The organism is Streptomyces sp. NPDC031132 (genome assembly GCF_055570595.1).
The window spans coordinates 268867-309515 of the sequence record NZ_JBVIGX010000007.1 but is presented as its reverse complement, the minus strand read 5'-3'; the positions used below and the strand labels follow the sequence as shown (position 1 = coordinate 309515).

Below are 40649 nucleotides of genomic sequence, written 5' to 3'. Positions count from 1 at the left end.
TTTTTTTTTAGGGGGTCGGCTCCTCTCCTTTTCCCCTCCCCCCCCCCCCCCCCCCCCCCCCCCCCCCCCCCCCCGGGGTCCTCAGGGGCGGCGGGTCAGCAGAGCGGGCAGGCGTCGCGGATCACGCGCCAGGTGAACGTGGTGGAGCCCGTGGCGCCCTTCGCATCCTTGACGGTGACCGTCACGGTGCGGGTGCCGCTGGCGCGCGTCACGCCGGAGATCAGCCCGGTCGACGAGTTGATCGTCAGGCCGAGCGGCAGACCGGTTGCCGACCAGGCGTACGGGGTCGTGCCGCCTGAGGCGGTCATCTGCAGCCGGACGCTGTCGTACTGGTAGTTGACCTGGTTGCCGGGGTAGCGCACCACCGGTGCTGCGGCCACGGAGCTGACTGCAGGTGCGGCGGGCTGCGCTGCGGCAACCGCCACCGAGGAGCCGACGGGGGCGGCCAGGACGGCCGCCAAGCCGACGGCCAGGACCGCTAATCGACGCGGGACACGCTTGTTGGATCTCAACATGACCTCCGAACTCGCTTGTGTGGAAGCTGTGTTCAAAGTGCGATGGGACGTCGGAATCCTACGCACGGGTATGCGATTTCCTCTAGCACGCCGGGGAGGCCAGTTCCGGCCTACTGGCTCGGTTGCAGACGTTCAGGGCCGGTTCAGCGCCGCGTCCAGCGCAGTGAGCAGCAGGTCGATGTCGGCGCCTGTGGTGTGGAGGTGCGGGCTGATGCGGATCGCCGAGCCCCTGGCCCCGACGAACACGTTCGCCTCCTCCAGCGCGGCCACCACGCGCTGTTGGAGCCCCTCGGGGACCGTGATGCCGAGCATGTGCGGTCCCCGCGGCGCGGGGACGGGCAGGCCCCGCTCGCGGGCCGCCGAAGCGATACGGGCCGTGGTGGCCGCCAGGGTGACGGCGATGCGCGGGACGGTCCAGGCCGAGAGCTGTTCCAGGGCCGCGATGGCCATGGGGGTGAGCTCGAAGGCGGTGCGCGCGCCCACGTCGAAGCGGCGGGCGCCGGGCTGGTACTCGGTGCGGTAGTCGACGAGCCGCGCGAAGTCCTGGGAATCCTTGCGCAGGATCCAGTTCTCCTCCAGCGGCCTCCCCTCCTGGTGTTCCGGAGCCACGTACAGGTAGCCGAGCCCGAAAGGGCCGAGCAGCCACTTGTAGCCGACGCTGACGAGGTAGTCGGGCTGCAGCGTGCGCATGTCGATCGGGATCGCCCCGGCGGACTGGCTGGCGTCGACGACCAGGGCGGCGCCCGCGGACCGGGTGGGCTCGGCGATCCGGTCCAGGTCGAGCAGGGCGCCGTCGGTCCAGTGCACCCGGGGCACCGAGACCACCGCCACGCTGTCGTCGTGCGTGGCGAGTGCGTCGAGGACGGCCTCGGTCCAGGTCTGGCCGGGCTCCCGGCCGACCGTGAGCATCGAGGCCCCCGTACGCTCGGCGAACCGCCACCACGTGTAGATCCCGGACGGGTACTCGCCGGCGAGGACCAGGACCCGGCTGCCGGCCGGCGCCGTCAGATGGCCGGCGGCCACCGCGAACCCGTAGCTGGTCGCCGGCACGAGGGCGATGTCGTCCGCGGCCGCCCCGATGAGCTGCGCGAACAGCGCTCTGCGCTGCTCGGCCCCGCTGAACCAGTCGGCGCCCTGGATCCGCCACGGCTGCGCGCGCTTGAGGAGGGCGCCCTCGCCCGCGACGAGGCCGCTGCGCAGGGTCGGTGCCAGGCTCGCGGTGTTGAAGTAGGCGATGCCGTCGGGGATGTCGAACAGCTCACGGGCGTTGGGGAGCAGCTCGCTGCCGACAGGCGAGGTCATGGCATGCCTTCCGAGACGTGCAGCTCCGCAGAGCCGGGCCGGGGCCGGAGTCCACCACACTGCCCGGACTCCGCGGCCGGAAACATCAGCCGCCCCGCCGAGACGGCGCACTCGCCCCGCTTGGCCGACCCGTCGTACCCGGCGGGAGCGGAGGGGCCGACGGTTCCGCTCCCGCGGCCCTGAGCCTCGTACGGGACGGGCGCGCCGCTGCCGTCGCCCGGCCCGCCGGGCCGATAGTGGGGAGCTGTGAGCAACGGGTCAGAGGAACACATGCAAGAGGGCGGCGCCTGGTCCGGGCCTGCCGGGGCAGAGGCGTTCGCGGCGGTGGAGGCGGCCACGGACTGGCTGCTCGGCTACCCGTTCGTGTTCGAGGCCCTGTCCCGCCACGGGATCGGCGAGGACGGGGTCCTCGTGGACTACGGCTGCGGGCCGGGGCGGGTGGCCGACCGGGCGGCGCGCGTACTGGGCGCACGGGTGCTGGGGGTGGACACGTCCGCCGAGATGCTGGCGCTGGCCCGGAGCACGGCGACGGAGGTGGCGGAGTTCCACCTGGTCCGGGACGGCCGCGTGACCGGCCTGTCGGACGGGTGCGCGGACGCGGTGATGTGCAATCACGTCCTGGCCTCGCTGCCGACCGAAGAAGCCGTCCTCGCGGTGCTCGCCGAGATCCGCCGCCTGCTGCGGCCCGGGGCCCCGTTCGTACTGCTGACCACCGACCCCGCCTGTACGGGGCTGGAGTACGCCTCCCTGCGCGTGGGCACGGCGGGGGCCGCGTACGCGCCGGGCGAGGAGATGCCGCTACGGCTGCGGCGCACCGACGGTTCCTGGCAGGAGGTACGCAATCACGCCTGGCCCGTGGACCTGCTGCCGGCCCTGCTGGAACGCGGCCGCTTCCGCGACGTCACCCAGCGCCGGCCGACCGTGGGCGAGGCCCTGGCCGTCGCCGACCCGGTACTCGTCCAGCGGTACCCGTGGGCCGCGGAGCGGGCCGAACCACCGCTGGTGATCACCTCCGCCCTCGCCGCCTGAGCCTCCCGGAGACCACCGTGTTCCCCTCGCCCGTCCGTGTTGTACGAGTTCTTCGCGTTGCCCGGTGGGAAACCCGGGTCCTGGCCGTACTCGGCCTGTTGGGTGCGCTCGTCGCGGGTGCTCCGACCGCAGCTCCCTCCCCTCGGGCAGCGCACGTACGGGCGGTGACCGCCGTCCCCGCGGCGCCCGGAAGCGCCACCCCCTTGTCCGGGTACGCCATCCGGTCGACGGCCGAGGTCTCCGATGCGGCGGCCGTCGTCTCGGCCCCGGGCTACCCGACGACGGGCTGGTACCCGGCCGGGCCGCGTTCCACCGTGCTCGCGGCCCTGGTCGCGGACGGCAAGCACCCCGACCCTTTCTACTCCACCGACCAGCAGCGCATCCCGGCCGCCGAATTCACCGTGCCGTGGTGGTTCCGCGCCGAGTTCACCGTCGAGGACACCTCGTCGCGCACGTACCTGGACTTCAGCGGCGTGGTCTCCGCAGCGGACGTGTTCGTCAACGGCAAGCAGGTCGCCACCGCGTCCTCGGTCGCCGGCGCGTACACCCGTCACGAGCTCGACGTCACCGGCCTGGTACGGGCCGGCGCCAATGCGGTGGCCTTCCGGATCCAGCCCAACAACCCCCGCAAGAACCTGACCATGGGCTGGCTCGACTGGTTGCAGACGCCCCCGGACGAGAACATGGGCCTCGTCCGCGACGTGCTCGTACGGCGCGGCGGGAGCGTCGCCCTGCGCGATGCGCACGTGGTCACCAGCCTGGCACTGCCGTCCCCGGCCTCGGCGGACCTGACCGTCAAGGCGCAGGTACGCAACGACTCGGCCGAAGCCGTCACCGCCACCCTCTCCGGGACCATCGGCGCCCCTGACCCCGCTGGACCCACTGGCCCCACTGGACCCACTGACCCCACTGGCACCGGGATCGCCTTCCGCCGCGACGTCCCCCTGCGCGCCCACGAGACGAAGACGGTGGCCTTCTCCCCGGCCGACACGCCGCAGCTGCACCTCGACTCGCCGCGCGTGTGGTGGCCCGCCGGGATGGGCGCGCAAGAGCTGTACGCACTCGACCTGACGGTGACGGTGCCAGGCACCGGTGCCGGGGCCGGGGCCGTGTCCGACCGCTCCCGCCACGACTTCGGCATCCGCAGCGTGCAGGCCCCGCTCGACAAGGACGGCGCCCGCCAGTACTCCGTCAACGGCCGGCCGCTGCTGGTCCGGGGCGCCGGCTGGTCCCCCGACCAGCTGCTCCGCTGGGACCGGACCTACACCGAGGACCGGCTGGCGTACGCACGCGACCTCGGCCTCAACACCCTGCGCCTGGAAGGGCACCTCGAACCGGACGAGTTCTTCGACCTCGCCGACCGGTACGGGATCCTCACCCTGCCGGGCTGGCAGTGCTGTACCAAGTGGGAGGGCGAGGTCAACGGCACCGAGGCCGGAGAGAGCTGGTCCACGGCCGACTACCCGGTCGCCAAGGCGTCCATGGCGGCCGAGGCCGCGCGCCTGCGCGATCACCCCAGCGTGATCTCCTTCCTCATCGGCAGCGATTTCGCCCCGGACGAGGAGATCGAGAAGGGCTACCTCGACGCCCTGAAGGCCGCCGACTGGCCCACCCCGGTGATCCCCGCCGCCTCCGCCAAGTCGGCACCCCGCAGCGGAGCTTCGGGGATGCGCATGCCCGGCCCCTACGACTGGGTGCCGCCCGGCTACTGGTACGACAAACGCGAGGGCGGAGCCACCGGCTTCAACTCCGAGACCAGCGCCGGACCCGACGTCCCCACGCTCGACACCCTGCGCCGCATGATGTCCCCCGCCGAGCTCACCGCCCTCTGGAAGGACCCGGCCGCCCCGCAGTACCACCGCTCCCCCTCCCGCACCTACGCCACGCTCAAGCTGTACGACGACGCGCTGACCGCCCGGTACGGCGCCCCGCGCAGCCTCGAGGACTACGTCGCCAAGGCGCAGCTCGCCCAGTACGAGAACGTCCGCGCGCAGTTCGAGGCGTACGCGCGCAACGCCACCGACGCCTCGAAGCCGTCGACGGGGGTGATCTACTGGATGTTCAACAGCGGCTGGACCTCGCTGCACTGGCAGCTCGTGGACCGCTTCCTCGACCAGGGCGGCGCCTACTTCGGCGCGAAGAAGGCGAACGAGCCGCTGCACATCCAGTACTCCTACGACGACCGCACGGTGGCCGTCGTCAACCGCCGCGCGGAGGCGGTGTCGGGACTGACCGCGCGGGTCTCGCTCTTCAACACCGACGGGACGCAGAAGTACGACCGGACCGTGACCGGACTCGGCGTCGGCGGGGACGGCGCGAAGACCACCGCGCTGACCCTTCCGGCCTCGGTGGAGGGGCTGTCCACCACCCATCTCGCGCGGCTGGTCCTGACGGACGCCGCCGGCCGCGAGGTGAGCCGCAACGTGTACTGGCTCTCCACGCGCCGGGACGTCTCCGACTACGGCAAGAGCGACTGGTGGCACACCCCGACCACCGCGTACGCCGACCTCACCGGCCTGCGGTCCATGGCGCAGGCCTCCGTGTCCGCCACGGCGACGACGGCCGTGAGCGCCGATGCGCCGGCGACCTCCACGACCACGGTCACGGTACGCAACAACGGCACCGGGAACACCCCGGCGCTGCTCACCGACCTCCACCTGGTGGACGGCAAGGACGTCCCCGTCCTGCCCGTCCAGTGGTCCGACAATCAGATCAGCCTCTGGCCCGGTGAGTCGGCGAGCGTGACGGCGACGTACCGCACCGCCGATCTGCGCGGGTCCGCGCCCCGGATCAGGGTCTCGGGCTGGAACACGCCGACGGCCACGGTCCCGGCCTCGGCACGCCGGTAGGCCGCTCGCCCGGGCCGGGGGCGGCAGACACCGGCCCGCCTGCAGTGGTCCCCCGCCCCATGGGGCAGGATGGCAGCCCGTTCCGGAATGCGTACACGCGCCCGAACGAGGCTCCATGCACGACGAACTGACAGGTGACAAGGTGACGACACACCTCATACGACGACCCGCAGCGCCCGTCGCCGCTCCCCCGGTCCGGCGCGAAGCGGAGGGCGTCCGTTGAACCGGGAACTCGTCCTGCACGACTGGCTGGTGGCCGGGATCGCGATCGCCGCGGGCGCCCTGGCCGGACTGCTGCTGCGCGCCCTGATGCGCTGGCTGGGCCGGCACGCCGAGCGGACACGGTGGAGCGGGGACGACGTCATCGTCGACGCGCTGCGCACGCTCGCCCCCTGGGCGGCGGTCATCGCCGGCGTCGCGGTGGCCGCCTCCACCCTGCCGCTCCACACGCGGGTCCTGGGGTTCGTGAACCAGTCCCTGACCGCCCTGCTCATCCTCATCGCCACGCTCAGTGCCGCCCGGGTCGTCTCCGGGCTCGTCCAGTCGGTGGCGGGGGCGCGGACCGGAGTGGCCGGATCGGCGACCATCTTCGTGAACATCACGCGGATCGTGGTGCTGGTGATGGGTGTGCTCGTCGCACTCGAGACCATGGGCGTGTCCATCGCACCGCTGGTCACGGCCCTCGGCGTAGGCGGCCTGGCGGTGGCGCTGGCGTTGCAGGACACGCTCGCCAACCTCTTCGCGGGCGTCCACATCCTCGCCTCGAAGACCGTGCAGCCCGGTGACTACATCCGCCTCAGCGGGGGTGAGGAGGGGTACGTCGTCGACATCAACTGGCGCAACACCGTGGTCCGCAACCTGTCGAACAACCTGGTGATCATCCCCAACGGGCGTCTCGCGCGGACGAACATGACCAACTTCACCCAGCCCGAGCAGCAGTTGTCGATCTCGGTCCAGGTGGGTGTGGGCTACGAGAGCGATCTGGAGCAGGTCGAGCGGGTGACCCTCGAGGTGGTCGACGGCGTGATGGCCGACATCAACGGCGCCGTCCCCGACCACGAAGGGGCCGTCCGGTTCCACACGTTCGCGGACTCGAGGATCAACTTCACGGTGATCCTGGGCGTCGGCGAGTTCAGCGACCAGTACCGGATCAAGCACGAGTTCATCAAGCGCCTGCACCAGCGGTTCAGGGCGGAGGGCATCTCGATCCCCGCTCCCACCCGGACGGTCGCACTCCACCGGGACGAGCTCCAGGCGTCGACGCCTCCCCCGCTCCCGCACCAGCGCGAGGCCCCGACGCGTTCGCCCGCCACCACCGGCTGAGCAACGCCCTACGGGTGGTAGAGCTCCTCGGCGCGGGCCGGGTCGGCGGGAGCGTCCTGTGGCAGGTGGAGGAAGTGCTCCACCTGCCACGCCTGCGCCCGCCCGGCCTGGCGATTGGCGGTGGTGACCCACGGCGGGTAGACGCGGAAGCCGCGCTTGCCGCCGGAACCGTCCACCGATACGACGCCGTTCCGGCGCAGCACGTCCATCGGGAAGACGAACTGGCCGAAGCCGTCGTCGTCGTGACTGCCGATGACGACGAGGTCCACGGGATCCGCGACGTCGAACGGCTCGATGGGCCCGCGAGCGGACCTCTTCCACACGGTGACGAACTGGCCGACCTTGGTGGGCGTCGTCTTGGCTGCACGGAACCGGACGCGGCGGCCGTCGAGGGTGAACGCGTGCGCAGCGTATTCGGCACTCTCGGCCTCGGGCAGCGGCTGCGAGCAGATGAATCCGCAGGGGTCGTAGACGCGCGACTTCGCCGCGAGGAGATCGCCGGGGACCCCGATCGCATCCGACCACGGTTCGGGTCCGGTACGGGTGTGCTGAGGGGCAGAGCTCTCGCGGCGTTCCGTCATCCGTTCACCTTGTCACACACACCCAGAAATTCGAACATTTGGACGGATGACGGCCGGGCCCGGCTTCCTTCTTACGGATCCGTGACGTGCGGCCGGGTATTCGCCTCATCGGCCGCGGGGCCGCATAGCGTCGGATCATGCGCGTACTTGTGACTGGAGGAGCGGGCTTCATCGGCTCGCACATCGTCTCCGAACTGGCAGGCCGGGGGCACGACCCGGTGGTGTTCGACCTGGTGGCGGACGGGAGGGACGTACGGGATCCCGCTCAGGTGCGGGAGGCCCTGGCCGGCGTCGACGCGGTCTGCCACCAGGCGGCGAAGGTCGGCCTGGGCAAGGACTTCGGGGACGCGCCCGGCTACGTGTCGGCCAACGATCTCGGTACGGCGGTACTGCTCGCCCAGATGGCCGAGGCGGGGGTGGACAGGCTGCTGCTCGCCGGGTCGATGGTCGTCTACGGCGAGGGGCGGTACGAGTGCACCGTCCACGGCGTGGTCCGGCCCGGGCCGCGTGCCGAGGTCGATCTGGCGGCCGGCCGGTTCGAGCCGCGCTGCCCGGCCTGCGGCGCCGACCTGGCGCCCGGGCTGGTCGGAGAGGATGCGCCGATGGATCCGCGGAACGTCTACGCCACCACCAAGCTGGCCCAGGAGCACCTCGCGGCCTCCTGGGCGCGGGCCACCGGCGGCCGCGGGATCTCGCTGCGCTACCACAACGTCTACGGGCCGGGGATGCCCCGCGACACCCCGTACGCGGGGGTCGCCGCGCTGTTCCGTTCGGCGCTGGCCAGGGGTGAGGCACCCCGCGTCTTCGAGGACGGCGGCCAGCGGCGGGACTTCGTCCACGTGCGGGACGTGGCGGTGGCCAACGCGGTCGCCCTCGAGTCGCTGGAGTCGCCGGAGTCCCCGCGGGCTGCGGCGGGCGGCTTCGCCGCGTACAACGTCGGCAGCGGCGATCCGCGGACCGTGGGGGACATGGCCAAGGCCCTGGCCTCCGCCTGCGGGGGCCAGGACCCGGTCGTCACCGGCGAGTACCGGCTGGGCGACGTACGGCACATCACCGCCGACTCGGCGCGCCTGCGCCGGGAACTGGGCTGGCGGCCGGTGGTGCCGTTCGCCGCCGGGATGGCGGAGCTGGCGGCCGGGGCGGACACGCCCTGAGCCGCCGGCTCGGCGATCCCGCCGGGCCACCGGCCCTCCCGGCCCCTATGCGGGGGCCGGGAGGGTCAGTTCGAAGCGGCAGCCGCCCGAGACGTTGCGGACGTGTGCGTGCCCGTCGTGGGCCTCCACGATGCCCCGGACGATCGCCAGGCCCAGGCCCGCGCCTCCCGGAGGCGTGCGGGCCTGCGTACCGCGCCAGCCGGTGTCGAACACGCGCGTGAGGTCCTCCTCGGGAATGCCGCCGCAGGCGTCGGTGACCGACAGCACCACCGCTCCCTCGCGGGATTCGGCCGCGATCGCGACCGTGCCGTCGGCCGGGGTGTGGCGGATGGCGTTGACCAGCAGGTTCGACAGGACGCGGGTCATCTCCTTGCCGTCGACCTCCACCGGGAGCGGTGCGATGCCGTCGCCGACCAGCCGTACGCCGTGCTCGCGGGCGAGGGCGTCGGTTCCGGCCAGGGCGTCGCCCACCAGGTCGTAGAGGTTCAGCCGGGTGGGCATGAGGGTGAGGGCGCCCGCGTGGATGCGGGAGAGCTCGAAGAGGTCTCCGACCATCGAGTTGAGGCGGTCCACCTCGGTGCGCATCTGCCGGTGGTAGCGGGCGGGGTCGGCGGCCATGCCGTCCTCCAGCGCCTCCGACATGGCGCGCAGACCGGCCAGCGGGGTGCGCAGATCGTGCGAGATCCAGGCGACCAGTTCACGCCGTGAGGTCTCCAGGGCCCGCTCGCGCTCCCGGGACACTTCCAGGCGTTCGCTGGTCAGGGCCAGTTCGCGGCTGAGCGCGGTGAGTTCGGCGGGGGCGGGCACGGTGGGTGTGGTGAACGTGCCCTCCTCGCCGAAGACCCGTGCGGCAGCGGCGAGCTCGCGGCAGCGCAGTACGACCTGCCGGCCCAGCAGCAGGGCGGTGCCCAGGGAGACGGCGGCCGCCACCGCGACGACCGTGGTCACCACGGTCAGGTCATGGGCGGAGAGGAACATCGCCCAGGCCACCGTGAGCGTTCCGGCGAGCATCGCGAACACGGCGACGGCGGTCACGACGGCGAGCGAAACGGCGATGCTGCGCCGCCGCAGCATCCGCAGGGCGACGGCGCCCAGCGCTCCGGCGCCGCCCGCGCCGAGCAGCGCGTACAGGGCGATCAGCAGCAGGTCCTGGTCACGCATGTCCGATCTCCGTCCCGTGGTCCGTGGCGGGGGCTGCCGGGGCGGGGTGGGCGTCGAAGCGGTAGCCGGCCCCCCAGACGGTCTGGATCAGCCGGGGGCTCGCCGGGTCGTCCTCGATCTTTCCGCGGAGCCTGCGGACGTGGACGGTGACGGTGGACAGGTCGCCGAAGTCCCAGCCCCAGACCTCGCGCATGAGCCGCTCCCGGTCGCAGACCTGCCCGGGGTGGCGCAGGAAGTAGGCGAGGAGGTCGAACTCCCGCAGGGTGAGGGCGAGCTCTTGGCCGTCCTTGCTCACTCGGCGGGCCGCCGGGTCCAGGCTCAGGCCCGCCGCGGTGAGCCGGGGGCCGGCTGCCGGCGGGGCGGGGACGGCCCGGCGCAGCACCGACTGCACGCGCAGGACGAGTTCGCGCGGGCTGAACGGCTTGGTCACGTAGTCGTCCGCGCCGACTTCCAGGCCCAGGATCCGGTCGTCCTCGTCGCCGCGTGCGGTGAGCATGATGACCGGGACGGGCGGGAGGGGCGGGGTGCCGCCCTGGCCTCCGCCCGGGTCGGCGCCGCGCTCGCGCGCCCGCAGCCGCCGGCACACCTCCAGTCCGTCCATGCCCGGGAGCATGAGGTCGAGGACGACCAGGTCCGGGCGCTGCTCCTCGGCGGCGCGGAGGGCGGACGGTCCGTCGGCGGCCCGGCGCACGGCGAAGCCGGCCCGGTCGAGGTATCCGGCCACCACCTCCGAGACGGTCGGGTCGTCTTCCACGACCAGGACGCTGCCCCACCGCTCCGGGGTACCCGCCCCGCCGGGGCCGACGGCGTCTCGGCCCTCGTCCGTACTCTGCGTATTGCTCACTGCCATGGCCCCAGCCTGACATCCGCCCCGGGCCGCGTGGAATGCGCCATCCCCCGATCGGGCACGGCGTCCGCGTTTCGTAAGGACTTGGAGCCCCTTTCGTCCGCGTCCGCTTCCTACGGTGTGGACCGTGACTGATTCTGCTTGTGTGCCGCCCCGGGCGGACCTCGTACTGCCGTGCCTCGACGAGGCGGAGGCGCTCCCCTGGGTGCTGGCGCGGGTGCCGGCCGGCTGGCGGGCCATCGTCGTCGACAACGGCTCCACCGACGGCTCCGCCGACATCGCCCGCCGGCTGGGGGCGACCGTCGTGCGCGAACCCCGGCGCGGCTTCGGCGCCGCCTGCCATGCCGGGCTGCTCGCCGCGAGCGCCGACCTCGTCTGCTTCTGCGACTGCGACGCCTCGCTCGACCCCGCCCTGCTCGCTCCCATGGCGGCGCGGGTCGCGGCGGGCGAGGCCGACCTGCTGCTCGGCCGGCGCCGCCCGCAGGGCCGCGGTGCGTGGCCCGCGCACGCCCGCGCCGGGAACCTCGCGCTGGCGCGGATGCTGCGCCGCCGTACGGGGCTGCGGCTGCACGACCTCGGACCGATGCGGGTCGCGCGCCGCGAGGCACTGCTGGGCCTGGACCTGACCGACCGGCGCAGCGGCTACCCGCTGCAGATGGTCGTACGGGCTACCGATGCGGGCTGGCGGGTGGCCGAGACGGACGTCCCGTACCTGCCGCGCTCCGGGAAGTCGAAGGTCACCGGCACCTGGCGGGGCACCTGGCATGCGGTACGGGACATGCGGCGGGTGCTGGCCGAGGCGCCCGGCACCCGGTCCGTCCCGGCCGGCGGGGTCGGCGCATGAGTACGGTCGGGAGCAACTCCGGCACCGACGAGGGCACCCTGCTCGTCATCGCCAAGGCCCCGGTCGCAGGCCGGGTCAAGACGCGGCTGACCCCGCACTTCACCCCGCAGCAGGCCGCCGACCTGGCCCGCGCCGCGCTCCAGGACACTCTGGACGCCGTCCTCGCCACGCCGGCCCGGCGGCGCGTCCTCTACCTCGACGGGGCGCCGGGACACTGGCTGCCGGACGGGATCGAGGTGGTCCCGCAGTGCGCGGGCGGGCTCGACTCCCGGCTGGCCGCGGCCTTCGCCCTGTACGGGGGCCCCACGCTGCTGATCGGCATGGACACCCCGCAGGTCACCCCGGAACTCCTTGCCCGGGGCCTCGACTTCGGCCGTACGAAGGCCTGGTTCGGTCCGGCACTGGACGGCGGTTTCTGGGCCCTCGGGCTCGCCGAGCCCGACCCGGCGCTGCTGATCGGCGTGCCCATGTCCGAACCGTGGACCGGGGAGGTCCAGCGGCTGCGGCTGACCACCTCCGGGCGGACCGTACGGGACCTCCCGGCGCTGCGCGACGTCGACACCCCGGACGATGCGGCGCTGGTCGCGGCCGCAGCGCCGGGAACTCGCTTCGCCGCCCTGCACGCCGAGCTGTGCGCGGCCGTCCGATGACCGCGCAGCTGACGGAGCCCGCCGCCCAGGCCTGGCGGGCCGACCCGTACGCCGACGCCCTGCGCACCGGTCAGGGCCCCCTCTACCTGCGCCGCAGCGACGGCTGGCTGTTGCCGCTGGAGGTGGAGCGCTGGTGCGCAGAGCCCGACACCGCCGACACCACCGTCCTGTCCCGCTGCGACGGCCCGGTCCTGGACATAGGCTGCGGACCGGGTCGCCTGGTCGCCGCCCTCGCCCGCCGCGGGCACCCCGCGCTGGGCGTGGACGTGACCCCGGAGGCGGTGGCCCGTACGGTACGCACCGGCGGCAGCGCCCTGTGCCGGTCGGTGTTCGATCCGCTGCCCGGCGAGGGCCGGTGGGGCACGGTCCTGCTGATCGACGGCAACATCGGCATCGGCGGCGACCCCGGTGCGCTGCTGCGCCGCGCCGCCGGGCTCGCGGCCCCGGGCGGCTCGCTGCTGGTCGAGGTGGCCACCGTGGACGTCGACGAGCGCGTCGAGGTCCATGTCGACGACGGTCACGGCGGCCGCGGGGCGCCGTTCCCGTGGGCCCGGCTCGGTATCCGTGCGCTCGGCGTCGAGGCGGCTGACGCGGGCTGGAGCCGAGCGGTGACCTGGCATGCCGCGGGCCGCGCGTTCGTGCAGCTGCGCCGCTGACCGCACACCGCCGACCGGGGCGGGGGTGTGACCGAGATACGCGCCACAGGGGCAACGGGATGATCTTGAAGCCCCGAGCCCCCGTCGGCCGTCACCCATTCGGCTCAGTGTCGTTGGTGGGGATGTTGCAGGCCGGAGTGACGTACGACCAGGCCAAGGCCCGCGGGATCGTCGAGCAGTCGATCCGCAAGCGCTGCTCAGCGGGCGGGGCTCATGCGGCTGTTGGAGAACCGTGACAGTGACGGGACGACGCGTCGTCTCCGGCACCCCGCACATCCTGGACGCGCTGCTGAACCTGGACGGCGGGGTGAAACCGGAGAGGGTGGCCACGGACAACGCTTCATACTCCGACATGGTGTTACGCCTGTTCAAGATCCTCGGCTACAACTTCGGCCCGCGGTTCCGCGACTTGGACGACCAGCGGCTCTGGCGGGCCACGATGCCCGGCGTCGAGACCGGCAACCACGGTGCGGTGGAGGACCTGGCCCCCCCATCGCGTCAACCTGAGCAAGGTGATCACGTACTGGCCGGACATGCCGAAGGTCGCCGGTTCACTGGTCACCAACCAGGTCTGCGCCTACGACCTGCTGCGCATGTTCGGACGCGAAGGCCGCCCGACCCCGCTGGGCGCGGCGTTCGCCGAGTACGGGCGGATCGCCAAGACCGAACACCTGCTGCGCGTGGTCGACCCGGTCGACGACACCTACCGCCGGCAGATGAACCGGCAGCTCACCGTCCAGGAGCCCCGCCACAAGCTGGCCCGGGACGTGTGCCACGGCAAGCGCGGCACCCTCCACCAGGCGTACCGCGACGGGATGTTGGACCAGCTCTGCGCGCTCGGTCTGGTCCTCGACGCCATCGTGCTCTGGACCACGAAGTACATCGACGCCGCAGTCGCCCAACTACGTGCCGAGGGCCATGAGATCCGCGACGAGGATGTCGCCCGACTCTCCCCGCTCGAACACCGCGATCTGAACCTGCTCGGCCGCTACAGCTTCACCGCCGGCGTCCCGTCCACCGGCGCCCTGCCGCCGCTGCGGGTTCCGGATGGGCCGGAGCTGGACGACGACGAGGAACAAGGTTGCCGACGTCTACTCGCTGGTCATGCCGTCACTTCCGCGGCAACGCCCGGCTGCGGCCGGGTCCGTATGCCCCAGCGGGCAAGAGATGGGCCGACAGCGCCCAGCGCCGCGAAGAACACCGCCAGCAGCAGCCAGCCCGCCGTGCCGAGGCCGAGCACCACCGTGGTGAGGATCGCGGGGGCGAGAGCCTGGCCCGCGCTGAAGCCGAGACCGAAGACACCTTGGTACTGGCCCTGTGCGTGGTCGGGGGCAAGACCGAAGCCCAGGGCGAAGGCCGCCGATGACTCCCACACCTCTCCCAGGCTGTGGACGAAGATCGCGGCCAGGACCAGTCCCGCCGCCGCCCAGACAGGGGCGTACGCCGCCAGCGCCATCATCGGGCAGCTGACGAGGAAGAGCAGCCCCGCCGTGCGGAACGCCCGGCCACCGTCGTGCAAGGTCTCGATGCGCGAGCCGATCCTGGTCTGCATCAGCACACAGAAGAGGGAATTGACGGCGAACAGCGCAGCCACCGTCCACCGCGGCGTTTCGGTGTGCTCGGAGATCCAGATCGGCAGGAGCAGCGAGACCACCGGGTACTGCAGTCCCATGGCCCCGTAGAGGGCGGTGAACGCCAGGAACGGACGATCCGCAAAAGCGAGCCAGCGCCGCTGCTGCGGCGGCGCCGCCAGCGCCGGATAGCGGGGCAGCAGGAGCAGCAGCAGCGCGCACAGGGCGAAGCTCGCCGCGTTGCCGAGGATCAGCGTGACATAGGCGCCGCGGGTGTCCGCGGCCAGGGCCAGCCCCGCACCCACCGTTCCCAGGACGACGCCCAGGTTGACGAACGTGCGCAGCTTGGCACGGAACAGGGCCGGGCGCTCACCCCCGACCCGGACCACCAGAGCGCCCCAGGCCGCCCCGCCGGCCGCCGCGGCGATCTGGTCGACCGTCGCGATGACCGTGAGCGCGGCCCAGCTCTCGACGAGGACGAGGGCCGCCATCGACACCGCCTGGACCGCGAGGGCCAACATTATGATCGTGCGCGCCCCTCGCCGGTCGGCGAGATGCCCGCCTGGTATCCCCGCGCACAGGCCGATCACTCCGGCGATGGTGAGCGCGGCGCCGACCTGCACTGCGGGCAGGCCCACGACCAAGGTGAAATAGAGCGCCGACGCCGCGTTGAACAGACCATTGCCGACTCGGTTGACGAAACTGGCGGCGATCAGCACGCGCTCCGGCCTGCTGTCCCCCGCCACCCGGCCTATTCGACCCGCCAAGTCGCCCTTGATCATGGGCGGCACGCTAACAGAGGTCGCAGATCCGGCGGGAGTAGCGCCAAGGGCGCGTGCTCCGATTCCGACAGGGGCACGGACCAGGACCGCACCACCCCGAGGAATCTGTCGTCGAACGACCTCGTCCTTCACGAGGCCGGGATCGAGGACCCGGTCGTCTTCGAGGAGGACCCGGGCACGTCCAGCCGCCTCCACCCGCTCCAGCGCCCGAAGTTCCGCGAACTGCTCACCTACGCGCGGCCCGGGGACACCCTGCACATCTCCGAGACGTTCCGCCTCGTACGCGGCACCGGGCACGTCCTCGACGTGCTCGACGTCCTCCAGCGCGAGCTGGCCTACGACGGATTGCGCGCCGCCGAGGCCAAGGGCAACCAGGGCGGGCGCCGACCCGTGAAGATGCGGCTGGACCTCGGTCAGTCGATGCCTTCGACGATGCGGAAGTCTCGCTCGACGCCGTCGGAGAGGGCGACCAGCGCCTCCTGGTAGGCCGCACTCTCGCGCGCCGCGACGGCCTGCTCGAAGCTGTCGAACTCGATCAGGACGGTGCGCTCGGCGATTCCGGCGTCATGCGCCACGACCCGACTGCCACGGACGAGGACCCGACCGCCCCCGGCCTTGACGGCCGGAGCGGCCAACTCGTTGTAAGCAGCCAGCTTCTCAGGGTCTGAAATGGTGCGGTAGACGCTGACCCAGTAGCCCTTGGGCATGGAACCTCCAGTGTGGGGATGAGTGCATCTGACTTACGGGTGGGTCTCGGACGAGCATCGGCGGGCGAGAGCGAGGCTTGTCAGCGTCGTGATCGCCATGGCGCCGATGCCGACCAGCGCCGCGGTGGTGTAGGCGCTGTCGTCGGGGAAGAGGTGGCCGGGGCCGGTGCCCGCGGCGAGGATCAGGCCGCCGATGGCGCTGCCCAGGGAGTACCCGACGCTGCGGACGACGTAGTGGAAGCTCATGGCGCTCGACGTCTCGCTCTTGGGGGTGACGGCCAGGATGACGCCGGGCATCGCGGCCGAGAAGCCGCCGACGCCGAAGCCGAGCACGCCCATCGCCGCGAACAGTTCGGCCAGGTCGGACCGGGCCGCCGCGAACAGGGCGAACCCGCCGCCGACCACGACGGCGCTGCCGGCCAGGAGCAGGGGGTCGGTGATCCGCGTCCGGACCCGCGGCGTGAGCTTGCCGGCGACGAACCCCAGCACCGAGAACGGGATGAGGACCAGCCCGGCGACGAAGGTCGTCAGCCCGAAGCCGTAGCCGGCGTCGTGCGGCGTCTGCGCGTACCGGGTGATGAGCGTGAGCAGGAGGTACATGCCGATCCCGCCGACGAACATGGCGAGGTTCGCCCCGGCGACCGCCGGGTGCCGCACCGCCCGCACATCGACCAGGGGCGTCGTGCTGCGCAGCTCGATGACGGCCCAGACGCAGAGCAGCACCACCGCGACGACGGCGAGGCCCACCGCCACGGCGAGGTGCCGGCTCCACAGATTCCGTTCGCCGGCGAGGAACAGCACCAGGAGCAGCGCAGCGGCCAGGACGACCGCGCCTGCCACGTCCACGTGGGCGGAGCGGCCTTCGGGGGCTTCGGGCATGGAGCGCCACGCGGTCAGGAGGGCGGCGGCGGTGACGACCAGGCCGAGGCCGTAGGCGGCCCGTACCCCGCCGAGCTCGGCGAGCAGTGCGGCCAGCGGGTAGCCGACGCCGGCCCCGATGATCGAGACCACCGAGATCAGGGCGATCACGGCCGCGCTGCGCTCCTCGGGGAGGTGGTCCCGGGCCACGCCCATCATCAGCGCCGTCAGCCCGAGCCCGACGCCTTGGGCCGCCCTGCCGGCCAGCAGCCACGCGAACGGCAGCGGCAGCACGGTGAGCACGCTGCCGGCGACGACGACCGCCAGCGTGGCGAGGATCGTGGCCCGCCGGTGCCGGCCGGCTCCGAGCCGGCCCAGGAGCGGCGTGGCGACGGCGCCGCTGAGCAGCGCGACGGTCAGCGTCCACTGCGCGCTGCCGAGCGAGACGTGGAACGAGGTCGCCACGCTGGTGATGAGCGGCGTCCCGAGGCTGGCGACCGCCGCCACGACCAGAGCGATGAACATCAGGGCGGGGACCAGCAGCCGCGCCTCGGAACGCGCCACCGGGAACGCCTTCACCGCGACCCCGCCGACCGGCTGCCCGGTCACTGCTTCGGCCCTTCGCGGTCCTGGCTTTCGAGCTCCGTCAGATGCTTCAGCGCCGGAAGGGCCGCCACCAGCGCCTCGACCTCGTCGCCGGTGAGCTCGCCGATCAACCGCTCGAACGCGTGGACGCCCGCCTGGCGCCGCGTCCTGACATAGGAGGCGCCGGCCTCGGTCAGGCACACCAGCGTGACCCGCTTGTCGGACGCGTCGCCCCGCCGCTCGACCAGGCCGGACTCCTCCATCACCCGGACCAGGGCGGTCATCGCGGGCTGGGTGACGCCCTCGACCGCGGCCAGATCGGTGATGCGCCGCGGGCCGGTCCGGTCCAGGGTGGCCAGGGTGGCGGCGGACGTCAGGCTCATGTCCCGGGGCAGGCGTCTCGCGGCCCTGGTGGCCAGGCCGTAGAGGGCTGCCCCGATGGCGGCGGATGCGCCAGGAGCGGTGTCTTGACGACTCATGCCAGAAGTATAGCATTTTTATATTCACAGTTTATGTAAATGGTCGACTGGCGCGGGCGACACGCCCCTTGAGCAGGCCGGCCCGCCGGATCCGGGTCAGTGCCAGGCCCAGCAGCCGGGCGGTCGCCGTATGTCAGAGGGATGCCCGCGCTGTTCTGCCAGCGGCAGAACAGCGGCCGGACCGGGCTCGACGATCACTAAGGTCCCGTCTCATGACGACGATTACGACGCGTACGGTCGAGTATCCGGCCGACGGTTTGACGATGATCGGGCACCTCGCGCTCCCGGCCGGTGTCGACCGCCGGCCCGCGGTGCTGCTCGGACCGGAGGGCATGGGGCTCAGCGACGTCGAGCGCCGCCGGGCCGATGCTCTCGCCGAGCTGGGATATACAGCACTGGCCTTCGACCTTCATGGCGGGCGCTATTTGGGCGACCCCGAGGAGATGCTGGCCCGTTGCCTGCCGCTGCTCGCTGATCCCGAGCGGATGCGAGGCATCGGCCATGCGGCGCTCGATGTGTTGCTCACCGAACCGCGGACCGACCCCGACCGGATCGCCGTCGTCGGCTACGGCACGGGGGGTGCCGTCGGGCTGGAACTCGGGCGCGGCGGCGTCAGCCTGCGCGCGATCGGGACAGTCAACGCACTGACCACGGGCCGACCGGGCGAGGCGGCGCGCATTCGCTGCCCGGTGTGGGCCGGGGTCGGGTCGGAAGACCCGATCATGCCGCCCGCGCAACGGAACGCGTTCACCGCCGAGATGCAGGCCGCGGGCGTCGACTGGCGCCTCACGGTCTACGGCGGTGCCTTGCACGCCTTCCACCACCCGCCGGTCGACCACCCGGTGGTCCCCGGCGTCGGCTACCACCCACGGCACGCGCAGCGAGCCTGGCGCGACGTCGTCGACCTGCTCGCCGAATGCCTGCCCGTGACGGAGGATCTGGGGCATGCCCCAGGTAAGCGTGCCGACCCCGGGCACTGACAGTCCGCTCCCCTCGAGTCCGCACCGCAGAAACGTATTCGGGCGGTTGCTCGATCACCGAGACGTATTCACAACTACCGCAGTAAATACCGGATTTACCGCGGCAGTGCGGGAGGGCGGGACGGCGCGACGATCGAACCGGTGACCGTACTCTTCCCCGTCGCCGGGATCGAAGAACCGGTGCTGCCGGAGGTCTTGGCCGAGCTGGCGGCGGCGCGGGCGGGCGAGCTGGACGCCGACACCGTCAACCGGGAGCTGTCCATCGCGCGCAAGGCGATCGGCTGGTGGCAGCGCCAAGGCTGGATCGAGTGCGATCCGACGATCGGCATCGAGCGGCGGCCGGCGCCGCCGGACCGCACCGAGGCTCTCGCGGAGAACCAGGCCGGTCTCCGGGCACACGTCGAGCGTGGGTGTTCGGACGGGGCCTTGGCTGCCGGCAAACCCCCTCGCCTCACCCGACGACATCGAGGACCTGGACGGCTGGACGCTTCACCGGCTACGTCACAGTGCCCTGACGCACGACGCGGAGGACGGCACCTCCACCCCGATGCTGCCGGCCCGCTCCCGCCACGGCTCCGTCCGCTCCCTGGAGCGCTACGCCCGCCCCGGCGTCGACTCGGTCGCCCGGCACGTCGCCGAACGCGACCCCGCTGCACGTCGCCGCAGGTAGATCCGAGCGGATCAGTGCTTCGAGATCATCCCGTTCCCCCTTCGGCGCGTATCTCGGTCACACCCCGGACGGACGGGCGCGGCTGACGCGCAGTGGGTCCGCGTCAGCCGCTTTCGTACGTCCTGTCGCTCAGGGCTGTCGTCGCGCCCCGCGCAGCGCCGCGCGCGTCCCGACGTACAGGGCCGCGGCCACGGCGATGGCCGCCATCGTCAGCAGCCAGTTGCGCACGTAGTCCAGCGGCACGACCGTCGGGTTGGCCGCTCCGCCCGGCCGCAGGAGCGGCGGGAGGGCCATCGCCGTCAGGGAGCCCGCGACGATGAGGGCTGCGCGCGGGACCCCGCGCAGGCGCAGGCCGAGGGCGCCGGTGAGCGCGGCGACCGCGATCACGAGCGGCGCGATCAGCCCGTCGTTCAGCACGACGGCGCCCGCGAGCCACAGGGCGATGCGCCAGGGCGAGGGCTGCTGGATCAGCAGGGCGCCGCCCAGGCCCATCAAGGCCAGTCCGAGGCCCGCCACCAGGTACCGGCACGCCATCACGCCACCTCCAGTCGGCCGACCCACTTGGTCTGGAGCACGCCGGGCCGGTTCGGGGCGATGATCCGCGCCGGGTAGCCGTGGTCCGGGGAGAGCTCCTCGCCGTTCAGGCGCAGCGCGAGCAGGGTGAGCGGGTCCTGGGCGTACGCGCGGCCCATCTCCATCACCCGGTACGCGCCGACGGCCTCCAGCGACTCCACCCGGGCGCGGGAGCCCGGGCCGCCTCCGGCGCGGTCCAGCAGGTCGCGCACGCGTACCCCGGTCCACCGGGCGTTCTTGCTCCAGCCCTCGACGCACGCGAGGGGCAGCGTCACCTCGTACTGCGGCATCGCGCGCAGTTCGTCGAGGGTGAGGGTGTAGGGGCGCGGGCCGGCGACGGTGAGCCGCCAGTCCCGTACGGAGGCCGCGGTGACGCCGGCCGCCTTCGCCGTACGGTTCACCGGAAGGCCCTGCGGTCCGACGGAGGGATCACGCGGGGCGAACAGGTCGAGCCGCCCGAGCGCGGTCACGGACTGCCCGGCGGTCGTCAGCGTCACGGCCCCCACCCCCGCGGCGATCGCGGCCAGCAGCGCACGCCGGTCCGGGCCGTCGGCCGCGGGCAGCGCGAGCGTCCCCGGGGAGCGGCGGGTCCAATGGGCCTGGATCTCCGGCCACTTCACGGCGACGTGCACCATGAGCGCGCCCAGCAGGAGCCAGGACAGCGCGAAATGCACCGGCACGAAGGAGAACGGCCAGGGATACCACTGGAAGGTGTTGAGCAGCCCGCTGAACAGCTCGAACACGCCGGCCGCCACCAGGACGGCCACGGAGGCGCGTTCGAGCGCGTGCCGCACCGACTTCAGCGGCGGCCATGCGAACAGTCTCGGGTACACGGCCCACAGCTTCGCGAACAGGAGCGGGACCGCCGCGATCCCGGAGACCACGTGGAGTCCCTGGGTGAACCGGTAGCCCCAGCACGGGCGGCTCGGCAGCCGGTCGGCGAGCGGGCCCGGCGGGTGCTGGAGGTAGTGGCTGAGGACGCCGGTCGCGAAACAGACGGCAAAGGCCAGCCCGAGCCAGCGGCCGAGGGCGGTCGCGGTACGGGCGTCGTGCAACCGCGCCCTGAACGTGACGGGCGGGTCGACGGGGAGACGGAGGGGGAAGCGCATGGATCCATGACACCCCCGAGAAACCGCTCAGAGGCGGTTCGGACACCTTACGAAACGCGGACATGGGCGGCGCGGGACCCCGTTGCGCGCCGTTCCCTGGAACGCTGCGGCTGTGAACCTGCGCACCGCCCTCGCCCTCTCCGCCCTCTCCGCCCTCGCCGCCGTCCTCGTGTGGACCATCCGCTACGACGGCTACTTCGCCGACCCCGCCGGTCTGTCCTGGCGGTACGCGGCCTGCTGGGCGCTGTTCGCCGTTGCGCTGCTCGCGCTGCGGCGGGTCCCGGCCGGCCTGGTCGTGCCGCTCGTGCTGGCGGGGGCCGTCGCGGTGACGGCGACGGGGCTGGTGGCCGCGCCCCGGACCAGCACCGACTCGTACCGCTACGCCTGGGACGGCCGGGTCCAGTCCGCCGGCATCTCCCCGTACGACCACGCTCCGCAGGACCCCGCGCTGGCCCGGCTGCGCGACCCCTGGCTCTTCCCCACGGGCGCCGCCGCGTGCACCGGCCCCGACCGGGCCCGGATCCCGTACACCGGGGACACGGGGGGCGCCGGGGGCGACCCGCACTGCACCCGGATCAACCGGCCCGCCGTGCACACCATTTATCCGCCGGTCGCGGAGGCGTACTTCCTGGCCGTCGACCGGCTCTCCCCCGAAGGCGCCCGGCACAAGCCGCTCCAGATCGGCGCCGGGGTGCTGTCCCTCGGCGTGACCGGCGCGCTGCTGCTGATCCTGCGCCGCCGGGGCACGGACCCGCGCAGGGCCGCGTACTGGGCGTGGTGCCCCGCCGTCCCGGTCGAGGCCGTGAACAACGCGCACGTGGACGTCCTGGGAGTGCTGCTGGCCGTGGTCGGTCTCGGGCTGGTGTCCGCGCAGCACCTCGGGCGCCGGGCCGCCGGCGGGCTGGTACTCGGCGCCGCAGTCGCCACCAAGCTGATGCCGGCGATCGTGCTCCCGGGCGCCCTGTCCGGCGTCCGCCGGGTGCGCGATGGGGTCGCCGTACTGCTGCCGGCCGCCGCCTTCACGGCGCTCGCGTACCTGCCGTACGTCCTGCTCTCGCACGGCTCCGTCCTCGGCTACCTCGGCGGATACGTGGAGGAGGAGGGGTACGAGGACGCCTCGGCCGGTTCCCGCTATGCACTGCTGCGGCTGGTACTGCCGGACAGCTGGGCGCTGCCGGTGCTGCTCGCCGTGATGGCGGGCGTGTGCGGGTACGTGCTGTGGCGCGGGGATCCCCGACGGCCCTGGAGCGGAGCGCTGTTGGTGACGGGGTGGGCGTTCGCGCTGCTCACGCCGGGCTATTCGTGGTACGCCCTGCTGCTGGTCGCGCTCGTGGCTCTGGACGGACGCTGGGAGTGGCTGGGGATCGCGGTCGCGGGCCCCGCCGTGTACGTCACGGGCCAGGTGTTCGGCTCGCGCGAGGCGGTGAGCGCCACGGCGTACGGCCTCGCGGTGCTCCTGGTGCTCGTGGTCACCGCGGTACGCCGGCGCGGGCGGCCGTCGTTCGGCAGCTTCTCGCGGGGCTCGACGAACTCGTCCACGATGTCCTAGCAGATGCGCGATCCTGCTCGGTGGGACGGAGTTTCGAGCAGGTATTGACATGCCTCCGGCACTGCGCTGCACTTTGGCTGCACTTTGGCCGACTGTCTGAACTCCCCTTCCCTCCCACCTGCTTGGGGAACTTGCCATGCGTCTGCTCAGATTGCTGATCGCCGCCGTGTGCGCGGTGGCCGCGCTCTCCTTACCCGGTGTCGCCGTGGCCGGACCCGCGCCCGCGCAGGCCGCCGCCGGGCCGCCACAGACCGTACCGGCGCTGCGGCAGTGGACGGCCGGGACCGGTACGTACGCCTTCACCGCCGCCAGCCGTATCGTCGTCGACCCCGCCTACACCGCCCAGCTCTCCGACGAGGCCGCCACGCTCGCCGACGATCTCGGAGCGCTGGCCGGGCGTCCCGTCATCGTCGTCACGGGGAGCGCCGCCCCCGGCGACATCGCGCTGGGCCTCGGCGACCCCGGACTGCCCGCCGAGGGCTACCGGCTGACCGTCGGTCAGTCCGTCGGCATCCGGGCCGGGACCGACACCGGCGCGTTCTACGGCACCCGCACCGTGCTCCAGCTCCTCCACCAGTCGCCCTCGGTGCCGGCCGGTACGGCGGTGGACTGGCCCACCAAGCCGGAGCGCGGGCTCATGATCGACCAGGGCCGGAAGTTCTTCACCGTCGACTGGGTCAAGCAGCACATCAAGGAGCTGGCCTACCTCAAGCTCAACTACTTCCACTTCCACCTGTCGGACACGTTCGGCTTCCGCCTCGAGAGCTCCACCCATCCGGAGATCGTCTCCGCCGACCACTACTCCAAGCAGGACATCGCCGACCTCGTCGCGCTCGGGCAGAAGTACCACGTCACGATCGTTCCCGAGATCGACACGCCGGGGCACATGAACGCCGTCCTGGCCGCCCACCCCGAGCTCAAGCTCAAGAACAGTTCCGGGACGGCCAGCCCCGACTTCATCGACCTCTCGCTGCCGGCCTCGTACGCCCTGATCAAGGACCTGGTGAACGAGTACCTGCCCTTGTTCCCCGCCCCGTACTGGCACATCGGCGCGGACGAATACGTCACCGACTACGCCAAGTACCCGCAGCTGCTCAGCTATGCCCGCTCTCACTACGGGGCCGGTGCCACCGCCAAGGACACCTACTACGGGTTCGTGAACTGGGCCGACGGCCTGGTCCGGGCGGCCGGCAAGACCACCCGGATGTGGAACGACGGCATCAAGGCCGGGGACGGGACCGTCACCCCGAACGCCGGCATCCTCGTCGAGTACTGGTACAGCTACGGGCTCACCCCGCAGCAGCTGGCGGCGGCCGGCCACACGGTCGCCAACGAGTCCTGGACTCCGACCTATTACGTGCTCGGCGGCGCCAAACCCGACACCAAGTGGATGTACGAAACCTGGACCCCCGACCGCTTCGAGGGCGGCGCCACCCTCACCGACCCCGCCAAGAACCCCGGCTCACTGATCCACGTCTGGTGCGACAACCCGACCGCCGAGACGCAGGACCAGATCGCGGCGGGCATCATGTACCCGTTGCGCGCCCTGGCCCAGCAGACCTGGGGCTCGCCGAAGCCGGCGAGCACGTACGCCGCCTTCACCCCGATCGCGGCAGCGGTCGGGCACAACCCCGCCTGGCCGGGCCTCGCCCAGCCCGGCAACCTCGCCCGCAACCGGCCGACCACCGCCTCCAGCACCGAGACCGCCGACTTCCCGGCCTCCTCGGCCACCGACGGCGACCCCGGAACCCGCTGGTCCAGCGCCTACGCCGACCCGCAGTGGCTCCAGGTGGACCTCGGCTCCGGCCAGGCCGTGAGCCGGGTGGTGCTGCGCTGGGAGGCGGCGTACGGAAAGGCCTTCCAGATCCAGCTCTCCGACGACGCGACCACCTGGCGCACCGTGTACTCGACCACGACCGGCGCCGGCGGGGTCCAGGAGCTCACCGGACTGTCCGGATCCGGCCGCTACATCCGCGTGTACGGGAGCAGGCGCGGCACCGCGTACGGCTATTCGCTGTACGAGCTCGAGGTGTACGGAGGCCAGTTGAGCGGCACCCGGACCCTCGGCGCAGCCGGCAAGGCCCTTGACGACCCGGCGAGTTCCAGCGCCTCCGGCACCCAGCTGATCACCTGGACACCGCACGGCGGTCCCAACCAGCAGTGGCAGCTGGCACTCGACGCCGACGGGTCCTACTCCATGGTCAACGGCTCGTCCAGGCTCTGTGCGGACGTCTCGGGCGGCTCCACGGCGCCCGGTGCGGCCGTCGTCCAGGCCACCTGCAACGGCGGCGAAAGCCAGCGCTGGCTGATCACCGCTCTCGGCGGGGGCGAGTACGCGGTGGCCAACAGGAAGAGCACGCTCCTGCTGACCACCGCGTCGGGTGCGGACGGCGCCCTGGTCACGCAGCAGTCGAGTTCCGGTTCGGGCTACCAGCGGTGGCAGATCACCTGACGGGAGCGCAGCTCGTGGACGTCTCCCGGCGACGGCATGTGCCGGGAGACGTCAGGCCTCCGCCGGGTGCGGCGGGCGTGCCCCGTCCGCCCGGTGCGCCCGGTGCGCCCGGTGCGCCCGGTGCGCCCGGTGCGCCCGGTGCGCCCGGTGCGCCCGGTGCGCCCGGTGCGCCCGGTGCGCCCGCCATTCCGGGGCGAGGACCGACCAGACCTCCTCGTCGTGACGCTTCCCGCGGTACAGGTAACACTCCCGCAGCACACCCTCCTTGGTCATCCCGAGCCGCCGGGCCACGGCGATGCTGGGTTCGTTCCCGACCGAGACCACCCACTCCACGCGGTGGATGCCCCGCTCCTCGACGGCCCAGTCGATGATCGCGCGCACGGCCCGGGTCACCAGTCCCCTGCCCACCGCGGACGGTTCCAGCCAGCAGCCGGCCTCGGCCACGCCCTGGGCCACGGCGAACTTGCGGAAGAGGACCGCTCCGACCAGCTTGCCGTCGCTCCGGATGCCGTACAGCCGCCCGGAGTCGGCCGCGGTCTTCTCCGCGTACGCCTGGAGGAACGCCCGGCTGGATTCCACGTCCGTGACGACGTCCGGGAGTCCGTTGAACTGCCCGATGAACTCGCGCCCTCGGTCCACGTGGGCCAGGAACTCCTCGGCCTGCCACGGTTCGAGAGGACGCAGCTCCGCGCCGTCGTCGCCCAGGGGCATCGCGAACATCGTCACCTTCCACGGTCGGGACCAGCGGCTCCAGCGGAAGGATCTTCTCACGGGCCCGCACCACCGCCCGTGGAACACCTTGCGCATGACACGCGTTGTGCGTGAGATGGAGGACCCTCCGTTCCGACACGACCGTCTCCTGAAGGAGTTCCGCGTGAACCACCCCACCGCCCCGCTGGTCCTCGACCCGGCCGGCGCCGACCGGCACGCCGAGTACCGGCTGCTGCGCGCCCAGGGGCCCGCGGCCCGCGTCGACGTCCTCGGGGTGACAGCCTGGGCCGTCACCGATCCGGCGCTCCTCAAGGAACTGCTCACGAGCCCGGACGTGTCCAAGGACGCCCGCGCGCACTGGCCGGAGTTCGAGCAGGCCGTACAGACGTGGCCGCTCGCCCTTTGGGTGGCCGTGACCAACATGTTCACGGCCTACGGAGCGGACCACCGCCGGCTGCGGCGGATGGTGGCCCCCGCATTCAGCGCCCGCCGTGTCGCCTTATTGCGCGACACCGTCGAGGACGTCGTCACCGGCCTCGTGGACGAGCTCGCCGCCCTCCCGCCCGGCGAGGTGGCGGACCTGCGCGAACGGCTGGCCTACCCGCTGCCCATCGCGGTCATCGGGCACCTCATGGGCCTCCCCGAGGAGCAGCGCGCCGACTTCCGTGCCGTGGTGGACGGGGTCTTCGACACGACCGTCACCCCTGAACAGGCCGCCGCGAACGCGGTCCGGGCCTACGAAATCCTCGGCCAGCTCGTCGCCACCAAGCGCGCCGTGCCCGGCGACGACATGACCTCGCTCCTCATCGCCGCCCGGGACGAGGAGGGCGACGGCTCCGCGCTCTCCGACACCGAACTGGCCGACACCCTGTTCCTGATGATCAGCGCCGGCTACGAGACGACCGTCAACGTCATCGACCAGGCGGTGACCGCCCTGCTCACCCACCCCGAGCAGCTCGGCCACGTCCGCGCCGGCCGCAGCAGCTGGGGCGACGTCGTCGAGGAGACCCTGCGCCACGAGTCGGCCGTCAAGTACCTGCCGATGCGCTTCGCCGTGACCGACATACCCCTGCCCGACGGACGGACCATCGCCAAGGGGGAGGCGATCCTCGCCTCGTACGCCGCCGCCAACCGGCATCCCGACTGGCACGGCCCGGATGCCGATGCCTTCGACGTCACGAGGGTCACGAAGGACCACCTCGCCTTCGGGCACGGGGTCCACTTCTGCCTCGGCGCCCCGCTGGCCCGGCTCGAGGTCTCGACCGCGCTCGAAGCCCTCTTCGACCGCTTCCCGTCCCTCGAACTGGCGGTTCCCGCCGACGAGCTGGTGCCCGGCGCCTCGCTGATCAGCAACGGCCACCGGAGCCTGCCCGTCCGTCTCCGTCCCTCGGCATGACCCGATGACGCACTGACCCACTGCCCCGCCGACCCGTCTCTGGCGAAGTCGCCGTGTTGTGGCGGAGCCGGCCGGCAAGAGGGCGCAGCGACCCCCGAAGTTCACTTCCCCGACGCCTTCCGCAGGCCGATCATCGACCACGGCCACCCTAGGCTGCCGCCATGGCTGAGGTGGGGGTCACGGTCCGGGGCTGCCGGCTGCTCGGAACGCTCGGGTCGGTGCTGCTGGGGGCCGGGAGCTGGTCGGCCGGCGCACTGCCTTTCGGGGTCCCCGACGGGCTGTGGGCGCAGCGGAGCCCGGCGCAGACGGTGCTGGGAGCTGCGGCCTCGTACGCCGGGCTGGTGCTGCTCCTGATCGCCTGGTGGCGGCTGGGCGGGCTGCTGCGCAGCGGGGAGCCCGTCGGCCGCAGACAGCTGCGTGCCGTGCTGTGGTCCTGGGTCCTGCCCCTCGTACCGGGGCCGTTGCTGTTCAGCAACGACGCGTACAGCTATGTCGCGCAGGGCGCGCTCGTCGGCCGGGGCTGGGACGTGTACCGGCTGGGGCCGTCGGCGCTCGGCGGTCCGCTCGCGGACAACGTGCCGGAGATGTGGCAGGACGCACCGGCGCCGTACGGGCCGGTGGCCGTCGCGGCGACGCGGGCCGTGGTGGCCGTCACGGGCGAACACCACACGGTGGCGTCGGTGCTGGGGATGCGGATGGTGGCCCTGGTGGGGCTGGGGCTGATCGTGTGGGGCGTGGGCCGTCTCGCGTCCGAGTGGGGCGGCGGGGAGGCCGGGGCGCTGTGGGCGGCGGTGCTCAACCCGCTGGCGCTGGTGCATCTGGTGGGCGGGGCGCACAACGAGGCACTGATGCTCGGCCTGATGGTGGTGGGGCTGGTGGCCTTCCGCCGGGGCCGCTGGGTGCTGGGCACCGTCGTCCTCACGTCGGCGGTGCTGGTCAAGGTTCCCGCCGCGGTGGCTCTGCTGTGTGCCGCCGCGTGGTCCGTCGGCGGGCGGCCGGACCGGCGTTCGGGCTGGTCGCGGGCGGCGGGGATCTCGCTGGTGGGCCTCGCGGCGCTGGTGCTGGGCGTGGGCGTGTGCGGCCGGGGCTGGGGGTGGGTGTCGACGCTGCGGGGCCCGACGCAGGTGTACACGGTGCTCTCGCCCAGCACGGACGTGGGCCGGGTCCTCGGGCTGTTCGCCGAGGGGTTCGGCCTGGGCACGGCGGCCGATGCGATCGCCGCCGCGCGCTCGGTGGGGATGCTGCTGGGTGTGTGCGCGGTGGCCTTCTGCGCGTGGCGTGCCCCGCGTACGGGTCCCGAGTACGCCACCGGCATGGCGATGCTGGGACTGGTGGTGACCGCTCCGGTCGTACAGCCCTGGTACGTGCTGTGGGGGACGGTGCCGCTGGCGGCGGTCGCCTGGCGGCTGCTGGAGGACACCCGGGCGCGGCCGGCGGTGCTGGGGCTGCTGGTGATCGTGCTGCCCAGCGGGACGGCGCCCACGTGGTCCTACGCGCTCGCGGCCGTCACCGGGGCGTCGGCGGCCGTGGCGGCGCTCGTGGCGTGGGGTCCGCTGCGGCCGGGGGCGGTACCCCGCCTCCTCCTGCAGGAGCGCACGTGGGTGCGTGCGGCGGCCAGAACCCGCCGGTGAACGCGGCGGGGAAACCGGGTTGTCCCGGCCCGCGGTGATCACTAGGGTTGGCTTCGTGACTGCCGGGTCGGCCTTGGGCCATACACGAGTTGGGTTCCCGGCCTCGGCGTGAGCACGGGGCGGGCCAGGGGCCCGCCGCTCCTCCGCGTTTTGTTCCCGGGCGCCCGCGTGTGGCGCCGTTCCAGCGGATCCCGAAACCGGAGACACACCACCCGTGCAGAGCACTCAGCAGTATCCGAACGCCGTCCAGTTGAACCACACCGTCGTCCACGCCGGGGACCGGCAGCTGTCGGCCGAGTTCCTCGCCGTGATCCTGGGACTGGAGGTCGGCGCTCCGTTCGGGCCGTTCCTGCCCGTCGACCTCGGCAACGGTGTGACGCTCGACTACTACGCGATGACCGACGAGCCGATCCAGCCGCAGCACTACGCGTTCCTCGTGCCCGAGGAGCGGTTCGACGCCATGATCGCCCGTCTGGAGGCGGTCGGGGTCACCTACTACGCCGACCCCCACCACACCGAACCCGGCCACACCAACCGCCTGTTCGGCGGTCGCGGCGCATACTTCGCCGACCCGGACGGGCACAACATGGAGATCATGACCCGCCCCTACGTCCGCCCGTAGCCGGTACGTCTCAGCGTTGGCTGCCGGTGAGCTTGCCGTCGGGGGTCAGCGTGAAGGTGACGGTGATGCCGCTCATGGCGGAGGTGTCGCGGTCCTCGTCGCCGTACGCCCGGAGGCTGATCTGCTCGGCCTTGCCCCAGTGGATCTCGGCTTCGGCGGCGTGGGCCCAGCGGTTGACCCGGACGTGCGCCGACCAGTCGGCGACCTCTTCCTGCCGCCACGCGCCCCAACTGCTCTCCGGCAGCAGGCCCGGCGCCGCGCCCCGGTAGACGCTGAAGGCCGTGATCCCGAGCAGGGCGGCGGCCACGGCGAAGCCGAGCACTGCCGCGCGCCGGCCGCGTATGAGGGACACAGCGTGCTCCTGACGGTGGGGAAGGGACCGGCCGGCCCTGTCGGCCGGTCCTGGTCATTGCCGGTCAGGTAGACGGGTGTCGGCGCGGTTGCGTTCCGAGTCGGCGACGTCAGGGCGGAGGCCGGTCCGGCGGCGCAGGGCTCGCCCGCCCGGAGCAGACCCCGCCAAGCCCCTGCCGCCAGGGGGTGTCCGCAAAGTCCTGCCTGGCCCGCGGCGTCTGGTGCCCCACCTCGCCGCGGGCGGCGCCCTTCGGGCGCCCGCCGCGACGTTACGGACACCCCCTAGACCCCAGCCCGGCCCTCACCGTGTGACCCGACCCGGTGCGGCTGCGCGACCTGGGCTGCCCAGGCGTGCAGGTCGTCGGCCGAGGCTTCGAGCGGGTCGGCGGCGGAGCCGGCCCAGGCTATGTAACCGTCCGGGCGGACCAGGTACAGGCCGCGTCCGTACGCCTCGTACGGACCTGTCTGCGCGGTACGCAGGCCCGGGAGGGGCGGCAGCCGGTCCGGCAGCGGGGTGTCGACGGCGAGCAGGGTGAAGTGCGTGCCGCGGTAGAGGTCGAAGAGCCGCAGCCCGTCGCGCCGGCCGTCGGGCGCACGGTCGCCCGCGGTGAGGGCGTCCTCGGCCAGACCCGTGCGCGTCTCGCGGGTCAGGGACGAGTCCCGCTGGTCGAGACCGAGTTGGCGGGTGGCGGCGCCACGCCGCTCCTCGCCGCGGTGGATGCGGGTGGACAGCCCCAGCATGGCGGCGGCGTTGGGCAGGCGCTCCTCCTCGTACGTGTCCAGCAGCGCCTCGGGAGCTCCGTCACGCAGGACGGCGGCGAGCTTCCAGCCCAGGTTGTACGCGTCCTGGACACTGGTGTTGAGGCCCTGGCCGCCTGCCGGCGAGTGGATGTGAGCCGCATCGCCCGCGAGGAAGACCCTGCCGTCACGGAAGCGATCGGCGAGAGCGGCGTTCACGGTGAAGTCCGATGCCCAGCGGACCTCGGTGACTTCCTCGGCCTGTATGTGAGTGAATGCGGCAACCAGCGCGCGCACGTCGTCCGCCGCGATCTCGTTGCCGACCGGCGCCGGCTGTGCGACGAACTGGAACTCCTGCGAGTGCGGCAAGGGACACAGGGCCGCAAATCCCGTCCCCTCCGCGGCGGGCGGGAAGATGTGCCAGTTCTCCCGGTCGAGCGTCGGGATGACCACATCGGCCACGAGCATCGGGGCGGGGTCGACGCGTTCGCCGGTCATCTTGACGCCGAGGAGCCGGCGGACCGTGGACCGGCCGCCGTCGGCGGCGACGGCGTGCCCCGCGCGGACGGTCACCGGGCTCCCGCCTCCCGTCGGTATGAGCGTGGCCGTGACGGCCTCGGCGTCCTGGGTGAGCCCCGTCAGCTCGACCCCGAACACAACGCCACCGCCCAGTTCGCGAAGCCGGTCGAGCAGGATCCGCTGGGTCCGCCACTGGGGCAGGATCCAGGGCCCCGTATAGGGCGCGTCCTCGGTCGACTCGACCTCGTCGAACATGCGGTATTCGCCCACGCGGGCGCCGCCCTGCCACGTCATGCCGATCGGCGCTCGGCCGCCCCACCTGATGATCTCCTCGAGGACGCCGAGATCGTGGAAGACCTCCAGGGTCCGCGGCTGGATGCCCTTGCCGCGGGAACCGGGAAACAGTTTCGGTGACCGCTCGACGACCAGCGCGCGCACGCCGCGCCGGGCGAGGTCGCAGGCCAGGACCAGGCCGGTGGGGCCGGCGCCCACGATCAGGACATCGCTGCGCCGGTCCCCCAGGGCCGCGATGTTCTCGTGTCGGCGCCCGTCCCCGCGCTCGTCCCCGCGCTCGTGCTCGTGCTCGTGCTGCGTCATCGGTCGCCCCATTCGCGTAGCAAGACTCTCCTTAACAGCGTTAAGGAGCTCGATAGCGCAAGAGTGCCCTTAACGTTGTTAAGCTGTCAACCCTCGAACGAGTGCACCGCCCCGGGAGACAGGCAGACGATGAACGCCAAGCCGCAGCAGACACCGCCTCGGGTCCCGCCCCTGAGTCGCCTGACCGTCGCCGAGACCGCGCTGCGGCTGCTCAACGAGAGCGGGCTCGACAAGCTCACGCTCCGCGCCATCGCGCAGGAGCTGGACGTGAAGGCACCGGCGCTCTACTGGCACTTCAAGAACAAACAAGAGCTGATCGACGAGATGGCCACCGAGATGTTCCGGCGCATGGCCGCGAGCCCCGCGGAACCCGGGGCGGACGACCCCTCGACACCCTGGCGCGAGCGGATGCTGGTCGCCAATCGCGCTCTGCGGCGCGCCCTGCTCGCCTATCGCGACGGAGCCCGCGTGTTCACCGGGTCACGCTTCACCGGAACCGAGCACGCGGAACAGGTCGAGGCCCATCTGCAGGCCCTGCTGGCGCAGGGGTTCGAACTGCCGCAGGCCGTACGGGCCACGGCGACGGCCTTCTCGTACACGTTGGGGTTCGTGATCGAGGAACAGGGCGTCCACCCCGTCCCGGGCGAGCGCCGGGAGGGCTACGACGTGGCGGAGCGCAGCGAGCGCCTGGCCGACCACCCGCTCGCGGCGGCCGCCGGTGCACATCTCTTCCAGGAGTACGACGAGCACTTCGAAGAGGGCCTGCAGATCGTCGTCGACGGCATCGCCGCGCGGTACGGCATCCGCTGAGCCGCAGGTCGAGCCGCCAGGGGTGTCCGCGAAGTCGTGCCAGGCAGGACTCTGCGGACACCCCCTAACGCCGTCCCGTCCGCTAGGGGACGTTGGTCATGGTCTCGCAGCGGACGGCCACGTCGCTTCCGTCCTTGCCGTCGCAGGTGTCCTTCACGTCGTCGCCCCCGTCCATGACGTCGTTGCCGCTTGCCGCCTCGTCCGCCGGGGAGAGCTTTGCCGGCGCGCTCTGAGCGGGCTTCGCCGACGGACTCGGGCGGCTCTGGCCGTTCGGGCGGGCAGGCTTCGCGGCCACGCCGTTCTCGCCCTTCCCGTGCGCGGCGTGTCCCGAGTTGCTGTCGCCGATGATGGCGTCGACGCCGGGCCCGCCCAGCAGGACGTCGGCGCCGTGGCCGGCCGCGCTGGCCTCGGCGGAGGAGTCGCCGGTGATGCTGTCATCCCCGGGCCCACCGTCGATGACGTCCTTGCCGCCGCCCGTCGCGTTGATGCCGCCGCGACTGTCGCCGATGAGGGCGTCGTTCCCCTCCTCGCCGAACAGGACGTCGTTGCCCCCGCCGGACGCGCTGGAGCCGAACGCCATGCTGTCCCCGCCCATGCGGTCGTCACCCGGCCCGCCGAGGAGGACGTCATCGCCCCCACCGTCGACGGGGGCTCCGGTGGCGATCAGGTCACCGCGGAGGAGATCCGCGCCTTCGCCACCGTCCAACCTGTCGTTGCCCAGGCCTCCGGCGATCGTGTCGTTGCCGGCCAGGCCGCAGATCAGGTCGTCCCCGCCGAGCCCGTCGATGGTGTCGGCATTCGCCGACCCGATGATGACGTCGTCGCCCTCCGTCCCGGCGATCGTGCCCGCCCCCGTAATGGTGGCGGCGCGGCCGAAGCAGGTGGCCTCGGGCGCGTCGGCGGCCGCTGCCGGGACCCCGAAGGAGAGCAGCGCGGCTGCGGTCAGCAGGGTGAGTGACTTACGACAAGGCATACGGGCCTCCGGTGGGAGTGGTCACAGCTGCCCGGCCGATCGAGGAACCAGGCTCGAATCCGTCGGGAACATATGGCGCGAAGACCCCGAAAGCAATGAAATGCCTAGCCTTTTGTATGCCTTACGCCCGGTTGGCCCCTCCGCGGCGGGTCCCACACACCCGGACGGGTCCACGCCGTCTCGAGGGGGCGGGTTCCCGGACGACCGCCTACCGTCGAGGTATGAGCGGGATCATCGTGGTGCACGAGCTCGGCAGGCCGGCGCCGGGCCGCGCCGGCAAGGGGCCGACCCAGGACGCCGAGGCACCCGTCCGCCAGGTGCACGCCGCGCCTGCCGCGCCCGGGACGACCACCGAGCCGGGCCCGCGCACGCTCTGCGGCAGGGACACGTTCGCGATGGCACCGGCCCGCTGGACCCCGCCCGAGCCGGGCTCCCCGTGGTACCCGCCGCAGGAGGCGAGCCTGGTGTGCCCGTCCTGCGATGCGGCGATGGACGACACCTGATCGACACCTGATCCGGCGCCGCCACCCGGCGGCTGCGTCCGGACGAGGTCGCCGACGCGCCGGCGGCGGCACACCGCATGCGCGCGCGGCGTGCTCACGTGAAGCTTGAGACCAGGTGAACACGCACCGCCCCGCACGTATCAGGTCGTGGCGACCGCGCCCAAGGAAAGGTCTGTCCTCATGCCGCTCACCCATCGCAAGGATCTCGGACTGCTCGCCCTGCGCCTGGGGGCAGGCGGCGTGCTGATCGCACACGGAGCACAGAAGCTCTTCGGCTGGTTCGGCGGAGCCGGTCTCGAGGGCACGGCCCGGGGCATGGAGCACATGGGATTCACCCCGGGGCGGCAGAGCGCGCTCGCGGCCGGGCTCGGCGAGGCCGGCGGCGGTGCGCTGCTCGCCCTGGGGCTCGCGACCCCGGCGGCCGGCGCCGCCGCGGCGGGCGCCATGGCCGGCGCCGCCGCGGTGCACGCGCCGGCCGGGTTCTTCGCCCAGGGCGGCGGCTTCGAGTACCCGGCCTTCCTCGGCTACGTCGCGGCCTCCCTCGGTCTTTCCGGGCCGGGTCGCTTCTCGCTCGACCATGTCACCCGGCACCGGCTGGACCGGCCGGCCACGGTGGTGATGGCCTTCACGCTGGCCGCGGCCGCGGCCACCGTCGTCCTCAACCGGCGGGCCGCATCGCTCGCCGCAGCCGCCGAAGCGTCCGGCCCGGGCCGGGACGCCGACGGGCAGACGGCGTAGCCGCCATCGCCGGATCGCAGGGGCTACCAGCCGAAGCGGCGGTCGACCTCCCGGGCGAACTCCTCGAACGTCAGCACGTTGTCGCCGTTCTTGTCGGCGGCGTCGAAGAGCGCGGAAGAGGCGTCGACGTCGCCCAGGCCCCAGAACGGCAGATCGCCGTTGGCGGCCAGGGTCGGGCCCTTCGTCCGCAGGGCGGTGATCACTTCCAGGCGGGTCAGGGTGCCGTCATGGTTGAGATCGAGCGCCTCGAACAGTTTGCGGGCCTTCGCACTCATCACGTACGTCCTTCCGGGAGTCGGCAGGGGCTGCCTGCCGCCAGCCTACGGCGCAGCCCGCGTCGACTGACGGGCGCGGGTCCCGGCAACGCAACGCACAGCCAGCGCAAGCCGACCCAGCAGCCGGAGGAATCACGCGGATGAGCGAGACATCACCCGAACAGGCCGCCGCGGAGCACGCCGTGACCGTACTGATGGCGGTGGTGCCGTGCGGCTCCGACACCGCCCGCCAGATCCTGGCGGAGACGGTGCGGGCCACGGGAGTCGCCCTGCTCGAGACGGCCGAGGCGGTGCTCGCCCTGGGAGGCTGCCGCGCACTGCCGGCCTCCCTCGGCACCGCCCTGAAGGCCGCGATGGACGAGGCCAGGTCCGCGACCGCGCCGCTCGCGGCGCAGCCGTACACGCGCCTGCTCCCCGATCCGCAGGCCATCGGCGAGTTGCTGAAGCGGCACCGCGGGCTGCGCCGCCGCGCCCTGGCCGCGCCGCACGACCCCGCCGTGCGCAACGAGCTCGACGACGCCACGTACACGCTGTGCATCCTGATGGGCCAACGGAACGCCAGTACCGCACTCCGCTCGGCCGAACTGCTCGTCGGTGCCGGGTGGCTCGGCACCCCGGTGCGGGGGAGGGTCCGGGACGCGTCAACAGAGCGCCGCAGATTGTAACTTCCTGTAGTGGAACTGCTACCTTTCGTGATCGCCGATGGAAGTGATCATGCGTAGAAGGGTGCGTCCCATGACGAGGTTCAGGACTACGACCCGTGCACTGACGTGTGCAGTGGTGAGTCTGCTGGCGGTGGCAGGCGTGTCCGCCGGGCAGGTCTCCGCCGCGACGGAGCAGGCGGCGGCGGGGTGCCGCAGCATCGGAACGGCGTTCACGGACAAGATGATCCCCGGGCAGTGCATCAGCAACGGCGGCTACCGCCTGGACATGCAGTACGACGGCAACCTCGTCCTCTACTCGGGCGATCGCGCGTGCTGGGCGAGCGGCACCGACGGAACCGACGGGGTGTACGCCGAGTTCTCCGGCGACTGGCGTCCCGACTCCCCGTACCTGTCCCTGGAGTCGCAGTTCGGTCAGCTCAGGAAGTACCGCGGGAAGTACACCGGACTGCACAAGACCGGCAACGTGAGCATCAACAACAAGGGCGAGGTCTGGATCGCCTACGGCAAGCTCGCGGGCTGCTGACCGATGGGGACCAACCGGACCTTGGCGCGCGGTGCGAGTGCGCTCGTCCTCGCGTGCGGCGTCCTGCTGGGGGTGCCGGCGGCGGGGCTCGCCGCCGTACCCGTGCGGCCGTCGGACGCCTGCGTGGCGAGCGAGAACCTGGGTGAGATCGCGAACAACTTCATCTCACGGTGCCGCAAGGGTTCCATCCGGCAGGCGTTCCCCGGGGAGCACTACGGGGACTCGCTGGGGTACATCCGGGGGTGCGGGCTCAAGTCCTGCCAGACGGCGTGGAAGCTGCTGAACGACAACCGGTTCAAGAAGTAGCGTGCGCCGATGAGGACTTACGTCGCGGTTCTGGTCTGTGTCGCCACGGCCGCGCCCACGGCCACGGGCGGCGGGCAGGCGCCCCTGTACCGGGAGAGCTTCGTCCTGCTGACGGCCCGGACCGAGGACGAGGCCAGGTCCAGGGCCCGGGCCCACGGCGAAGCCCTCGAGACGAGCTACCGGAACGAGAAGGGTGAGCTGATCACCTGGACGTTCCGGCAGCTCGTGGACGTCGCCGAGGTACCCGAGGACCCCCTCGGCGACGGCGCGGAGATCTACACCCGCCACTTCCGCAACTTCGCCGCCTACACGGCCTTCGAACCCCTGCTGTCCGGCGAGGACCTCTGAGTCCCTCCGTACGCGGCCGGTCGGGGGGCCGCCGAACTGCTGAAACGGCTTCCGCGGAGGCATCGCTGCGGTGACCAGCGGGCACGGAGCACGGGTGAGACCTCTCGAGCTGCGCCCCGCGGCCGCCCGCCGCACCACCACGTCCCGTCGGGCACTGCTCGCCGGTTCGGTCGGCAATCTCGTCGAGTGGTACGAGTTCGGCGTCTACGGCTGCCTGGCGACCGTCATCGCGGCGAACTTCTTCCGGCACGAGGGGAGCAGCGGTGCCGAGGCGCTGGTGGCCACGTACGCCTCGTTCGCGCTCGCGTTCTTCTTCCGGCCCGTCGGCGCCGTCCTGTTCGGGCGGATCGGCGACCGGCTCGGGCGCCGGCCCACCCTCGTCGTGGTCGTCGGCCTCATGACCCTCGCCACCGCGACGATCGGCCTCCTTCCGACCCGCGCCGCCATCGGCGGCGCCGCCCCCTGGCTCCTCACGCTCCTGCGGGTGCTGCAAGGGCTTTCCGCGGGCGGCGAGTTCGGCGGGGCCGTCTCCCTCATGACCGAGTACGCGCCCGTCGGCCGCCGCGGCCTCTACGGGGCGTGGCAGTCCTTCACCGTCGCGCTCGGCCTGCTCACCGGGGCCGGTACGGCCGCCGCCCTGGCGACCGCGCTGCCCGCCGAGGCCCTGTACGCGTGGGGCTGGCGGATCCCGTTCCTGCTGGCCCTGCCGCTGGGCGCGGTGGCGCTGTGGCTGCGTACGGCATTGGAGGAGCCGCCCGGGGCTCCGCCGGGAGACGGCCCCGACGGTCCGGTCGGTGCCCGGGAGCTGGCGCGCGCCGTCGTACTCGGCATCGGGCGGATCATGGGTTGGTCGGCGGCCGGGTACACCTTCCTCGTCGTGCTGCCGTCCTATCTCCAGGCGACGCTCGGCGCCTCCCTCAGCGAGGCCCTGCTCGCCACCGCCCTCGCCAATGCCGGGTTCGCGGCGTCGATCCTGCCCGCCGGGGCGCTCAGCGACCGGATCGGCCGGCGCCCGGTGATGCTGTGCGGCGCACTCGGCGTCGTGGTGCTCGCCCTCCCCCTCGTCCACCTGCTCCAGTCCCCCGGCGCGTCGCCGTGGGCCAGAGCCGGGGCCGTGCTGCTCGCGGGTGCGCTGGTCGGCCTCCTGGCCGGGCCCGGACCGGCGATGCTGGCCGAGATGTTCCCGCGCAGGGTCCGCTGTACGGGGCTCGGCCTGGCCTACTCCCTCGCCAACGCGGTGTTCTCCGGCTGCGCCGGACTCGTCATCACCGCCCTGATCGCCCGGACGGGAGACCCCGCCGTGCCCGCGTACTACGCCGCCGGCGCCTGCGCTCTCAGTTGTCCCGCGCTGCTGGCCCTGCGCGGCCGCGCCCACCGGGAGCCGCTGCGATGAGGGTGATCGGGCTGATGTCGGGGACCTCGTACGACGCCGTCGACGCCGCTGCCGCCGACCTCGAGCCGTCCGCCGAGGACGGCACGCTGCAGCTCGTGCCGCTCGGCATGGTCAGCGAGCCGTACGCCGCCGATGTGCGGGAGACCCTCGCCGCCGCCCTGCCGCCCGCGGCGACCACCCTGGCCGACGTCTGCCGCCTCGACACCCGGATCGGGCAGGCCTTCGCGGCCGTCGCCGCCCGCGCCGACCGGGAACTGTGCGCAGGGCGCGCCGAGTTGGTCGCCTCGCACGGACAGACGGTGTACCACTGGGCCGAGGACGGCCGGGTGCACGGCACGCTGCAGCTCGGCGAACCGGCCTGGATCGCCGAACGCAGCGGCTGCCCGGTCGTCTCCGGCTTCCGAACGCGGGACGTGGCGGCGGGCGGGCAGGGGGCGCCGCTGGTCAGCCTGATCGACCTGATGCTCCTGCGGGGGCGCCCCGGCGTGCCCGCGGCCCTGAACATCGGGGGCATCGCCAACGTCACGGTGCTGCGGGCGGGCGCCGATCCCGTGGCGTTCGACACCGGCCCGGGCAACGCGCTGATCGACGCCGCGGTCCGCGAACTGAGCGCCGGGCGGCTCGCGTACGACGAGGACGGCGCGCTCGGCGCCGCCGGGCGCGTCCACGAGGGGCTGCTGGACCGGTTGCTGTCCGGAGAGCCGTACTACCGGATGCCCGCCCCCCGGACGACGGGCAAGGAGCTGTTCCACGCCGGCTACCTCCGGGCGCGGCTCACGGAGTGCGATGAGCTCCGGCCGCAGGACCTCGTCGCCACGCTGACGCGCCTGACCGCCCGTACGGTGGCCGATGCGCTGCGCCCTCTCGCAGCCACCGAGGTCTTCGTGTCGGGCGGAGGGGTGCGCAACCCGACGCTGATGGCGATGCTCCGCGACGAGCTGGCGGGCGGCGCGGCGGTACGCGCGTCGCAGGAGCTGGGGCTGCCCGCGGAGGCGAAGGAGGCGTACGCGTTCGCGGTGCTCGGCTACCTCAGCGTGCACGGCCTCCCGGGCAATGCCCCGGGGTGCACGGGAGCCGCCGGGCCACGCGTGCTGGGGTCGCTCACTCCGGGCAGCCGTCCGCTGCGGCTGCCCGCGCGCCCGGGCCGCGCTCCGCACGCCCTGACCGTACGGGGCCAGGTCCCGGGCTGATGGCGGCCGACGGGGCCTGCCGCAGCGGCGGGCAGGTCAGGAGGTCAGTCGGCGGACCGTCGTCACCAGTGCCGCCCGCTGCGCGTCCGGTCCCGCGTCCAGATCCTCCGGCACCAGGATGCGGGCGAGCTGCGGCAGCGTGAACCACGAGGCGACCATCGACATCACGGTGTGCAGCAACCGTGCAGGGCTGGACCCCCCGGTGAGTGCGCCGCCCTGCTGGGCTGCGGCGATCGCTGTGATCTTCTCGGCGTAGTGGTCGGCGCGCTCGCACCGGGCGGCCAGCTGGTCCTGGCACTGCAGGCCCTCCCAGGCCAGGAGCCGCATGAAATGCGGGTGGGCGCGGTGGTAGTCGTAGACCCGGCCGGCGTAGTCGCCGAGGTCGCGGGCCTGCACCTCCGTGAGCGGGACGGCTGCCGCGACCTTCTTCAGCTCGGTCTCCAGCACCGCGCAGAACAGCTTCTCCTTGCTGCCGAAATACTGGTAGATCCGCTCCTTGTTGACGCCGGCACCAGTGGCCACGCGCGCAACCCGGGCGCCGTCGAACCCGTACGCGGCGAACTCCTCCACCGCCGCGTCGAGCAGGAGTTGTTTGGTGCGTGCTGTGTCCCAGGCCATGACATGCACTGTAGTGCCCTCGAGCGGAATTCCAACCAACTGGTTGGACTTGAGATCATGCCCGTGCAAGACTCCAACCGATTGGTTGGAATTTGGTCCGCCCGTCTTCACGCATCCAGGGGGAACAGCCTCATGTCCGCAGCTCCGACGACCCCGCCCGCCCCGCCCTCCGCCCACCGCCGGGCGTTCATCACCTGGCTCGCGGTCTACCCGACGATCACCCTCACCCTCGCCCTGCTGGGCCCGTACATGAGCGACCTCCCCCTGGTGCTGCGCACCCTGATACTCACGGCGGTCGTGGTCCCGATCGCGGCCTACTGGCTGATTCCGACCCTGATGAAGGCGACGGCGTCGCTCCCCCGCCGGGTCTCCTAGGGGGTGTCCGCAAAGTCGTGCCGGGCGCCCGAAGAGCGCCGCCCGCGGCGTCTGGTGTCGCGCAGCGCAAGGCGGAGGGGCGCCCGAGTACCGGACCTACTCGGGCGCCCCGACAACACGGCGAGGTGCGGCACCAGACAC

Annotated in this window: 42 protein-coding genes and 1 pseudogene; 26 read left to right on the top strand and 17 right to left on the bottom strand. The window is 72.6% G+C overall.

The genetic code is table 11. From position 1 onward, the window contains the following. Nucleotides 1–95: 95 nt before the first annotated feature. Both ACZ49B_RS13855 and ACZ49B_RS13850 read right to left on the bottom strand, forming a co-directional pair. Nucleotides 96–515 carry an Ig domain-containing protein gene (locus tag ACZ49B_RS13855; RefSeq protein WP_468304742.1) on the bottom strand — a complete coding sequence of 140 codons (420 nt, stop codon included), beginning with the start codon at nucleotides 513–515 and terminating at the stop codon, nucleotides 96–98. A gap of 132 nt (nucleotides 516–647) precedes the next feature. After that, nucleotides 648–1817, bottom strand: coding sequence for an aminotransferase class V-fold PLP-dependent enzyme (locus tag ACZ49B_RS13850; RefSeq protein WP_468304740.1), 1170 nt, complete (start codon nucleotides 1815–1817; stop codon nucleotides 648–650). Nucleotides 1818–2063: 246 nt separating this feature from the next. On the opposite strand from ACZ49B_RS13850, the gene ACZ49B_RS13845 reads away from it, so the two are divergent. The 3 genes from ACZ49B_RS13845 (at nucleotide 2064) to ACZ49B_RS13835 (ending at nucleotide 7018) form a co-directional block, all read left to right on the top strand. Beyond that, nucleotides 2064–2846: a class I SAM-dependent methyltransferase gene (locus tag ACZ49B_RS13845; RefSeq protein ID WP_468304737.1), complete on the top strand. Its 783-nt coding sequence runs from the start codon at nucleotides 2064–2066 to the stop codon at nucleotides 2844–2846. Between the two features lie 17 nt (nucleotides 2847–2863). Then, nucleotides 2864–5695 (top strand): glycoside hydrolase family 2 protein, encoded by a 2832-nt coding sequence (locus ACZ49B_RS13840; RefSeq protein WP_468304734.1) that lies wholly within the window; start codon nucleotides 2864–2866, stop codon nucleotides 5693–5695. A 219-nt stretch (nucleotides 5696–5914) separates the two neighbouring features. Then, nucleotides 5915–7018 carry a mechanosensitive ion channel family protein gene (locus tag ACZ49B_RS13835; protein ID WP_468304731.1) on the top strand — a complete coding sequence of 368 codons (1104 nt, stop codon included), beginning with the start codon at nucleotides 5915–5917 and terminating at the stop codon, nucleotides 7016–7018. A gap of 8 nt (nucleotides 7019–7026) precedes the next feature. Here the strand turns inward: ACZ49B_RS13835 and ACZ49B_RS13830 are convergent, their stop codons facing one another. Further along, nucleotides 7027–7599, bottom strand: coding sequence for a MepB family protein (locus ACZ49B_RS13830; protein WP_468304728.1), 573 nt, complete (start codon nucleotides 7597–7599; stop codon nucleotides 7027–7029). A gap of 137 nt (nucleotides 7600–7736) precedes the next feature. Between ACZ49B_RS13830 and ACZ49B_RS13825 the strand changes: the two genes are divergently transcribed. Then, a complete protein-coding gene (locus tag ACZ49B_RS13825; protein WP_468304725.1) occupies nucleotides 7737–8753 on the top strand; it encodes an NAD-dependent epimerase/dehydratase family protein in 1017 nt (338 codons plus the stop codon). A gap of 45 nt (nucleotides 8754–8798) precedes the next feature. Here the strand turns inward: ACZ49B_RS13825 and ACZ49B_RS13820 are convergent, their stop codons facing one another. Continuing rightward, a complete protein-coding gene (locus ACZ49B_RS13820) occupies nucleotides 8799–9914 on the bottom strand; it encodes a sensor histidine kinase (protein ID WP_468304722.1) in 1116 nt (371 codons plus the stop codon). Beyond that, complete coding sequence (locus tag ACZ49B_RS13815) at nucleotides 9907–10764, bottom strand: response regulator transcription factor (RefSeq protein WP_468304719.1); 858 nt, start codon at nucleotides 10762–10764, stop codon at nucleotides 9907–9909. The genes ACZ49B_RS13820 and ACZ49B_RS13815 overlap by 8 nt, the downstream gene beginning before the upstream one ends. A gap of 115 nt (nucleotides 10765–10879) precedes the next feature. Between ACZ49B_RS13815 and ACZ49B_RS13810 the strand changes: the two genes are divergently transcribed. The 4 genes and pseudogenes from ACZ49B_RS13810 to ACZ49B_RS13795 form a co-directional block, all read left to right on the top strand. Next, nucleotides 10880–11605, top strand: coding sequence for a glycosyltransferase family 2 protein (locus ACZ49B_RS13810; protein WP_468304716.1), 726 nt, complete (start codon nucleotides 10880–10882; stop codon nucleotides 11603–11605). Next, nucleotides 11602–12255 (top strand): TIGR04282 family arsenosugar biosynthesis glycosyltransferase, encoded by a 654-nt coding sequence (locus ACZ49B_RS13805; RefSeq protein WP_468304713.1) that lies wholly within the window; start codon nucleotides 11602–11604, stop codon nucleotides 12253–12255. The genes ACZ49B_RS13810 and ACZ49B_RS13805 overlap by 4 nt, the downstream gene beginning before the upstream one ends. Next, nucleotides 12252–12911 carry a class I SAM-dependent methyltransferase gene (locus tag ACZ49B_RS13800; RefSeq protein WP_468304710.1) on the top strand — a complete coding sequence of 220 codons (660 nt, stop codon included), beginning with the start codon at nucleotides 12252–12254 and terminating at the stop codon, nucleotides 12909–12911. The genes ACZ49B_RS13805 and ACZ49B_RS13800 overlap by 4 nt, the downstream gene beginning before the upstream one ends. 244 nt (nucleotides 12912–13155) lie before the next feature. After that, nucleotides 13156–13993 (top strand): annotated as a pseudogene (locus ACZ49B_RS13795) (Tn3 family transposase); the annotation flags it as partial. 20 nt (nucleotides 13994–14013) lie between these two features. On the opposite strand, the gene ACZ49B_RS13790 reads toward ACZ49B_RS13795, so the two are convergent. Next, the gene (locus ACZ49B_RS13790) at nucleotides 14014–15264 is read right to left on the bottom strand and encodes an MFS transporter (RefSeq protein WP_468304883.1); all 1251 of its coding nucleotides are present in this window, start codon (nucleotides 15262–15264) and stop codon (nucleotides 14014–14016) included. Between ACZ49B_RS13790 and ACZ49B_RS13785 the strand changes: the two genes are divergently transcribed. Next, nucleotides 15163–15750: a recombinase family protein gene (locus ACZ49B_RS13785; protein ID WP_468304880.1), complete on the top strand. Its 588-nt coding sequence runs from the start codon at nucleotides 15163–15165 to the stop codon at nucleotides 15748–15750. The genes ACZ49B_RS13790 and ACZ49B_RS13785 overlap by 102 nt on opposite strands. Here ACZ49B_RS13785 and ACZ49B_RS13780 read toward each other — a convergent pair. Genes ACZ49B_RS13780 through ACZ49B_RS13770 form a run of 3 tightly spaced genes read right to left on the bottom strand, consistent with a single transcriptional unit; the run spans nucleotide 15678 to nucleotide 17797 of the window. After that, nucleotides 15678–15971, bottom strand: a complete 294-nt coding sequence (locus tag ACZ49B_RS13780; protein ID WP_468304707.1) for a DUF1330 domain-containing protein — start codon at nucleotides 15969–15971, stop codon at nucleotides 15678–15680. The two genes, ACZ49B_RS13785 and ACZ49B_RS13780, sit on opposite strands and share 73 nt — an antisense overlap. Nucleotides 15972–16004: 33 nt before the next feature. Then, nucleotides 16005–17438 (bottom strand): MFS transporter, encoded by a 1434-nt coding sequence (locus ACZ49B_RS13775; protein WP_468304704.1) that lies wholly within the window; start codon nucleotides 17436–17438, stop codon nucleotides 16005–16007. Then, entirely contained in the window at nucleotides 17435–17797 is a 363-nt protein-coding gene (locus ACZ49B_RS13770; RefSeq protein ID WP_384561328.1) for a MarR family winged helix-turn-helix transcriptional regulator, read from the bottom strand. The genes ACZ49B_RS13775 and ACZ49B_RS13770 overlap by 4 nt, the downstream gene beginning before the upstream one ends. A gap of 308 nt (nucleotides 17798–18105) precedes the next feature. Between ACZ49B_RS13770 and ACZ49B_RS13765 the strand changes: the two genes are divergently transcribed. Then, nucleotides 18106–18873 carry a dienelactone hydrolase family protein gene (locus tag ACZ49B_RS13765; protein WP_468304702.1) on the top strand — a complete coding sequence of 256 codons (768 nt, stop codon included), beginning with the start codon at nucleotides 18106–18108 and terminating at the stop codon, nucleotides 18871–18873. A 406-nt stretch (nucleotides 18874–19279) separates the two neighbouring features. Next, nucleotides 19280–19543, top strand: coding sequence for a hypothetical protein (locus ACZ49B_RS13760; protein WP_468304699.1), 264 nt, complete (start codon nucleotides 19280–19282; stop codon nucleotides 19541–19543). 129 nt (nucleotides 19544–19672) lie between these two features. On the opposite strand, the gene ACZ49B_RS13755 is transcribed toward ACZ49B_RS13760, so the two are convergent. Both ACZ49B_RS13755 and ACZ49B_RS13750 read right to left on the bottom strand, forming a co-directional pair. Then, on the bottom strand, nucleotides 19673–20077 hold the full coding sequence (locus ACZ49B_RS13755; RefSeq protein WP_468304697.1) for a hypothetical protein: 405 nt from the start codon (nucleotides 20075–20077) through the stop codon (nucleotides 19673–19675). Further along, on the bottom strand, nucleotides 20077–21225 hold the full coding sequence (locus ACZ49B_RS13750; protein WP_468304694.1) for a molybdopterin-dependent oxidoreductase: 1149 nt from the start codon (nucleotides 21223–21225) through the stop codon (nucleotides 20077–20079). Before ACZ49B_RS13750 ends, ACZ49B_RS13755 begins: the two co-directional genes overlap by 1 nt. Before the next feature lie 112 nt (nucleotides 21226–21337). Between ACZ49B_RS13750 and ACZ49B_RS13745 the strand changes: the two genes are divergently transcribed. Together ACZ49B_RS13745 and ACZ49B_RS13740 are read left to right on the top strand one after the other, a co-directional pair. After that, complete coding sequence (locus ACZ49B_RS13745) at nucleotides 21338–22774, top strand: glycosyltransferase 87 family protein (protein ID WP_468304691.1); 1437 nt, start codon at nucleotides 21338–21340, stop codon at nucleotides 22772–22774. Nucleotides 22775–22910: 136 nt separating this feature from the next. Then, nucleotides 22911–25226 (top strand): family 20 glycosylhydrolase, encoded by a 2316-nt coding sequence (locus ACZ49B_RS13740; protein ID WP_468304688.1) that lies wholly within the window; start codon nucleotides 22911–22913, stop codon nucleotides 25224–25226. 51 nt (nucleotides 25227–25277) lie between these two features. Here ACZ49B_RS13740 and ACZ49B_RS13735 read toward each other — a convergent pair whose 3' ends face one another. Next, nucleotides 25278–25946 carry a GNAT family N-acetyltransferase gene (locus ACZ49B_RS13735; protein ID WP_468304877.1) on the bottom strand — a complete coding sequence of 223 codons (669 nt, stop codon included), beginning with the start codon at nucleotides 25944–25946 and terminating at the stop codon, nucleotides 25278–25280. Between the two features lie 154 nt (nucleotides 25947–26100). Here ACZ49B_RS13735 and ACZ49B_RS13730 point away from each other — a divergent pair, with 154 nt between their 5' ends. The 3 genes from ACZ49B_RS13730 to ACZ49B_RS13720 all read left to right on the top strand — a co-directional run bounded on the left by ACZ49B_RS13730 (nucleotide 26101) and on the right by ACZ49B_RS13720 (nucleotide 29586). Next, nucleotides 26101–27333: a cytochrome P450 family protein gene (locus ACZ49B_RS13730; RefSeq protein ID WP_468304685.1), complete on the top strand. Its 1233-nt coding sequence runs from the start codon at nucleotides 26101–26103 to the stop codon at nucleotides 27331–27333. 161 nt (nucleotides 27334–27494) lie between these two features. Further along, nucleotides 27495–28964, top strand: a complete 1470-nt coding sequence (gene mptB, locus ACZ49B_RS13725; protein ID WP_468304682.1) for a polyprenol phosphomannose-dependent alpha 1,6 mannosyltransferase MptB — start codon at nucleotides 27495–27497, stop codon at nucleotides 28962–28964. 214 nt (nucleotides 28965–29178) lie between these two features. After that, the gene (locus ACZ49B_RS13720; RefSeq protein WP_468304680.1) at nucleotides 29179–29586 is read left to right on the top strand and encodes a VOC family protein; all 408 of its coding nucleotides are present in this window, start codon (nucleotides 29179–29181) and stop codon (nucleotides 29584–29586) included. A gap of 10 nt (nucleotides 29587–29596) precedes the next feature. Here the strand turns inward: ACZ49B_RS13720 and ACZ49B_RS13715 are convergent, their stop codons facing one another. Together ACZ49B_RS13715 and ACZ49B_RS13710 are read right to left on the bottom strand one after the other, a co-directional pair. After that, nucleotides 29597–29938: a hypothetical protein gene (locus ACZ49B_RS13715; protein WP_468304677.1), complete on the bottom strand. Its 342-nt coding sequence runs from the start codon at nucleotides 29936–29938 to the stop codon at nucleotides 29597–29599. Nucleotides 29939–30219: 281 nt separating this feature from the next. After that, nucleotides 30220–31791, bottom strand: coding sequence for an FAD-dependent monooxygenase (locus ACZ49B_RS13710; RefSeq protein ID WP_468304674.1), 1572 nt, complete (start codon nucleotides 31789–31791; stop codon nucleotides 30220–30222). Between the two features lie 129 nt (nucleotides 31792–31920). On the opposite strand from ACZ49B_RS13710, the gene ACZ49B_RS13705 reads away from it, so the two are divergent. Further along, nucleotides 31921–32601, top strand: a complete 681-nt coding sequence (locus tag ACZ49B_RS13705; RefSeq protein ID WP_468304671.1) for a TetR/AcrR family transcriptional regulator — start codon at nucleotides 31921–31923, stop codon at nucleotides 32599–32601. An 82-nt stretch (nucleotides 32602–32683) separates the two neighbouring features. Here the strand turns inward: ACZ49B_RS13705 and ACZ49B_RS13700 are convergent, their stop codons facing one another. Next, the gene (locus tag ACZ49B_RS13700) at nucleotides 32684–33574 is read right to left on the bottom strand and encodes a calcium-binding protein (protein ID WP_468304668.1); all 891 of its coding nucleotides are present in this window, start codon (nucleotides 33572–33574) and stop codon (nucleotides 32684–32686) included. Nucleotides 33575–33795: 221 nt separating this feature from the next. Here ACZ49B_RS13700 and ACZ49B_RS13695 point away from each other — a divergent pair, with 221 nt between their 5' ends. Next, on the top strand, nucleotides 33796–34077 hold the full coding sequence (locus ACZ49B_RS13695) for a hypothetical protein (RefSeq protein WP_468304665.1): 282 nt from the start codon (nucleotides 33796–33798) through the stop codon (nucleotides 34075–34077). Nucleotides 34078–34257: 180 nt separating this feature from the next. Continuing rightward, nucleotides 34258–34815, top strand: coding sequence for a DoxX family membrane protein (locus tag ACZ49B_RS13690; protein ID WP_468304662.1), 558 nt, complete (start codon nucleotides 34258–34260; stop codon nucleotides 34813–34815). 23 nt (nucleotides 34816–34838) lie between these two features. On the opposite strand, the gene ACZ49B_RS13685 is transcribed toward ACZ49B_RS13690, so the two are convergent. Next, entirely contained in the window at nucleotides 34839–35090 is a 252-nt protein-coding gene (locus ACZ49B_RS13685) for an EF-hand domain-containing protein (RefSeq protein ID WP_030155659.1), read from the bottom strand. Between the two features lie 140 nt (nucleotides 35091–35230). Here ACZ49B_RS13685 and ACZ49B_RS13680 point away from each other — a divergent pair, with 140 nt between their 5' ends. The 6 genes from ACZ49B_RS13680 (at nucleotide 35231) to ACZ49B_RS13655 (ending at nucleotide 39515) form a co-directional block, all read left to right on the top strand. Then, entirely contained in the window at nucleotides 35231–35755 is a 525-nt protein-coding gene (locus tag ACZ49B_RS13680; RefSeq protein ID WP_468304658.1) for a DUF5133 domain-containing protein, read from the top strand. A 130-nt stretch (nucleotides 35756–35885) separates the two neighbouring features. Next, nucleotides 35886–36278, top strand: a complete 393-nt coding sequence (locus ACZ49B_RS13675; RefSeq protein ID WP_468304655.1) for a hypothetical protein — start codon at nucleotides 35886–35888, stop codon at nucleotides 36276–36278. 3 nt (nucleotides 36279–36281) lie between these two features. Further along, nucleotides 36282–36584, top strand: coding sequence for a hypothetical protein (locus ACZ49B_RS13670; protein WP_468304652.1), 303 nt, complete (start codon nucleotides 36282–36284; stop codon nucleotides 36582–36584). A gap of 9 nt (nucleotides 36585–36593) precedes the next feature. Beyond that, nucleotides 36594–36932 (top strand): DUF4288 domain-containing protein, encoded by a 339-nt coding sequence (locus ACZ49B_RS13665; RefSeq protein WP_468304649.1) that lies wholly within the window; start codon nucleotides 36594–36596, stop codon nucleotides 36930–36932. A gap of 94 nt (nucleotides 36933–37026) precedes the next feature. After that, nucleotides 37027–38325, top strand: coding sequence for an MFS transporter (locus tag ACZ49B_RS13660; protein ID WP_468304646.1), 1299 nt, complete (start codon nucleotides 37027–37029; stop codon nucleotides 38323–38325). After that, the gene (locus ACZ49B_RS13655; protein WP_468304644.1) at nucleotides 38322–39515 is read left to right on the top strand and encodes an anhydro-N-acetylmuramic acid kinase; all 1194 of its coding nucleotides are present in this window, start codon (nucleotides 38322–38324) and stop codon (nucleotides 39513–39515) included. The genes ACZ49B_RS13660 and ACZ49B_RS13655 overlap by 4 nt, the downstream gene beginning before the upstream one ends. A 36-nt stretch (nucleotides 39516–39551) precedes the next feature. On the opposite strand, the gene ACZ49B_RS13650 is transcribed toward ACZ49B_RS13655, so the two are convergent. Continuing rightward, nucleotides 39552–40133, bottom strand: a complete 582-nt coding sequence (locus ACZ49B_RS13650; RefSeq protein WP_468304641.1) for a TetR/AcrR family transcriptional regulator — start codon at nucleotides 40131–40133, stop codon at nucleotides 39552–39554. Nucleotides 40134–40265: 132 nt separating this feature from the next. On the opposite strand from ACZ49B_RS13650, the gene ACZ49B_RS13645 reads away from it, so the two are divergent. After that, the gene (locus ACZ49B_RS13645; RefSeq protein WP_468304638.1) at nucleotides 40266–40508 is read left to right on the top strand and encodes a hypothetical protein; all 243 of its coding nucleotides are present in this window, start codon (nucleotides 40266–40268) and stop codon (nucleotides 40506–40508) included. The last annotated feature ends 141 nt before the right edge of the window (nucleotides 40509–40649 follow it).

What these genes read in the sequence shown, in the direction of transcription:
- ACZ49B_RS13830 (WP_468304728.1), bottom strand. Translation starts at nt 7,599, where the DNA reads ATGACGGAACGCCGCGAGAGCTCTGCCCCTCAGCACACCCGTACCGGA.
- ACZ49B_RS13670 (WP_468304652.1), top strand. Translation starts at nt 36,282, where the DNA reads ATGGGGACCAACCGGACCTTGGCGCGCGGTGCGAGTGCGCTCGTCCTC.
- ACZ49B_RS13815 (WP_468304719.1), bottom strand. Translation starts at nt 10,764, where the DNA reads ATGGCAGTGAGCAATACGCAGAGTACGGACGAGGGCCGAGACGCCGTC.
- ACZ49B_RS13805 (WP_468304713.1), top strand. Translation starts at nt 11,602, where the DNA reads ATGAGTACGGTCGGGAGCAACTCCGGCACCGACGAGGGCACCCTGCTC.
- mptB (WP_468304682.1), top strand. Translation starts at nt 27,495, where the DNA reads ATGGCTGAGGTGGGGGTCACGGTCCGGGGCTGCCGGCTGCTCGGAACG.
- ACZ49B_RS13710 (WP_468304674.1), bottom strand. Translation starts at nt 31,791, where the DNA reads ATGACGCAGCACGAGCACGAGCACGAGCGCGGGGACGAGCGCGGGGAC.
- ACZ49B_RS13690 (WP_468304662.1), top strand. Translation starts at nt 34,258, where the DNA reads ATGCCGCTCACCCATCGCAAGGATCTCGGACTGCTCGCCCTGCGCCTG.
- ACZ49B_RS13750 (WP_468304694.1), bottom strand. Translation starts at nt 21,225, where the DNA reads ATGCGCTTCCCCCTCCGTCTCCCCGTCGACCCGCCCGTCACGTTCAGG.
- ACZ49B_RS13665 (WP_468304649.1), top strand. Translation starts at nt 36,594, where the DNA reads ATGAGGACTTACGTCGCGGTTCTGGTCTGTGTCGCCACGGCCGCGCCC.
- ACZ49B_RS13695 (WP_468304665.1), top strand. Translation starts at nt 33,796, where the DNA reads ATGAGCGGGATCATCGTGGTGCACGAGCTCGGCAGGCCGGCGCCGGGC.
- ACZ49B_RS13655 (WP_468304644.1), top strand. Translation starts at nt 38,322, where the DNA reads ATGAGGGTGATCGGGCTGATGTCGGGGACCTCGTACGACGCCGTCGAC.
- ACZ49B_RS13680 (WP_468304658.1), top strand. Translation starts at nt 35,231, where the DNA reads ATGAGCGAGACATCACCCGAACAGGCCGCCGCGGAGCACGCCGTGACC.
- ACZ49B_RS13855 (WP_468304742.1), bottom strand. Translation starts at nt 515, where the DNA reads ATGTTGAGATCCAACAAGCGTGTCCCGCGTCGATTAGCGGTCCTGGCC.
- ACZ49B_RS13825 (WP_468304725.1), top strand. Translation starts at nt 7,737, where the DNA reads ATGCGCGTACTTGTGACTGGAGGAGCGGGCTTCATCGGCTCGCACATC.
- ACZ49B_RS13780 (WP_468304707.1), bottom strand. Translation starts at nt 15,971, where the DNA reads ATGCCCAAGGGCTACTGGGTCAGCGTCTACCGCACCATTTCAGACCCT.
- ACZ49B_RS13705 (WP_468304671.1), top strand. Translation starts at nt 31,921, where the DNA reads ATGAACGCCAAGCCGCAGCAGACACCGCCTCGGGTCCCGCCCCTGAGT.
- ACZ49B_RS13645 (WP_468304638.1), top strand. Translation starts at nt 40,266, where the DNA reads ATGTCCGCAGCTCCGACGACCCCGCCCGCCCCGCCCTCCGCCCACCGC.
- ACZ49B_RS13685 (WP_030155659.1), bottom strand. Translation starts at nt 35,090, where the DNA reads ATGAGTGCGAAGGCCCGCAAACTGTTCGAGGCGCTCGATCTCAACCAT.
- ACZ49B_RS13770 (WP_384561328.1), bottom strand. Translation starts at nt 17,797, where the DNA reads ATGAGCCTGACGTCCGCCGCCACCCTGGCCACCCTGGACCGGACCGGC.
- ACZ49B_RS13755 (WP_468304697.1), bottom strand. Translation starts at nt 20,077, where the DNA reads ATGGCGTGCCGGTACCTGGTGGCGGGCCTCGGACTGGCCTTGATGGGC.
- ACZ49B_RS13700 (WP_468304668.1), bottom strand. Translation starts at nt 33,574, where the DNA reads ATGCCTTGTCGTAAGTCACTCACCCTGCTGACCGCAGCCGCGCTGCTC.
- ACZ49B_RS13740 (WP_468304688.1), top strand. Translation starts at nt 22,911, where the DNA reads ATGCGTCTGCTCAGATTGCTGATCGCCGCCGTGTGCGCGGTGGCCGCG.
- ACZ49B_RS13650 (WP_468304641.1), bottom strand. Translation starts at nt 40,133, where the DNA reads ATGGCCTGGGACACAGCACGCACCAAACAACTCCTGCTCGACGCGGCG.
- ACZ49B_RS13765 (WP_468304702.1), top strand. Translation starts at nt 18,106, where the DNA reads ATGACGACGATTACGACGCGTACGGTCGAGTATCCGGCCGACGGTTTG.
- ACZ49B_RS13735 (WP_468304877.1), bottom strand. Translation starts at nt 25,946, where the DNA reads ATGTTCGCGATGCCCCTGGGCGACGACGGCGCGGAGCTGCGTCCTCTC.
- ACZ49B_RS13820 (WP_468304722.1), bottom strand. Translation starts at nt 9,914, where the DNA reads ATGCGTGACCAGGACCTGCTGCTGATCGCCCTGTACGCGCTGCTCGGC.
- ACZ49B_RS13790 (WP_468304883.1), bottom strand. Translation starts at nt 15,264, where the DNA reads ATGATCAAGGGCGACTTGGCGGGTCGAATAGGCCGGGTGGCGGGGGAC.
- ACZ49B_RS13800 (WP_468304710.1), top strand. Translation starts at nt 12,252, where the DNA reads ATGACCGCGCAGCTGACGGAGCCCGCCGCCCAGGCCTGGCGGGCCGAC.
- ACZ49B_RS13850 (WP_468304740.1), bottom strand. Translation starts at nt 1,817, where the DNA reads ATGACCTCGCCTGTCGGCAGCGAGCTGCTCCCCAACGCCCGTGAGCTG.